Raw genomic sequence first — 56634 nt, 5'->3', positions numbered from 1 at the left:
GCAGCACCGCCCGTCTTCCCGATCACGCGCGGCACGAGTTCTTCTCGAGTCGCATAGGCAAAATCATCCCAGATGAGCGGGTCGCCTTCGATGTTGATTTGCGTCGTGAGCTTGCGAGTCTTGTCGCTAGTCACGAAGAAATGCACGTGGGCCGGACGATTGCCATGGCGCGCGATGAGGTCGAGCAGTTGCTGAGTCGCGCCGTGCGGCGGGCAGCCGTAACCCACGGGCATGAGCGTGCGGAATTCGTACTTGCCATCGGCACCCGTCTTTACCGCGCCCCGAAGATTGAAGGCGTCTTGCGCCCCCGTCGGGTCGAAGTGCGAATAGAAGCCCTTCGAGTTTGCGTGCCAGCATTCCACGACCGCATTCGGTACGGGCTTGCCATCCGGGCTCGTCACCGTGCCGCGGATGATGAGCGGACCCGCGTCTTCGTCCGCGTTGATGTCGATTCTGGAGACACCATCACGCACCGGAGCGCCGGCAACGTACAACGGACCTTCAATGGTGCGCGGCGTGCCGCCGTGGATATCTGCTTCACGGTCTTCCGCATCCATGCGGATGTCGAGATACTTCTCGATACCGAGACCAGCGGCCAAGAGTGCAGCCTCGCCATCTTGTCCGAGCTTGTTGAAGTAGGTCACGCCGGCCCAGATCTCGTCGGGTGTCATATCGAGGTCGTCGATGGCCTTGAAGAGGTCACCCAGCAAGCGATGAGTGATCTGCTTGGCGCGTGCGTTACCGTCCTTGCTTCCGAGATTCGCAGCGGCCTTCAAGAGGTCCTGCGCTTCCTTCGAATCGAACACTTTGACGCTCATTTGTCTGCTCCTGAATCTCTTGTTCGGTGGGGGTTAACCCTCGTTTTTCCGCAGTCCGTATAATGTTTGGAAGGTATGATCGGCGGCGAAAACAGAGTGTGATTGCAGAATAATGAGCCGCCAGACCGCCGTCCAACACTGATTTGGTATCGGGCTATACCAAGGAGGTATAGAAATGGAATTGCGACACCTGCGCTATTTCGTGGCCGTGGCGGAAGAGCGGAACTTCACGCGCGCCGCGCAGCGGCTCAACATCGCGCAGCCGCCACTGAGCCGTCAGATTCAGCAGCTCGAAGAGACGCTGGGCGTTCAACTGCTCGAACGCAACTCGCGGCCGCTCAAGCTGACAGAGACGGGCAAGTTCTTTTATTCGCATGCCGCGCAGCTGATTGCGCAGACGTCCGAACTCGAATCGATGACAAGGCGCGTTGGCAATATCGAACGCAGCTTGTCCGTTGGTTTCGTAGGCTCGACGCTATACGGCATGCTGCCCAAGATCATCCGCCGCTTTCGCGACGAAAATCCTACCGTCGAGTTGAGCCTGCATGAGATGTCGACGATGGACCAGCTTCGCGCGCTCAAGGACGGTCATATCGACGTGGGGTTCGGTCGAATCCGCAATGAAGACGCGAATATTCGCCGGGTCATTCTGCGGGAAGAAAAGATGATCGTGGCGCTTCCGCAGGGGCATGCGCTCTCGGTTCTCAAGCCGGTGCTCGCGCTGCGTGACTTGCTCAACGAGACGTTGATCGTCTATCCGAAGGCGCCTCGCCCGAGTTACGCGGACCAGGTGCTTGCCGCTTTCAAGGACCGAGCGCTCGAACCCCGGCGAATTTACGAAGTGCGCGAGCTGCAGATAGCGCTTGGTCTCGTGGCGGCGGGTGAAGGCATCTCGATCGTGCCGAGCAGTGTGTATGGCCTCAAGCGTGATGATGTGAGTTACAAGGACCTGGACGACCCCACGCTGGTATCGCCCATCATCATGAGCATGCGAGCGCTCGACGAATCGCGCGACATTCGCGAGATGCTCGAATTGATTTATCGGCTCTACGATGAGGAACACGTGCCTTACGCGCCCCGCACCGACCGGGGGCGCTAAGTTTCGATACCTGGCGAGTATGGCATTAGACGTCGAAGGTCTTGGACAAGGTGTTATTCGCCGTTCGATACTTCGTTCAACCCATCCACTTCGCCAATCCAGGTATGAACCCTCACATCGAATCCGTCGAGGCGATTCTGGTCGATTTACCGACCATTCGCGCGCATCAGCTTTCCATGGCGACGATGCAGCAACAAACCATGGTGATCATCCGCCTGCGTTCGAGCGATGGCATCGAGGGCATCGGCGAAGCCACGACTATCGGTGGCTTGTCTTACGGCGAGGAAAGTCCCGAGGGTATCAAGCTGACCATCGATATTTACCTGGCTCCGGCGCTCGTCGGACAGGACGCGAACAATATCAACGCGGTCATGCTCAAGCTGAACAAGGTCGCGCGTGGCAATCGCTTCGCCAAGTCCGGGATCGAGACGGCGCTGCTGGATGCGCAAGGCAAACGCCTTGGCGTGCCGGTGTCCACGTTGCTCGGTGGCGCGGTTCGCAAGACGCTACCGGTGCTGTGGACGCTTGCCAGCGGCGACACGAATCGCGATATCGAAGAAGCCGAGATGCTGCTCGCCGAACGCCGCCACAATGTGTTCAAGCTGAAGATCGGCCGCCGCGGCGTGCGCGATGACGTCGCCCATGTCTCGAAGATAAAGTCGGCTTTGGGTGACCGGGCCAAGGTAACGGTAGACGTCAATCAGGCATGGAGCGAAGTCGATGCCACGCTCGGCATTGCAGCGCTGGAATCGGCGGGCGTCGATCTCGTCGAGCAACCGACGCCGCGTGAGCATCGCGGCGCGCTTGCCCGGCTCGCCGCGCGATTCAACGTGCCCATCATGGCCGATGAAAGCGTGACCGGTCCCGAAGATGCCCTCGAACTCGTGCGCGACGCATGCGCCGATGTATTCGCGCTGAAGATCGCGAAGTCCGGCGGCATCTTCGGCATGATGCGCACGGCTGCGATTGCCGATGCAGCGGGCGTGCTGCTTTACGGCGGGACGATGCTAGAAGGGAGTATCGGTTCCGTTGCTTCCGCACATGGCTTTAGCGCGCTTCCGCAACTCGCTTGGGGTACGGAGCTCTTTGGGCCGTTATTGCTCAAGGACGACATAGTGACCGCTCGTCCGCAGTATCGCGACTTCGATCTGCATATGCCGGCAGGTCCGGGGCTGGGGCTGCAAATCGACGAGGAAAAGCTGGCGTTTTATCGTCGCGACAAGAAGGCCTGAAGGTTTATCGCCGGATGAGACATGACGCTTGTTTCCGCATGCGGAATCAGCGTCGCCGCTTAGGAGGAAATATGCTGTATTTCGTAAGAATGGACGTGCATCTGCCGCACGACATGCCGCAAGCGCAAGCTGAAGACATCAAGGCTCGCGAGAAGGCGTATTCGCAGCAATTGCAGCGTGAAGGAAAGTGGCAGCAGTTGCATCGCGTGGTTGGTGAGTACGCGAATTTCAGCGTCTTCGACGTGGACTCGCATGACGAGCTTCATACGATCTTGTCCGCGTTGCCTTTGTTTCCGTTCATAACGATGCAGGTGACTGCGCTGGCGCATCATCCTTCTTCTATTCGCTAGCCGCGACTCACGCGATTAGTGATCTTTAGCCACCTGACGCAAGCGCCTAAGCTGCGTGAACGCGTAGATTGCATAATCCTGAGCCGCGGCCGCCGGGTCCCAGTTGATTGCGCGGCCGATGTCGGGCCACGCCGCTCCGCCTTCCAGCATGCACTCGATAGTCGAAATGTGGCCTTGCGTGACGAGGCCAATTCGCACTTGCGAGTTCTCAGAGAGGTATTTGTTGGTCGTAGGCATGGCTCTGGCTGCTTTTCTAACTGTTGCTTCAATGGCATTACGTTGTCGGGACGTCACGGCTCCGCTTGCATCCTCGGACGCCTGGGCCATGCTTCTCGTGTACCAAAGTAACGTCACAGGGCTGCGGTTTCTATTCGCTACACCACACATCGGCGCGGCCGTCGAAAGGCTACTTACGGGAATGGCGACGGGCGTTTGAAGTCGCACGCTCCGACGCAATGTCTCGACGCATCTTCCGACAAAGAAGGACGTTTGCGCGATGTGCGGTAAGCTAGAGGGCTTTGGGAGACACTTTATGACGCGTTACGTACAGGAAGAGCTCACCGACTTTTGGGGACGCCTGACACCTTACCTCGCGTTGCTCGAATCATCGCAAGAGGGCGATGCGGAACCCGTCAAGGGTCCGATTGGACGCGTAACTGTCGATACGCACGACCGCCAGGCCTTTGCGCTTCACACCACGGATGCAGTGCAGGCCGACGATGCCTCGGACACGCCGACAGGCCAAAGCGCAACGTACACGCGCACCAAGGCGATGGGCGGTGAGTGGGGACCGTGGCAGCGCGAAGCCTACGTTTAAAGCTTTAATTGAACGATGACACATTGCCAGTGGTTCCTGATCTCACCAGGGCCGCCGGCTTTCAACGGTGCTTCATGCCTTCGAGGAAACCGTAGCGATGGTTGCCTGCATCACCGCTATCAACTTCGGCGCCGATTGAGCATCGCCAATAGCGAACACCTCGCCGGTACAAACAGTCAGTAGCCTGCCCGCGTTGACGACCTTGCCCACGGCTAGAAACGACGTTCCTATTGCGGGCCGCAGAAAATTCACCTTGAATTCCGCCGTCACCACGTCGTGCCCTTCCGGTGCCTTGGTTAAAGCGGCATAGCCACAAGCATTGTCCACGATGCTCGTAATCACACCGGCATGAGCGAAGCCTTGCTGCTGCGATAAAGCCGCTGAAAAGGGCAGACTGATTCGGACTTCGCCTTCGGATACCGACATCAATGTGGCGCCAAGCGTTTTCATCAAGCCTTGAGCAAAGAAGCTCGATGAAATTCTCGATTCGATATCGTTCATGTCGCGCGTTATGGATAGGCCGGGGATGCCTTTAGTCTAACGGCACTTAGGCTCGTGCGCCTCAAGGCTTATGGCAACTGAAGATGGCGTCGAACAACTCGAATTTTCCTTCGGTCGTCGGAAGCACGCGAGTTGCGTGAGTAATGGCGTTATCGAGCGATGCATGATCGAGCGCCTCTATCACGAGCAGCCCGCAGAAAGCGCCTTCCTGACTACGCCGCATCGACTTTTCTCGTGTGGCAATGGACGTTCGGTCGGTTTGCACCGTCATCGCTTGAACGGTGACGACCCAATCGAGCCGCGCCAAAGCGTCGATCAGTTCTTGCCCTGTCGAACCGGTCAACTCGTCCGGCATGATGTCTTCAAAGCGTGCGATGGCGATATGACTTCCATATCCGCCGACATGACCCCCCTTCAGCACCACTGAACCCCCGCCACGCCGGAAGCGCATCAGGTTCGGCATGATTCGTTGCGTCCATTCGCTCGGGTCGTTGAGACGCGAAAGATAGCCGGTACTCGACATCACGTTCGCAGTGTCGAGCTCGTAGAGCATGAGGTATTCCGAAGGCTTGCTTGCGCGACGCTTGAATACGCGGCCCGAACGAAATCCCGGCACGCCTACCCGCTCGAAGACATGTTCACGCGTGAGCCAGTGCAAGTAATCGGTTTCGTTGTGTGCTTCGATCGTGCTCCAAATGGCGAGCAAACCTGTGTGTCGATCGGTCATGTGCTTTCTCGCGGTATCGATTGAATGGTGGATGGAAGCGTGATTCCACGCGTCTCAGTAAGTAGCCTGATGTGCGCTCGAATTCTGTTTGCCGATGACGTCGTCGGTGGAATCGAGCCGATTCATGTCGATGCCTTTCGTCTCCGGTCCGATCGCGATCATGCAAAAGGACAGTGCATTCAACGACGCCACGAGTGCGACCAATGTCCACGGCGAGCCGTGACTTAGATTCAAAAGCCACGTGGCGACAACCGGAATCGGGCCGCCTGCGAAGAGGCTTGCGCCGGTGAACGCGAGTGCCGATGCCGAGTATCGGACGTTCGTCGGGAAGGCTTCCGCAAACGCGACCGGCTGAATGCCCGTCTGAACCTGAACGAAGCCCATGAAGAGGCCCATGGCGATGGCCATCGTCGCAAAGTTCTTCGTGGCGAGCAGCGGGAAGTAGAACATCATGATGACGAACGTCGCTGCGGATGCGATGAGCAACGCGCGCTTTCGGCCGATGCGGTCGCTCAACAATCCGCCGAGAATGGAACCGGCGATTGCGCATGCGTTGCCGATCATTAGCAGCGTGAACCCCGTCTGCTTCGGCACGCCGAGCGAGTTCGTCAGATAACCGAGCGTGAACACGACCGCAAGATAGAACAGTGCCGTGGGGCCGCAGAAGAAGAGCATCATGCGAATGATGGTCTTGTAGTGAAGACGAAACGCGTCCTTGAGCGGGCTGCTTACGTTGGCTACCGCAGACTGCTTCATCTGCACGAATGCGGGCGTTTCCGACACGCGCAGACGAATGTAGATGCCGACGATCACGAGCAGGAAACTCATGACGAAGGGAATGCGCCAGCCGTAACTCGTGAAGGCATCGGCGCTCATTGTCGCGGATAGAATCAACAGAACGGCATTCGCGAGGATCTGACTCAGCGGCGCACACATGCCGATCAAGCCGGAGTATTTTCCGCGCCGGTCCGCGGGCGCGTGTTCGAGCGCCATCAGTTGTCCGCCGGTGGATTCGCCACCGAGCGCGAATCCCTGGATGATGCGCAAGACGACGAGCAGAATGGGCGCGAGCATGCCGATCTGCAGGTAAGTCGGAAGCAAGCCCATCAACACGGAGGTGATGCCCATCACCGAGACCGTGCCGAGCATGAGGTTGCGCCGTCCGATTTTGTCGCCGAAATGGCCGCAAATGATGGCGCCAAGCGGCCGCGCCGCGAGACCCACGCTGAAGGTCGCGAGCGACGCCAGCAGCGCGGAGTTTGGCTCCATGCTCGGGAAGAAGAGTTTGGGAAGCACCGTGGCCGCGACCGAACCGTAAAGCGTGAAGTCGAACCATTCGAGCGCCGTTCCGAGCGTGGCGGCGCTTACCGCGCGATTCGCCATGGAGCGTTGCGAGCCGTCCGCGTTTTCCATTCCCATTTGTGTCTCCTCCTGATGTGTCAGAACCGATCTTCGGGTTATATATTTAGTTATGCGATTTAATGAGGACGCGTTTTCAACGCTTTGTTTCGCCGCGCATCAACTGGCGATGCTGACCGCGAAGTTAGGGCCTTTCATCGCCTGACGAAGCATGGGCGACACTCCGCTTGCTTCAGACAGCTCTTTCGACGTCGACATCAATGACGGCACGAGCTCTTTCATCTTTGCGTCGGTCAATCGCGACATGGGTCCCGCGATGATGAGAATTGCGCGAACCTCGCCGTTCTCGGCATGCACGGTTGTCGCCATCGAGCTCATCGCAGGCAAGAACATGTCGTGCGTGGTTGCGTAGCCGTTGGTGCGGGCGGCATCGATATGCGGAATCAGCGCCTTGAACGTCGTGGGCGCGTGCGGGCCGAAATCCGACGGCACGCCGAATCCCTGTTTCGATACGAGCCGCATGACTTCTTCGTCGCTCTTGCCCGCGAGCCAAATCATTCCCGCCGCGCTGCAGGACAACGTAACGGGGCGTCCCATCTCCGGGTCGTAGCGAATGCCTTGCCGCGCGCCTTGCGCCTTCGCGACATAGATCAATTGTTCGCCATCGACGATTGCAAGCCGCACCAACTCTCCCGATGTCGATGCGAGACGCTCCAGAATGGGCTGCGCAATATCGACGACGCCGCCCGCGCTCAAGAAACGCAGTCCGAGCGACGGCATCTTCATGGTCAGCGTGAACTCCCCGCGCCGTTCGTCTTTGCGAACGTAGTCCTGCTCCATGAGGTCGGCGAGCAAGCGGTGCGTCGCGGTAATGGGCAGGTCGAGACTCGTCGACAACTCGGAGAGCGTCTTGCCCTCCGGCGAGTTGGCAAGCTCTTCCAGCACACGAAGAATGCGTTCGGCGACGGCGCTCATGGTCGGGGCATCGGACGGTTGTTGTTCGTCAACTCGGGGTATGCGTGCCATTCTAGTGAAAAGTCTTTGCAAATTGCAAACTCTTTTCACTTTGTATGTTTTAGACGTTTTTGGGGCGCGGGGTGTTCAACTATCCCGAGTCGACGGAAGACGGGTGAAGTAAGCCTTCAACGCTTCGACCGCTGCGCGAACCTTCGCAGGCTCGGTGCTCTTCTTCGGCGATACCAACGTCACCGGTAGCATAGGAAGCCGCCAGTCTGGAAGCACATGAACGAGCGTCCGACGCTTGATCGAGCTTTGCGCGTCGATATATGCCAAGCGCGCAATGCCTAAACCTTGTTCGCAGATCTGTTGAACCGTGGGTTGTGTAGTGCTTGCAATGCGCACTGGCGCGCGCACCGTCTCTTTCACGCGCTTGTCTCCTTGCAAATCGAGGACGAGCGAAGGTGCGTCATCGTCGGGCGTGCTGGCGTTCTGGCCGGATTCGTCCAGTTCGCGTTCCAGCGATATCCAAGGATGCGTCGTCAGTTCTTGCGGACTTTGCGGCGTGCCGTGACGCTGCAAGTACGCCGGCGAGGCGCAGAGAATCGTTTCGAGTTCGCAGAGTGGACGGCCGACCCAACCGGAATCCGCGAGCTTGCCAACGCGAATGGCGATATCGACGCGCGCATCGATGAGATCGACCATCTCGTCGCTGACCAAAAGGCGCAGTCGCAACTTTGGCCACGTGGAAAGGACCGGAGCCAGCGCGGGCGCGATATACGACCCGAAGCCAATCGGCGCGGCGACGCGCAATTCGCCGGTTGGCGCGTCCCGTGCCTGAGCGAGCGATTCGGACGCTGCTTTCCACGCCTCGATCAACCTCAGGCAATGGGCGTAACAGCGCTCGCCGTCCTCGGTCAGCGTCAGTTTGCGCGTCGACCGATGAAGCAAGGTCACACCGGATTCCCGTTCAAGCGCCTTGATTGCCTGACTCACCGCCGATGCACTCATCCCTAGACGCGCGGCGGCAGCGCTCATGGAACCGTGGGAGACAGTCTCCGCGAAGATCACGAACGGCCGAAGGTCATTCATTTTGAAGTGTGGCTTAAATTTGATTGTTGATTTCCGCGGATTATAAATCTCTGCTTGAGAAGCTAGCATCCTCGTATCGCTATTTTTTAGAGGATGTCACGTGAAAGTCGCTCTCATTGGTTCGACCGGTTTTGTTGGAACGCATCTCAAGAAAGAACTTCTTCAACGAGGCCACGAGGTCACGGTATTGCTTCGCAACGCCGCAAGCGCGGCGTCGTCCGAGCGTCTCAAAGTCGTTGTCGGCGACGCGTATTCGTGGGAGTCGGTGGCGAACGCCGTGCGCGGTCACGATGCCGTAGTGTCCGCGTTCAACCCCGGATGGAACGACCCCGAACTGTTCGAGAACTTCACTCGCGGCAATTCGGCAATCGTTCGCGGCGTCGAGGCAAGCGGCGTTCGGCGCTATTTGGTCATTGGCGGCGCCGCGAGCCTGTTCGTCGCGCCTGGCCTGCAACTCATCGATACCGACGAGTTCAGCTCGCATGTGCCGGCGAACATCATTCCGGGCGCAACCGCCGCCCGCGATGCGCTCAATGCAATTCGCGGCAACACGGTCCTGGATTGGACTTTCGTAAGCCCGCCCGCTTTTCTCGAAGAAGGTGAGCGCACGGGTTCTTATCGACTTGGCTCGGAGAACCTTTTAATGGATGGCGACAAGCCGGCCGGCATCTCCGTCGCCGATTTAGCGGTCGCAGTGGTCGATGAACTGGAGAATCCAAAACACGTCAGAGCCAGATTCACGGTTGCGCGCGAACTTTGAGCATTCGAAGCCGCTGCGAGATTCCATGCGTGGACGTAAGAGGCTAAACGGACGAGGAGACTCGTTTCGAGTCCATGGCTTGCGCGAGAAGTCTTATAATGCTTCTACTCCACGCATCGATGGCGATACGGCTCATCGAACAAATACTACGCACATGGCTTATCAAAACCCTGAAATTACCCGCCTCGTCGCGCAGCAGCAAGCGCTGGAGCGGCAGTTGAACGAAGCTAAAGAACAAGAGACGCAGCTCGTACTGAAGGAAATTGTTCAGAAGATGCGACAGTACGGTATTTCGCTTAACGAATTGTTTGGCCCGAAGTCGGGCGCCCAGCGCGCCGACGCCCCGGCGAAATATCGCGACCCGGTGAGCGGCGCGACCTGGAGCGGCCGCGGCCGTGCGCCGCAATGGATTGCCGGGAAAGACCGCGACGAGTTTCTCGTCGACAAGGGCGAAAATGTCCGCGCGATGGTTCAAGCCGCGCTATTCCCCGAAAAGCATTAAGTCGAAAGAAAGCTCGCCCGCGCCCGCTTCGAACTACGGGCGCAGCGATCTATTTTCCTGTGCGTAGGCGTTAAATCGCCATGCCGCCAGACACTTCAATACGCTGAGCGTTGATCCACCGATTATCTTCGGAGAGCAGCGACGCGATCATCGGGCCAATGTCGTCGGGCAATCCGGCACGGCCCAGCGCCGTCATGTCGGCAATGCGCTTATTCAACTCGGCATTATCCCGAACTATTCCGCCGCTGAAATCCGTCTGAATAGCACCAGGCGCGACCACGTTTACTGCGATCCGGCGCGGCGCGAGTTCCTTCGCCATGTATTTCGTCAATATTTCGACCGCGCCCTTCAGCGAGCCGTAAGCGCCGCTTTCCGGTACGATGATTCGCGTCAGCCCGGAAGACAAGTTGACAATCTTCCCGCCGTCGCGAATAAGCGGCAGCAGCTTCTGCGTCAAAAAGAACACGCCTTTGAAGTGCACGTTATATAGGCCATCCAATTCTTCCTCGGTCGTTTTCTCGATGCTGTTGTGATGTGACGTACCCGCATTGTTGATGAGGAAATCGAAGCGTTCTGCTTTCCATTCGGCCAGCGTTTCGCGGACCTTGCCGATAAAGCTATCGAAGGCGCCGACGTTTCCAGTGTCTAGCTGAAGCGCCACTGCTTTTCGACCGAGATCGGACACGGATCGGACGACGTTTTCAGCTTCTTCGCGATTCCGGTGATAAGTAAAGATAATATCGACGCCTCGCTTGGCGAGATTCAACACTGTGTTTCGGCCTAAGCCCCGGCTGCCGCCGGTGACAATCGCAATCTTTTCTGCGGACATGTTTGCTCTCCTGTGACAGGAAACAGAATAGCCAACCGAGCCTCGAAAGATAACGTGCTCGAGTCTGCACGGGGTGTACTGAAAGAGCGAACAATGGGACCCAACCTCAAGGAACTGGAAGCATTCGTGGCCGTCGTCGAAGCGGGCGGTTTTCGCGATGCCGCGCGCGCCATCGGCAGCAGCCCTTCCGGCGTAAGCGAAGCGGTGCGCCGTCTCGAAGCCCGCACCGGCGTGCGTTTGCTTCATCGCACGACACGCAGCGTCACGACGACCGAAGCGGGTGCGCGTCTCTTGGCTCGACTCAAGCCCGCGCTCGATGGCCTCGACGCAGCGCTCGACGTGGTGAACGGCTTTCGGGACAAGCCAGCTGGCAAGTTGAAGCTGAATGTGCCGGTGGTCGCGGCCAAACTCATCCTGCCGCGCCTAGTGCCGGCGTTTCTCGCGGCTTACCCGGATATCGAACTGGAGGTGATTGCCGACGACGGCTTCATCAACCTGATGGCGGAAGGATGCGACGCAGGCATCCGCTATGGCGAACGTCTGGAGCAGGACATGATCGCCGTTCCTATCGGTCCGCGCGAGCAACGAATGGCGCTCGGTGCGTCACCCGCGTATCTGGAGCGTCGCGGTCGTCTTCAGCATCCGAGCGAACTCTTGCAGCATGCGTGTGTGCGCTATCGCTTCGCGAGCGGCGCGATGACCACATGGGAATTCGAGCGCGACGGCGAGCACATTCGCGTCGAGCCGAGCGGCCCGCTCATCGTTCGAGCGGGCGCCGCAACCGATCTTGGAATAGATGCCGCGTTGGCGGGTTGCGGCATCGTGCAGCTCTTCGACGACTGGATGAAGCCGTTCTTCGAGAACGGCTCGCTCGAGCCTGTGCTCGAACCTTGGTGGCAGCGGTTTCCGGGGCCGTTTTTGTACTATTCCGGTCACCGCTACGTGCCGACGCCGCTGCGTGCGTTTCTGGATTTCATCCGCTCGGCGTCGTTCTGAAGCGCGACGCGAACAGCACTTCCAACTCTCAAACCAGCCCCGTCATGTAATACACCGCGATCACGAAGAACACCGCGAGCGTCTTGATGACCGTCACCGCAAAGATGTCGCGATACGACTCCCGATGCGTCAGACCCGTCACCGCGAGCAGCGTGATGACGGCGCCGTTGTGCGGCAAGGTGTCCATGCCGCCGCTTGCCATGGCCACGACGCGGTGCAGAACTTCCAGCGGAATATGTGCGGCTTCGGCGCCCTTGATGAAGGTATCGGACATGGCGGCCAGCGCGATACTCATGCCACCCGACGCCGACCCCGTGATGCCCGCGAGCGAACTCACCGATACCGCCGCATTGACGAGCGGATTCGGAATGCTCTTCAGCGCATCGGAGACGACGAGAAAACCCGGCAACGCGGCGATCACGCCACCGAAGCCATATTCCGACGCCGTGTTCATCGCCGCGAGCAAAGCGCCCGCGACGGCTACACGCGTGCCCGTGGCGAAGCGATCTTTCACGCGCGAGAAAGCCGTCAGCAACACGAGCACGATGCCGAGCAGCAGCGCGCCTTCGACTGCCCAGATCGCGACGACCGTCTTGACGGCCGTGGTCACGGGCGCATGCACGCCGGGCAGCACTTCCGGCGCGATGGTATAGCTCGCGCCGTACCACGTCGGAATCCACTTCGTGAGCGCGAAGTTGGCGACGCCCACGAGAATCAGCGGCGCAATCGCCAGCGCCGGATTCGGCAGATTGGTCGACTCGACGCGCTCAGGCTCGTTCACGAGCGAGGTGCCGTAGCCTTCGCCCGTGGCCATCGCGCGGCGGCGGCGCCATTCGAGAAACGTCAGTCCCATCACGATGATGAACACCGAGCCGATCACGCCGAGCCACGGCGCGGCCCAGCCAGTCGTCTTGAAGAACGTCGTCGGGATGATGTTTTGAATCTGCGGCGTGCCCGGCAGCGAATCCATCGTGAACGAGAACGCGCCGAGTGCAATCGCGCCCGGCATCAGGCGCTTGGGAATATTGCTCTGCCTGTACATCTCCGCCGCGAACGGATACACGGCGAACACGACCACGAACAGTGACACGCCGCCGTACGTGAGCAGCGCGCACACCGCGACGATCACCGCATTGACGCGCGACTTGCCGATATAGCGAATCGCGGCGGCAACGATCGACTCCGAGAATCCCGACAGTTCGATGACCTTGCCGAACACCGCGCCAAGCAGGAACACCGGGAAGTACAGCTTGACGAAGCCAACCATCTTCTCCATGAAGATGCCCGAAAACACGGGCGCGACGGCTGCCGGATCGGTCAGCAGGACAGCCGCGAGCGCGGCGATCGGCGCGAAAAGAATGACGCTGTAACCGCGATAAGCGGCCAGCATCAGGAACGCCAGGGCGGCGAGCACGATGATGAACGACATGGAGTCTCCATTGATGTTTTGTTATCACGGGTCTCTCTTGAAGACCCTCGACGCGACTGATCGCGCGCCGCGCGGGCAAATGCAGCTTCCGTGCCATCCGCGTAGTCACCGGGCTTTACGCTCGTTGACCATGCATGAAGGCGGAAAATCCGTTCGGAATGTCTCTGTGCCGAGACAAACTCTCGGGCGTCACGGTCGGGCACGCGCCTCGAAGCCTAGCAGATTGCCCCAATGCAGGCAGTCTCCCGTTTGAGATATCCTGTCTCGATAAAGAGATATCGGAGACAAACGCAGCATGCTCAACGACTGGATCAACGTTCCCCTGGACTATAGCGACGTCATGCGCCGCGCGATGGAATCGCTTTTCAAGACCTTCGAAAATTTGAGCGAAGGCACCTTCATCGTCGATGCGGACGCCCGCGTCGTCTGGATCAACAAGCGCTACGCGGCGCGCTTCGGTTTCCCCGATCCCACCGACGTGATCGGCCTCGATTGCGAAGCGGTCATTCCCAATAGCCTGATGCGCGAAGTCGTCGCGACCGGCAAGCCGATTCTGCTCGACGTGCTGGAGACCGACCGCGAACCGCTCGTCGTCACGCGTTTGCCGCTGAAGGACGAGCAGGGCGCGACCGTTGGCGCCATCGGCTTCGCGCTCTTCGACGAGATGAAAGCGCTCACGCCGCTTTTCGCGCATTACTCGCGCGTGCAGCAGGAACTCATCGCGACGCGCCAGTCGCTCGCGCAGGCGCGGCGCGCCAAGTACACCTTCGCGAGCTTCGTCGGCACGAGTGCGGTGAGTCTCGAAGTGAAGCGGCAAGCACGGCGCGCGGCGCTCGTCGACTCGCCGGTCTTGCTGCTCGGCGAAACCGGCACCGGCAAGGAGCTGCTTGCACACGCGATCCACGGTGCCTCGACACGCGCCGCGAAGCCGCTCGTCACCGTCAACGTGGCCGCGATTCCCGATACCTTGCTCGAAGTCGAGTTCTTCGGCGCGGCGCCTGGCGCGTATACCGGCGTGGAGCGCAAGGGACGCGTCGGCAAATTCGAACTCGCCGATGGCGGCACGCTGTTCCTCGACGAAATCGGCGACATGCCGCTGCCGTTGCAGGGCAAGCTCTTGCGCGTGCTGCAGGACAAGGAATTCGAGCCGCTCGGGTCGAACCGCATCGTGCGGGCGGACGTTCGCATCATCGCCGCGACTTCCGCCGATCTGCCCGCGCTCGTCGCGGCGGGGCGCTTTCGCGCGGACCTGTTCTATCGCCTGAACGTGCTGACCATTCACGCGCCGCCTTTGCGCGAGCGTCCGGGCGATATCGAAGCGCTCGCCTATGCCATTCTCGAAGACCTGTCGGGCGAGGCGCGCACGGGCCGCATCCGCCAGTTCGTGCTGCATGAAAACGCGCTGCGGCTGCTAGCCGGTTACGCCTGGCCGGGCAACGTGCGCGAGCTTCGCAACACGCTCGAACGCGCACTCATGCTTTCCGATAGCGAACATATCGATGCCCGCGCGCTCGCAGGCTTCATCGATTCGACACCGGCCGCGCCCGCGCCGCCAGTCGAAAGCGCGTCCATGCCCTATGCCGCCGCGATGACCGACTTTGAACGTCGCTTTCTGTCCGACGCCCTGCGCGCGAACAATGGCCGCGTGGCGGAAACGGCGGAACGCATCGGTATCGGGCGGGCGACGCTTTACAAGAAGATCGCCGCGTTGGGCATCGACGTATAGGACATGTAAAGGCATGTGAGATTGTGTCAAACGTGAGCGCGCGCACATTTGCGGCAATCGTCGCGAAAGGCCGGCGTGGCATACTCGCGAAGGCATCGACATTGAAAATAACGACTGAAAACAAGGGGTAAGGGATGAAACTCGGCACTGCGATCGGCTTTTCCGTGATGCTCGCCGCGAGTGCATGGGCACTCGCCGGATGCAGCAGCGCGCCGCCTCTTTTCTCAGCCGATGGCCGTCCCACTCAGCTCGTGCAATGCCCGGCCTACGGTGGCTGGCGTCTTTGCACCGACAACGCGAAGGTCGCCTGCCCGGGCGGCTACGACGTGCTCGAACAATCCAGCGCCGACAACCAGAACGGCTTGTTGATCGCCTGCAAGGCAAACTAGCTGGAACCCGTCGCGCGCTTCCTCATCGAAGCGTGATGCCGCATGCGGCGTCTTTCTCTGTTCTTCGAAGGAGCACCGATGTCCAACGCCGGTTTCGATTCCGCGCGCCTTGCCGAAATGCGCGCCGCCATGCAACGCTTCGTCGATTCCGGTGAGGTCGCGGGCATCGTCACGCTCACCTGGCGGCGCGGCGAGATTGCACAAGTGGATGCGCTCGGCTGGCGCGACACCGGCACGCGCACCCCGATGACGCGCGACACGCTGTTTCGCATTGCGTCGATGACCAAGCCGGTGACGAGCGTCGCCGCGCTCATGCTGGTCGAGGAAGGCCGTCTTGCGCTCGAAGCGCCGGTGGCGAAGTGGTTGCCCGAACTGGCGAACGTGCAGGTGATGCTCGACCCCGAAGGCCCGCTCTCGCAGACCGAGCCGGCGCGCACGCAAATCACGCTGCTCGACTTGCTCACGCATCGCGCGGGCTTCGCATATCACTTCACCGCGACGGGCGAACTCGCCGCCGCGTACGAGAGCGTATTCAACGGCTTCGATGCGATGGTCGATCCCGCGAGTTGGCTGGAACACGTCGCCAGAATTCCGTTGATGTTTCATCCCGGCGAGCGCTGGCAGTACGGCGTGTCCACGGATGTACTCGGCGCGCTGGTGCAGCGCGTGTCAGGCATGCCGCTCGGCGAGTTCTTCCGCACGCGCATCTTCGAGCCGCTTGGCATGCACGACACGGCTTTTGCCGTGACGCCCGAACAGGCGACGCGGCTTGCGACGTCCTATGTCGTCGATTCCCCGGGCGCGCAACCAGTGGTGGAGGATCATCCTTCGACGAGCCGTTGGATCGACGCCGCGCGTTATCAAAGCGGTGGCGGCGGGCTCGTGTCCACCGCCGACGACTATCTGCGTTTCGCGCGTGTGTTGCTTGGACGCGGCCGTCTGCAAGGCGATGCTAAAGAGCGCGCAGCAGGTCCGCGGCTTCTGTCGCACAAGTCCGTCGACTTGATGCGCTCTAACTTTCTCACGCCTGCGCAGCGCGAGATCCCGGCGTTCGGCTATCCATTGTGGCGCGCGCAGGGTTTCGGCCTCGGGCTGTCGGTTGTCGACAATCCGGCGTTTCAGTTGCCCGCGGGATATCGTTCGACGGGTTCGTTCAGTTGGCCGGGCGCGCTTGGAACAAGCTGGTTTGCCGATCCCGTCGAGGACATGATCGGCATCATGCTCATTCAGCGGCGTGCGCTCGAACCGTTCCCGCTCGCGCGCGAGTACGAGCGGCTCGTGTATGCGGCTATCGACGACTGACCGTTGTCAGCTTTGCTGCGTCTCCCGCAGCATCGTCACGTCGTAGCCGAGTGCGCGCGTGCGCTCAATCAGCGAGCGCCGCATATCGGGCGATGGCCGCGCGTCGCGCGTCAGAATCCACAGATAGCGGCCGGTCGGTTCGCCGACGATGGACCAGCTGTAGTCGTCGGCGTGATCGAGAATCCAATAGTCGCCGACATAGAACGGCCCGAAAAACGACACCTTCAGCTTCGTTCCGTTCGATCCCGGAACGATCTTCGCGCGTCCTTCCGATGTTTTATATGGCCCGCTCAAGCCGCCTTCGTGGCATGCGTTGATGACCGAGACGAGCCCGTCTTCGCGACGCGCATAGTTCGCGGTCACGCCTTCGCAGCCGCGTTCGAAGCGGTTTTCGTAGCGGGCGAACTCATGCCAGTGGCCGAGGTATCGATCGAGATCGACAGCCTTCGAAGGCTCGGGCACGTTCTCGTTGCCGCTCTTGCGTGCGCCGTTCGTGGCGCATGCCGCAAGCGCCGCAACGCCGCCAAGCGTGATGAGCGCAGCGGCGCCGTAGATCCATGGACTTCTGATTTTCATGTTGCGCGTCTGCTTTTGATTGCGAAGACCTAGCATTGAGCAAACTTCATTCCGATGTTTTTGCACTCCCGGAAAGCCTCACCTTTCGAGCGTCAGAAGAGGGTTTTGCATGTCTCCCGAGGTTGCGGCATAGAAGGCAACTCCTTGTCCCATATCGTTTTTCGTTCGTCGAAAGCTATGCCGAGGTCGATTCGACTAGTCGTTTTGACGCGCTCCTGTATTCGCTCACCTCAGGCAAACGGCTGTACGGACGGAGCGCATCAGCGGTCTTCCAGTGTCGAATCGGCGTGCTGGTTGGCATTTTTCGACGTCAAGGTGAAAACGTTACAGAACAATGGCTTGCCGAAAGAACTTAGAGCACATTAAAACGTTTCGCGGTACGGATAAACTTTGAGGCGTGAGCCTTGGGCGGCTCTCGCGGCTCACCATCACGCAGCTCCCGAAATGCCTCACCTTTTTGACAGCGGGTATTCTCTCGGCTCTTTTCTGTTGAAGCCTTGTCATGCCATCGCCGGATCATCTGCATTTCGCTTTCTCTTCGCTGTCTTCGCTTCTCACGCCGCTTTTCACCATCATCCTGCCGGTCTTCGGACTCATCTTCGCGGGCTACGCGTGCCGCAAGCTCAACAAGCTCGGTCCCGCCGCCGCATCGGAACTGAACCGCTTCGTCGTCTATCTCGCGTTGCCCGCGTTGCTCTTCGACACGATGTCCAGGACGCCGTGGAGCATGCTCGATCAACCGGCGTTCATCGCGGTGTTCGGCATCGGGTCTGCCGTGGTGTTCGTGCTTACGCTTATCGCGCGGCTCATGCGTGCGCGTCCGCTCGCCGATGCCAGCATCGACGGACTCAACGCTGCTTATGCGAATACCGGTTTCGTCGGCTTGCCGCTTTGTTTGCTGGCGTTCGGCAAGGAAAGTCTCGCGCCCGCCGTCATCGCAACGATCATCACTGTGTGCGTGCTGTTCGCGGTGGCGATCGTGCTGATCGAACTCGGCTTGCAAAGCGAAAAGCACATCTTCTGGACGCTATGGCGCGTGGCGAAGTCGCTTGGCAAGAACCCTCTTTTGATCGCGCCGCTTGCGGGCACGTTGCTGAGCGGTTCGGGCGCGCACGTGCCGGATGGCGCCGAAGCATTTCTAAAGCTGCTGGGCGGCGCGGCGAGTCCTTGTGCGCTGGTTGCGCTCGGACTCTTTCTCGGCGCGAAAGGCGAGGCGCGCAGTCTTCGAACGACGGGCGCACTCGTCACGCTCAAATTGATCGCGCAGCCCTTGCTGACTTACTGGCTGGCGTTTCATGTCTTCAGCATGCCGCCGCTATGGTCGAAGACCGCCGTGATTTTGAGCGCGCTGCCAACCGGCACCGGTCCGTTCATGCTCGCGGAGTTTTATCGACGCGATGGCGGCGTCACTTCGAGCGCTATTCTGTTTTCCACGGTGCTTTCGCTAGTCACCGTGACGCTCTGTCTGACTGTGCTGCTTTGAACCGGCTTCGCCCGCATTCGACCCGTCGCTCGCCCGCGATAAAAAATGCCCGGCGCGCGGGCGTCGGGCAAAGCCACCTTCTGTTCGATGGTGGAGGAGGGCCGGTTTGTTCTACCTGTCCTAAATTACTGTGCGCTGCCATCGTTGCGAGTGTTGGCTCGCACTTGCGCATGACGTTCCTGATACGGCCGCAGTTGCGGATAGCTCAATGCGTTGACCGCTTCGAGATCGCCCGCGCGACGGGCGCTCGCCAGTTCCGCTTTCACTTCCGCACGCGACTTTGCACCGTAAGTTGATTGAGCGAAGGCCGGAGCCGTTGCAAAAAGCGCCGAGATGAGCAGGCCGCCGATAAATGTGTTTTTCATGGAAGAACTCCTGGATTCGCTTGCGTCCGGTTGACGCTTGAGAAAAGTTTAGGAGTTTTCCTATTGGACAAAAATACCCATTGAGCCAACACATTGTTGTCGGGAATGGTTGAATGCTGGCGCACGAATCGCCGGTTGGTGGGTGTTACCAAGCGCGATTCTTACCATGCTGGTAAGAATAAATTGAGTTTTGTGGGCTTTTTATGCGGATGCTTCATAGATAGAGTCACGGCATCGATCGAACACGGTCGGCCAAACACTCATCTGGAGATGTCAAATGAAGCGCATTCTTTCTGCTGTCCTCGCGTCGCTGGCCCTTTTTTCGGCAGTCGGCGCAGCGCAAGCCGCCGATTCGAATCCGACATCGTGCCAAGGTCCCGCATCGCAATGCAGCGTGTTTTTCGGCCACTGATCTGCCGAGGCGCAGCGGGTGAACGCACTGAAATCATGCTCTTATCGCGGGAATGTTTCGTCAAAGTAACATTTTCGAACCATCTTTTCGGCAAACACCGAGTTATCCACAGTTTCTGTGGATAACAGTGGGGATAATCGGCCACAAACCTCGCAACAATGCGGGGGGAACTGGGTTGCTCAAATCATCGCAAAAATAGGCAGTCTGTTTGGTTCGTGACGGCGGTCAGACGGCTCGCCTATGATGTTGACTCGAAGCCGCGTCGTGTTTTCGCACGCGGATTTGTTGGCATCCTTCATGGAGCAAAACCTCATGGCCTACAAGATTGCGGTGGTCGTCGGAAGTCTGCGACGGGAGTCGTTCAACCGGCGGCTTGCGCACGCAGTCGAATCGCTCGCACCGGAAGATTTCTCGTTCGAGCATCTCGATATCGCCAGCCTGCCGTTGTACAGCCAGGACTACGACAGCGACTATCCCGAAGTCGCGGTGAAATTCAAGCAGAAGATCTCGGAAGCAGACGCGCTCCTTTTCGTCACGCCGGAATACAACCGCTCGATTCCGGGCGTGCTCAAGAATGCGATCGATTGGGGTTCGCGGCCGTGGGGCCAAAGCGCCTGGGGCGGCAAGCCGGGCGCGGTGATCGGCACCTCGGTGGGCGCGATCGGTACGGCTATCGCGCAGTCGCATCTGCGTGGCGTGTGCGCGTATCTCGACATTGCGATGCTCGGTCAGCCCGAGATGTACATCAAGCACGATGACTCGCGTATCGATGCGAACGGCGCAATCGTCAGCGACGACACGCGCAAGTATCTGCAAACCTTCGTCGATAAATACGTCGCGTGGGTCAAGAAAATCGCCGGATAAGAAGGCGTGTTCCAAAACGAATCGGCCCGCGCGTGCGAGCCGATTCGTTATTGCGTGAAGCGTTTTGCACTTAGACGTGATGATGTCCCGTCACGCGATCCCAACCATGACGCACGGCAGCCTTGAAGCGCTCCCAGGTTCCGTCTTCCGGATGGCGCGTCTCCCACTCACGGCGCATCTCATATTCCATCTGATCGTCCCACGCGCGGCTGCGGAAGCGGTCGTCGTTGCCGAGCGTGGCGCCGTACCGATACGCGCCTTGATAATCCTCGTACGGCTCGCCGGTTGCAGCGTAGCGGGTGTCGTAGTCGGCGCGGAAGTCTTCCTCATATTCCATGTACTCGTTCGGCACAGCAGCCGTTCCAGCCGATGAACCCATCGCGCCCATCGATTGCGACTGGCTTTGACTCAGCGTGCCGCTTCGAATCTGCGCGGGTTCGTCGAGCGGGCTCAGCGGTTCGACCGGACGCCAGTCGGCGGCGTTATCGGTACGTACGCCGGGCAGAGGATCGCCCATGTTGCCCGAACGCAGCGGATCGCGACCGGCAAGAGCGTCGCGCTCCGAAAGCGATTCGCCCGAGAGTTCGTCACGGGCGGCGAGCGGGTCGGCTGGAGTGCCGGTCAGCGGGTCGCGGGCAGCGAGCGGGTCCATGCCAGTGGTGGCGAGCGGATCGCGGCCAGTGACGGGATCGCGTCCCGAAAGCGGATCGGCGGCGGTGCGCGTCTCGACTTGCGTGTACTGCGTCGTCTCGTGACGCGTCGTGCCGGCATGCGGCATCAGCGAATCGTCTGCCGGGTCGCTCACGAAGTCGCGTGCACCCAGTGCGGCGGCATCGCGGCGCGTCAACGGGTCGCCGAGCGGATCGGCAAGCGGGTCGAGCAGCGGATCGGCGGCGGCGCCTGTAGCCGGGCTTGCTGCGTCGGTGCGCGGATAAGCGCGGGCGCGCGTTGCGTCCATGCGCGCATCGTTCACCGGCTCGCGGCCCGGCACTGCACTGCCGCGTCCGAGTCCCAGTTCGTCGAGTATCGAATGATCGCGGTCATCCACGCCGGCTTGCGGCATCGCGGTGCCGTGTTCGAGCGTGGACCAGCTTGCGGCGCGCTCATCGATATCGATCGCGCCTTGATCCGCAAGCGTCGCGCGGGCGACATCGGCTTGCTCTTCGCTCGGGGTATCGACGGCTACGAGCACTGCGCCACGACGCACGGCTTCCGAATAATGCGCGACTTCTGGCGGGTGATCGCGCCCGCCGAAAAGCATGCTGAAAAAGCGCTCGATGTTCGCCAGCACGCCTGGTTCGGCGTGCGATTGGGCATCGGGCATGACGGACGGCTCGGCGGCATCGTCGCGTTTTGGATTCGCTTGCAACTCGATATCAGCGCGCGGGAAGCCCGCTGTAACGAGGGCCGAGCGTGCGTCCTCGGCCTGCGCGTAGGTGTCGAAAACTCCGATGACGGTGTGTCGCATATACGCCTCCTGCGGATGGGCGGAACTTCGAAATCGGCAACGTTGCGAGGTTGCCGTGCATGTTTGCCCATCACGCAACGAGCGTGCCGGATGCGCCGTGGCGCGTCTGGCAAGGCTCGCAGCGATGGATCACGCAAGGCGCTTTTACAAAACTGGTACAAAAAGCAGATCAGCGGCCGATTGCCCGAGCTTCGTTGAGACGTTCGCGAATCTCGTGCAGCAAGGCGTCGAGCAGCGCGATATCGAATGGTTTAGACAGCACGCGCGCATCGACGTGACGGGCGCGGTCCAGTTCTTCCGCATAACCCGTGACGAGAATCACGGGGATGCGCGGCTCGAAGCGTTGCAGCATTTCCGCAAGGTCGATGCCGCTCATCTTGCCCGGCATGTGAATGTCGGAGAGCACGACATCGAAGGGAAATTCGGACGCTTCGCGCGCGCCTTCGAGCACGGTGACGGCGGTATCGGCGTTGAATACGTAGCTCACGTGATGACCCATCATGGCGAGCAGCGCCTCCGTGCCGGCGGCCACTTCCTCGTTGTCCTCGACGAGCAACACGCGCAAGCCTTCGGTCTCCTTGACCACGGCGGGTTCGTCTTTTACCGCCGCGTTGGCCTCGGCCTCAGCGGCCGCGCGCGGCAGATAAAGACGCACCGCCGTGCCCGCGCCGATTGCGCTGTCGATAGTCGCGAGTCCGCCCGCGCGCTCGCAAAACGCAAACACCTGCGGCAAGCCGAGACCGGTGCCCATGCCTTTCGGCTTGGTCGTGAAAAGCGGCTCGAATGCGCGGCCCAATACTTCGGAACTCATGCCGAAGCCCGTGTCTTCCAGCGTGACCTGAACGAAATCGCCGGTGATCGGAAAGCCGTCTTCGTGACGGAAGCGCACGTTGTCGGCGCGCACGGTGAACGTGCCGCCGCTTGGCATCGCGTCGCGCGCGTTGACCGCGACGTTGATGAGCGCAAGCTCCAACTCGGCGGGGTCGACGCGCACGGGCCAGACATCCGCGGTCACTTCGACGTGGAGCGCGACCTTCGCGCCAAGCGACGCGCGCAGCAGTTCGCGCCCCGCCGGCACCCATTTGCCGATGGCAATGGTTTCGCTGCGCAATGGCTGCTTGCGCGCCACGCCGAGCAACTGCCGCGTGAGCGACTGTCCGCTCTTGAGCGCGCGTTCCATCGCGGAGAGTTCACGTTCAAGACCGGGCGCGCCGCGCCGTCGCGCGATCTGCACGTTGGTCGAGACGATCATCAGCAGATTGTTGAAGTCGTGCGCCACGCTGCCGACGAGATTGCCGAGCGCTTCCATCTTGCGCGCCTGCCGGTAGGCGGATTCGATCGAGCGCCGCATCGACGCTTCGGCTTGCCAGCGTTCCCACGCTTCTTCCTCGATGGCGAGACGCCGCAGCGATTGCCCGATGACGCCCCACAGCACGATGCAAGGCGCGAAAATCGACAACGCGAGCACGCTCAAATGCCGATACCACTCGGCCCATAACGTGGAGATCGGATAGCCGCTCGACACATAGACCGGATAGCCGCCGACCCTGCGGAACGCGACGATTTTCAGCTCGTTGTCGAGCCCGGACATCATCTCCACGACGCCGCTGCGCCGTCCCGCGCGATATGCCTCGCGCAAGGGCGAACTGGCCGCGAGCGCCATGCGGTCGGGCGGCCGTTGCGGATACCACGCGAGCACTTCGCCATCGCTGCGTGCAAGGCCGAGCGAAACGGTCGGACTGTCGCCGAGGAGCTCGCGATAGAACGCGTTGAAATAAGCAGGACGCAGCGCAATCGACACGATGCCGTTGAACTTGCCCTTGTCGGTGCGTCGCACGACCGCCGTGTTGAAGACTTGTTCGCCCGCCACGCGCCCGAGCATCACGCGCGAAATCTGTTCGATGCTGCGGTCGTCGCGCATGCCACCGAAGTCCTCGCGCGTCGCGACGGACACATCGGGCGTCGGCCAGGTGCGGCTCGTCACGAGCAGCTTGCCGTCGGCGCCGAACACCGAAACGGCAGCGACTTGCTGATAGTTGTTGCTCATCATCTTGAGACGGTCGTGGATCAGACGACTGTCGCGGCGGATCGGTTCGTCGTCGAGTCCATCGAGCAGATCGACGATACGTTCGTTCAGCGTGACGTTGAGATCGAAGACCTTGAGCGCGTGCTCTTCGGCGACGCGTGCATTGCGGGCGACGGTTTCGGCGGCGAGCGCCTCGCGGTCGTGGTAGTCGGTGTATGCGGTGACTGCCACGTAAATGCAGGGCAGCAGAATGGCGGCGACGAGGAACGCATAAAGCGTCAGGCGCTGTGCGGCGAAGTTGCGCTCGGGAACCACCGGGAATGGCGGTTCATCCTGCCTCTGTTCGGCGGCAGGATCGGCGTCGGACTCCTCACGTTGCAGCGTCATATTTGGCAGCGAAGTGGAAAACTTTACGCGCGCGCGTGTCGTTCGAAGCGTTGAACGCTTCGTTCACAGTGTTCCAAAGCACTTGAACGGATAGGGCTGTGGAGTAACCGGTTCGGGCAAGCACGAAGAATGCCGATTTGGGTTTAGAACGTGCGTGCGCGCAGGACTAGCGACATTACCAGAGAGGAGGGTATGCAGGTAAATACGATGCCGCCGCATGCAAGCGCTCGCGTCACACGTGCAAGTAACGCCGCTGAAAGCCACGCCGCTGAAAGCCACGCCGGTCAAGGCGCAGGCTCGATCGCCAAAGAATTGTTATACTCTTTGCCGCTTCCGGCGTACTTGCCACCGGCCCGCCGGCACTCATCGACTCGATCCACTCAGCGCCAAGCCGTTCCGCGCGCACCCGGAATCGTCGAGGCTGGCGTCATCCAACAATTCGCCCTCGGGGCGCGATAGCGAAAGAACTCGCGGAGTCCGTCTTGGCCGTTTCCCACACCATCGCTGACGAATCTGCTCCCGATGCCGCGAAGGCGTCATCCGGCAGCTCGTTTTATCTCGCGATGCGCATCCTGCCCGCCGACCAGCGGGACGCGATGTATCAGATCTACGCTTTTTGCCGCGCGGTCGACGATATCGCCGACGAAGGCAACTTGCCGCGCCGCGAACGCGCAATCGCGCTCGACCGCTGGCGCGAAGACATCGACGCGTGCTATGCCGGCGCGCCGCGAAAATCGCTCGAACCGCTCACGCGTCACATCCAGGCTTTCCAGCTTTCCCGCGACGACTTCCACGCTGTCATCGACGGCATGGCCATGGACGCCGCATGCGACATCGTCGCGCCCGACGAAGCCACGCTCGACCTCTATTGCGACCGCGTGGCAAGCGCGGTGGGCCGGCTATCGGTGAGAATCTTCGGGATGCATGAGGACGCCGGGCGACGGCTTGCACACCATCTTGGCCGCGCGCTGCAGCTGACGAACATCCTGCGCGATATCGACGAAGACGCGGGCATCGGCCGCGTCTACCTGCCGCGCGAACTGCTCGCGCGCGAAGGCATCTCGACGAGCGACGCGGCGAGTATCGTCGCCGATGCGCGCCTGCCGCGCGTGTGCGCCGTCATCGCCGAACGCGCCAAAGGGCATTACGCGCAGTCGGACACGATCATGGCCGCTTCGCCGCGCCACGAAGTGCGCGCGCCGCGCATCATGTCGGCGGCGTATCACGCCGTGCTCGACGCCAATCTGAAACGCGGCTTCGACCTGCCGCGCACGCGCGTGCGCACGCCGCGTGCGCGGCTGCTGTGGATCGTCGCGCGCAATCTTCTCTGATGTCACGGCTGGTACACGTCGTCGGCGCGGGCCTGGCGGGCCTTGCCGCAGCAGTTCAGGCGCAACGGCGCGGCGCGCGCGTCGTGCTTCACGAGGCGGCGGCGCATGCGGGCGGACGCTGCCGTTCCTATTTCGACGTGAGACTCGGCGCGACCATCGACAACGGCAATCATCTGCTGCTGTCGGGCAACCATGCGGCGTTGGGCTTTCTGCGTGCGATCGGTTCCGCCGATACGCTCATCGGCCCGAGCCAGCCCGACTACCCTTTCTTCGATTTTGCCAATGGCGCGGCGTGGACCATTCGCATGTCACCGGGACGCCTGCCGCGCTGGATTTTCGACGCCAACGCCCGCACGCCAGACACTCAGCCCGCCGACTACTTCGCGCTGTTGCCGCTCTTCTTTGCGAAGCCGGGCCGCACCGTTGGGGAATCGATGCGCGCCAAGGGCCCCGTGTGGGACGCGCTCGTGCGCCCGCTCTTGCACGCCATGCTCAACACCGAGCCCGCCGAAGCGAGCGCGGCGCTTGCCGCCAATCTGTTGCGCGAGACGGTCGCGGCGGGCGGACAGGCATGCCGGCCGCTCATCGCGCGTAACGGGCTTGCGCATGCTTTCGTCGAACCCGCGCTGCGGCTTTTGCAGTACGGCGGCGCGGACATCCGGCTGGGCGCGCGCGTGGCAGGTATCGCCTTTTCGGGCACGGATTCGCAGGAACGGGTAAGCTCCATCGCTTTCGAAGATCGCGCCGAGCCGGTCGTGCTCGCACCGGGCGACGGTCTCGTGCTTGCCACGCCGTCCGAAACCGCGCGTTGCCTCGTGCCGGATCTCGTCGCGCCGGACGAGTTTCGCGCCATCGTCACTGTGCATTTCGCGGTCGATGCGCCGTCCGATCTCGGGCCGATCACCTGTCTCGTCAACGGCACGGCTAATTGGCTATTCGCCAACGACGGCAGACTGAGCGCGACAATCGCTGCCGCGGATCACTTGCTCGCGACGCCGCACGACGAACTCGCGCACACGGTCTGGCAGGAAGTGGCGCGCGCGGTGCGGATGTCCGCCGTGCCCATGCCGCCCTGGCAGGTCGTGGCCGACCCGCACGCAACATTTGCCGCCGTGCCGTCGCAGGAAGGTTTGCGGGCCGCGACGCGCACGCGCTGGAACAACTTCACGCTCGCGGGCGACTGGACGGCGACCGGTCTGCCCGCGACGATCGAGGGCGCGATCCGCTCCGGCCAGAAGGCGGCGGACGTGCTGATGAACCCATCGATGGAACGCTGATGAACGATTTATCCCTGTCGGCCGTGGGCGCGCCGGTATCGAAAGCCGCGCTGGACCATGCCGTCACCGAAGCCACCGATGCGCTGCTCGCGGCGCAGCATCCCGAAGGCTACTGGCTGTACGAACTCGAAGCCGACGCAACCATCCCGGCTGAATACGTGCTGCTTGTCCACTATCTCGGCGAGGAAGCGAATACGACGCTCGAAGCGAAGATCGGCCGCTATCTGCGCCGTATCCAGCGCGCGGACGGCGGCTGGCCGCTCTTCACCGACGGCGCGATGGACGTCAGCGCCACCGTCAAGGCGTATTTCGCGCTGAAGATGATCGGCGATTCGCCCGACGCGGAGCATATGCAGCGCGCCCGGAGCGCGATTCTCGCCGCTGGCGGCGCGGAAAAGGTCAACGTGTTCACGCGCATTTTGCTGGCCCTTTTCGGCGTCGTGTCGTGGCGCGCGGTGCCGATGATGCCCGTCGAAATCACGCGTCTGCCGATGTGGTTCCCGTTCCATCTGTCGAAGGTCTCGTATTGGGCGCGCACGGTCATCGTGCCGCTGCTCGTATTGAATGCGAAGCGGCCGGTGGCGAAGAATCCGCGTGGCGTGCGTATCGACGAGCTGTTTCTGGATGCGCCGGTCAATACCGGCATGCCGAGCCGCGCACCGCATCAGAGCCGCGGCTGGTTCGGCTTTTTCCGCGTGGTCGATACCGTTTTGCGCGCAACCGACAACGCGTTCCCGAAAGCGGGCCGTCAGCGCGCGATCGAGGAAGCGGTGCGTTTCGTCGATGAGCGACTGAACGGCGAAGACGGCCTAGGCGCCATTTTCCCGGCGATGGCCAATTCCGTGATGATGTACGACGTGCTCGGGTATCCGCCGGAGCATCCGCATCGCGCGATCGCACGCAAGTCGCTCGACAAGTTGCTCGTTATCGAAGAAGCCGAGGACGGCGAGGCGTACTGTCAACCGTGTTTATCGCCCGTCTGGGATACGTCGCTCGTGGCGCATGCGCTGCTCGAAACCGGCATGCCGAAGGCACGCGCGGCGGTCGGGCGCGGTCTCGAATGGCTCTTGCCGCTGCAGATTCTCGACACGCGCGGCGACTGGGTTTCACGCCGGCCGAACGTGCGGCCCGGCGGCTGGGCGTTCCAGTTCGCCAACCCGCATTACCCCGATGTCGACGACACCGCCGTCGTCGCCATGGCCATGGAACGCGCGGACCGCGAAAACGGCTCGGCGATCTACGCCGAAGCGATCTCGCGCGGACGCGAATGGGTCGTCGGCATGCAAAGCAGCGACGGCGGCTGGGGCGCGTTCGAACCGGAAAACACGCAGTTCTATTTGAACAACATCCCGTTTTCGGACCACGGCGCGCTGCTCGATCCACCTACCGTCGATGTCTCCGCGCGCTGCCTTTCCATGCTCGCGCAACTCGGCGAAACGCCCGCCAACAGCGAACCGGCGCGGCGCGCGTACGACTACATCGTGAGGGACCAGGAGCGTGACGGAAGCTGGTACGGCCGCTGGGGCATGAACTACATCTACGGCACCTGGTCGGCGTTGTGCGCGCTGAACGCGGCCGGCGCGGCGCCTACCGACTCGCGCGTTAAGCGCGGCGCGGAATGGCTCATTCGCATTCAGAACGCGGACGGCGGCTGGGGCGAGGGCGGCGAAAGCTACAAGCTCGACTATCGCGGATACGAACAGGCGCCGAGTACGGCATCGCAAACGGCGTGGGCCGTGCTCGGGCTGATGGCCGCGGGCCAGATCGAGCACCCGGCGGTGGCGCGCGGTATCGACTATCTCGTTCGCACGCAGCAAAGCCACGGTTTGTGGGACGAGACGCGCTTCACCGCGACGGGTTTTCCGCGCGTGTTTTATCTGCGCTACCACGGCTATCGCAAGTTCTTTCCGCTGTGGGCGCTCGCGCGATATCGCAACATGACGCGTGAAGGCCTGACGCGCGTGACGGCGGCCGTGTGAACGCGCCCGACGCGCGCTCGCTCCACGCATTGCGCCACGCGGCGGGCGGCTTGCCTGTCATTGCCGTGACCGGCATGGCGTTCGAGGCGAAGATCGTGCGCGGACGCGGCGTGGAAGTCGTGTTCGCGGCGCGCTCTGACTGGCTGGAGCGCGCGTTGTCGGACGCTATTTCGCGCGGCTGCACGGGTGTCATCAGCTTCGGAACAGCGGGCGGACTCGCGCCCGATCTGGAGCCGGGCGCGCTCGTCGTGGCCAGCAGCGTGTGCGGACCCTTCGGCGAATTGCGTACCGACGACGCCTGGTCCGCGCGTATCGTCGATGCCTTCGCGGGCACGCCGCTACAGCGCCTCACGCGGCGCGGCGTCATGGCCGGCGTCGCCGCGCCGGTCAAGAGCGAAGCGGAGAAACGCTCGTTGCATTCGTCGACGGGCGCGCTCGCGGTGGATATGGAATCGCATATCGCCGGGGCGATTGCCCTCGCGCGCGGTCTGCCGTTCGCCGTGTGCCGCGCGATTGTCGATCCGGCATGGCGCACGCTGCCGCCCGCGGCCACGGCTGGTTTGCGCGATGACGGCACCACGGCCATCGGTCCGATACTGCGAGAACTCGCGCGTCAGCCCGCGCAACTGAGCGCCATGCTGCGTCTCGCCGCCGATGCCCGCGCCGCGCGAACATCGCTCGTACAAGCGCGTCACGCGCTTGAAACCGCGCATGCACTAGCGTTCGATTGACCGCGTAACGTGCCGCTTGCTTTCTGCGGGTTAACCCGCATCTGCGTATAATCAGGGAAAACCCTAACAAAACTGCGTGCGATCAGTCACGTGCGCAGGGTCAGCAGAAAAGGAAGCGCAAATGAATTTTCACACTCGCAAATGGGTCAAGCCCGAAGACCTGAATCCGAACGGCACCTTGTTCGGCGGCAGCCTGCTGCGCTGGATCGACGAGGAAGCCGCGATCTATGCCATCTCGCAACTGGGCAATCAGCGCGTCGTGACCAAGTTCATGTCGGAGATCAATTTTCTGGCGTCGGCGCGGCAGGGCGACATCATCGAACTGGGAATTACCGCGACGCATTTCGGCCGCACCTCGATCACGCTGCGCGCCGAAGTGCGCAACAAGATCACGCGCAAGAGCATTCTCACGGTCGAGAAAATGGTGTTCGTGAACCTCGACGCGCAAGGCGACCCGGCGCCGCATGGCCGCACGGCGATTCGCTATGCGGACGAGTTGTTCGAAGCCTATCGACGCGACCAGCGCGTGGTGGAAGCGCCGAAGGCATCGAGCGATGACTACGGCATGCAGGAAGCCGCGGAAGAAACGCACTGAGGCAATTGAAACGGGCGCTGCAAAGCGCCCGTTTCAATTTTGAGGCTGAGAAAAGCCTCTGCAAGACAGGCTTACTTCGCGCCCGGATCTTCGTACTGCGGCACGTCTTGATCCTTGCTCGAACTCGACGGCGTGGTTTCCGCCGGCGCTGGCGACTTGCCGCCCATGCCGCCCGCTGGCGCGGCGGCCGCGCCCGGATCGGCGTAATTCGGCAGACCTTGCGCGGCGCTGCCGCCGCCCGTCGCGCCAGGAACGCCCGGCGCGCTCGCGGCATCGGGGGCGGATGCGCCTTCATCGCCATAATCGGGCAACGTCGCCGTCCCGCCGCCCGTCAACAAGTACTGCCGGCGCTGCGTGTAGGCATCGCGCACGAAGGCGTATTTGTCGAGCGCGGCCTGCGAGAGAAGATCCGTCGCGCCGATCAGATCGGCCCGCGCGCTCACGAAATTGATGCCGTACAGCGGCCAGCGGATTTCGTTATCCGCGTAGCTGATCGGGTTCACGCGCCAGTCGACGAGCCACGTCGTCGAGTCCCGGAACGAACTCGGGCCGAGCAGCGGAATCACGAGATACGGACCGGACGGCACGCCGTAGTGTCCAAGTGTCAAACCGAAGTCCTGATGATGCTTGGGCAAACCGGCCGGCGATGCAATGTCGATCAAACCGCCAAGACCGAACACCGAGTTGATGGCGATCCGCATCAAATCCTGCGTGGCGTCCGTGATCTTCAGTTGCAGCAGGTTGTTGGCGAAGTTGCTGAAGTCGCCGATATTTGAAAAGAAGTTGCTGACAGCCGTGCGGAACGGGCTCGGCGTGTAGTCCACATAGAACTGCGCAACCGGCTTCGCGACGTAGGTATCGAGCGTGTCGTTGAATTTGAAGATCGTGCGGTTCATCGGTTCGAGCGGATCGCGCGGATTGCGGTCCGGTCCGGTCGCGCATCCCGCGACCAAAAGCGCGCTCGCAATCACCACACTCGTGGCCAGCTTGCGATGCGCACCAGCGGCTAAAGCCGTTCTCATTCTTCGATTCCTCTTAGGTTGTCGTGCCGCTGGCTCGCGCGCAGCTTCGCCCGATCGGCTGCGCGTACACGGCGGGGCTTGCCCATCAATACCGGCTGAAATACCACGGCGCCGATCAGCGTGCACAAAAGCGACAGCGCGAGCAGCCGCCCCATGCTGGATGTGCCGGGGTGATGCGAAAACCACAGACTGCCGAACGCGGTTGCGGTCGTTGCCGCGCTGAACATCACGGCATGCGTGAGACTCGATTGCAGCAAGCGCGTCTGGCCGGAGCGCCACGCCATCACGAAATAGATCTTGAACGCCACGCCGACGCCCAGCATGAGCGGCAACGCGATGATGTTCGCAAAGTTGAGCGGCATCCTGAAGACGACGCACAGTTCCAGCGTGACGATCGCGGAGACGAGCAACGGTACCAAAGTTCGTAAAACATCGCCCAAACGGCGCAAGGCGATCCACAACAGCACGGTGATCGCGATCAGCGAGTAGATCGCCGCCTGCTGGAACGCCTTGATGATCGTTTCGGCCGAATGGCGCACGGAGATCGGACCGCCTATGGCGTTCGGCTCGGCGTGGCGCACGGCATCTGCGAAACGGGCGAGCAGGGTGTCGTCGTTCGGATCGGCGCCCGGCGGCACTTTCGGCGAGACATCGACGAGCGCCTGACCACTCGGCGTAACCCACGTCTCGACCATTTGCGGCGGCAAGGTGGCGCGCGTGATCTCGACCGGCTGCAACAGCGCGCGCAACTGGCTGAGCGCGAGGCGCAATGGCTCGGCCATCGCGTGGTCGGCGCGATCGCGCGTGGCGGCATCGGCGGCGGCGAGCTTCTTGAGCGTGGCCGAGAGATGCTGCGCTTCGGCCGCGCCCGCGCCGGGGTGATCGTCGGCCGCGAGCGACAGCGCACCCGCGACGCGCTTGAGCGTGGCGACGCGCACTTCATCCGTCACGGGCGATGCCACCGGCTGGTTCAGCGCCGGCAGCAACTGATCGGCGGCAGCCTTGATGAGCGCGAGCTTTGCCGGCTGATCGGCCGGAATCAGCGACGACAACGTGGTCGCGCGATCCACTTCCGGCAGCTTCTGGAGCTTCGCCGCGATGCGATCCGCTTCCGCTAGCGAAGGCGCGAGCACCGCGACATCGTTGACCGCGCCCTCGGGTGAATCCTTGAGCGAGGCGAGTGTCGCCATCGACTCCGTATGCGGATCTTTCAGATGGAGCGGGTTGAAGTCGAAGTGCAGATGGAACAGGAGCGGCAACGCGCCGATCACGACGACGAGCGTGCCGATCAGCACCGGCTTGCGATGCCGGTCGAGGAATTCATCGACGGGAGCGAGCACCGGAAAGCCCGGCGCGCTTGCTTCGCCCGGCGGCGCAAACACCTTGATGAGCGCGGGCAGCAAGGTCATGTTGGTGATATACGCGACGAACATGCCGACGCCCGCAATCAACCCGAGTTCCGACACGCCGCGATACGCGGTCGGCAGAAAGGAGAAGAAGCTTGCGGCAGTCGCGGTGGCGGCGAGCGTCAGCGGCACGGCCACATGCCGCGCGGTTTCGGCGAGCGCCACGTCGAGCCGCTTGTGCTTGTGCCGTTCCTCGCGGTATTTCACGCCGAACTGAATGCCGAAGTCCACGCCCAGACCCACGAACAGCACCATGAACGCGACCGAGATCATGTTGAGCGCGTGGACCATCATGAGGCCGAGCGCGGCCGTGATCGCGAGCCCGACGAAGAGCGTGATGAACACCGCGAGAATCATGCGCTTGGAGCGCAACGCAACCCACAGAATGACCAGTACGACCAGGAACGTGAGGATGCCGTTGAGCTCGGCGCCATCGGCCACAGAGGCGAATTCTTCGTCGGCGAGGGGTTGCGCGCCGGTCAGATGCAGCGTCGCGCCGTACTTCTTGTCAAGGTTCAGCCTGGCCGCCACGGCGCGAATTTCGTCCGATGAGCCCGCCGCCGCCTTGAGCGCGTTGAAATCGAGTTCCGGCAACACGGTGACGAAGGCGCGCGCCGGTCCGGTGCTCTTTGCGGAATCCGCCACGTCGCGCCAAGAGAAGGCAACCGGCTGATTGGCCAGCACGCCGTCGAGCACGGTCGCGCTCTTGCCGAGCAAGCTGGCCATCTGGCCGAGATTGATCTGGCCTGTCAGCAGCGGCACATTGAGCGTGGTATTTAGCGTCTGCGCGAGGCCGGTGAGTGTCGGGTCGTGCGCGAGCGTGTTGATGAGCGGACGCGCCTGCACGAGCTGCTTCGTGACTTCGTCGACCTTGGCGGTGGGTAAGTACAAAAGGCCGTTGTGCTCGAAGAAATCGCCGCCTGAAGGGTGCGACACCGACTTGAAGCGCGCCGGCTCCTGCTTGAGCGCGGCGGCGAGTTCGTTCGCGGCGGCATCGGCGAATTCGGGGGCCGCGGCTTCGACGACGATCAGTAGCGTGGCCCCGCGCTGCGGAAACGCGGCGTCGATTGCCTTGCTGCGCGCGGCCCACTCCGGCTCGTTCTCGATGAGTTGACTGACATCGGTGCTGATCTTGAAGTGATGGACGACATAAATCGTGCTCAGCACGCCGAGCAGCAGCGAAATGGCGATAATCCACGCCGGACGGCGTATGGCGATGGTGACGAAGCGAGTAATGTTGGACGTCAGCATGAAGACGCTACCTGGTGTGTCCTGTTATTTTTGCGGGCCGCGTGCTGCCGGCGAGATGATGCGCGCCGGCGTCCGGCGATGCCGCGCAAGTATACCGGTCGATGCCGGGCACGAACGCGCCATGCGTCTTGAACTGTCGATGCCCCCGCGTGTCGATATACTGGCTCGACGCGTGCCGGCTGCATCGGCGTTACCGGGTATTGCGCCGTCCCCATACCAATTCCAACCTCAGAACTCATTCAGAGAACGGGTGCCATGAAACGCTATCTGTCCATTTGCTTCGCATTTCTCCTTGCCCTCGGCCTGTCCGGCGAGGCTTTCGCGCAAACTAGCCCCGACGCCGTCGTCAAGGCCGCTGTCGAAGGCACCGTCGACGCGATGAAGGCCGACCCGCAAGCGCGCGGCGGCGACATGGCGAAGATCACACAACTCGTGCAAACGCGCTTTTTGCCCGCCACCGACTTCCAGCGCACGACGCGCATAGCGGTGGGCAAGGCATGGGCCAGCGCCACGCCCGAGCAGCAGAAACAGCTTTACGACCAGTTCCAGACGTTGCTTGTGCGGACCTACGCGGCTTCGTTGTCGCAATTACGCGATCAGGACGTCAAGTTTAGCTTCGAGTCGCCCAAGGCCGATGCGAACGCGCGCGACGTCGTGGTCGAATCGCACGTCGTTTCGACTGGCGGCGACAATCCGGTGCGTTACAGATTGGGTAAGACGGCGCAAGGCTGGAAAATCTACGACATCGACATGATGGGCGCGTGGCTCATCCAGGTCTATCAGCAACAATTCGCGGGGCAACTGCAGAAAGACGGTGTCGATGGGCTGATCAAGTATCTGTCGGAGCACAATTCGCGCTCGGCGGGGTGACATGGAGGCGCAATAGCGCCTGCGACGCCACCTGCACCAGCCAGACTCATGTAACAAGAAGCGCGACGGTGATGAGCCGTCGCGTTTTTTTGTTTATGACGCGCTTGTCCCGTTACGTTGGCGACTGGCTCGACAAAGTGAGTCGAATAGAAGGCGTGCGCTTCGTCCCAGTGGACCGAAACATCGCAGTCAAATCCGCCGATTTGCCGGGCGAGTTCCACAAAGATCCGGCAGACCGCATGATCGTGGCGACGGCGCGTTCGCTTTCTGCACCTCTGGTCACGAAGGACCGGAGAATTCGCGACTATCAACACGTCAAGACCATTTGGTAACCCGAAAACAAAAAGGGCGGACAACCAGAGTCATCCGCCCTTCCATCAATCACCCTCGGCCACTAATGCGCCGCGGCGGCTGCCTTCGATCCCTTGCCCTTCGACATCCGCCCGATCTCTTCCAGCTTGATCTCGACGTGCTTCGAGAAGACGTACTCGGCCGGACGCTGCTTGTCGATCGGCAGATCCTTCGCGTACGCGCCTTCCGTACGCGGGCCGCGCATCGACACACCAAGCGCCTTCAGCGGATGCGCCACGGTATCCATCACGGCGGTGGCTTCGAAGCCGCTATGCACCATGCAGTCAGCACACTTCTCGTAGTTGCCCGTGCCGTACTTTTCCCACTCGGTGGTTTCCATCAGTTCCTTGAAGGTCTTCGCGTAACCTTCACCGAGCAGATAACACGGACGCTGCCAGCCAAATACCGTGCGCGCCGGGTTGCCCCACGGCGTGCACTGATACGTCTGGTTGCCCGCGAGGAAGTCCAGGAACATGGCCGACTGGCTGAAGGACCAATTCTTGCCGTTGTTGCCGCGCTTGAAAATCTCGCGGAACAACGTCTTGGTCTTGTCGCGGTTCAGGAAGTGCTGCTGATCCGGCGCGCGTTCATAAGCATAGCCGGGCGACACCGTGATGCCGTCCACGCCCATCGGACCGAGCGTATCGAAGAACTTGGCGACGCGATCGGGATTGGCGTCGTTGAACAGCGTGCAATTGATGTTCACGCGGAAACCGCGCCGCTTCGCTTCCTTGATCGCCTTCACGGCCTTGTCGTAGACGCCGTCTTGCGATACCGAGTGATCGTGCGCCTGCTGGTCGCCATCGAGGTGAACGGACCAGACGAAGTACGGGCTCGGCTCGTAATCGTCCATCTTCTTTTCCATCAACAGCGCGTTCGTACAGAGATACACGAACTTCTTGCGCGCGATGATGCCCTTCACGACCTGCGGCATCTCCTTGTGCAAGAGCGGCTCGCCGCCCGCGATGGAAACGACCGGCGCGTTGCACTCGTCGACCGCGCCCAGGCACTCTTCCAGCGACAGACGCTGGTTGAGAATGGGATCCGGATAGTCGATCTTGCCGCAGCCGTTGCACGCCAGATTGCAGCGGAACAGCGGTTCGAGCATCAGTGCAAGCGGGTAGCGCTTGTTGCGCGAAAAATGCTGGCGAAAGATATAGGCGCCAACGCGGACTTTCTGAAGCAGCGGAATAGACAATTGCTTGCTCTCCTTATTCTTCGCGGGTGGCCGTCGCTGCCGTGGTCGCCAGGGCGGCGAGCGGTTGCAACAGCTTCGCGGGGAGTTTGAATTCGACCTTTTCCTCGCGGCCTTCCATCGTCGTGACTTCGACGTGGCCGAACGCGCGCAGGGCATCGATCACATGTTTGACCATTTCCTCGGGCGCCGAAGCACCCGCGGTGATGCCGACAGTCTGCGCCTTTGCAAACCATTCGGCCTTGACTTCCGAACCATCGGCGACGAGATAACTCGGCACGCCGGTTTCCGCGCCGATCTCGCGCAGCCGGTTCGAATTGGAACTGTTCGTGGCGCCTACTACGAGCAAGACATCGACCTGAGTGCTCAACTCGCGCACGGCGGCCTGGCGATTCTGCGTGGCATAACAAATGTCGCGCGTGTCCGGGCCCACGATATCGGTGAAACGGCGCTGCAAGGCGTCGATGATGCCGCGTGTGTCATCCACCGAAAGCGTGGTCTGCGTGACATAGGCGACCGGGGCATCGACGGGCAAAGCGAGCGTGTCCACTTCCGCCTCGCTTTGCACCAGCACGACCTCGCCCGGAATCTGCCCGATGGTGCCTTCCACTTCCGGATGCCCCGCATGCCCGATCAGAATGAGTGTACGGCCTTGCGAGACATACTGCCGGCCCTGCACGTGAACTTTGGTGACGAGCGGGCAAGTGGCGTCCAGCACGTCGAGCCCGCGTGACAGCGCGTCTTTCTCCACCTTCTTCGCGACGCCATGCGCGCTGAAAATGGCGACCGCGCCGTGTGGCACCTCGTCGAGCTCCTCGACGAAACGTGCGCCCTTGCCGCGCAGATTGTCTACGACATGACGGTTGTGAACGATCTCGTGACGCACATACACCGGTGCGCCATGCCGTTCCAGCGCCCGATCGACGATTTCGATCGCGCGAACCACGCCCGCACAAAAGCCGCGGGGTTGAGCAAGGATGATACGCATATTCGAACGAACTCCGACTGGCGCGGGTTTCGGATCAGGCGGCGCGATGCTCGCGCGTTCCATGGGACCACATTATCGTGCCGGCCATGCCGCAAACGGGCGGCGTGGCGAGCCAGGAATGCAGACCGGAAAAAACGACGTGCCGGGTTCGGTCTGCATGCCGAAGATGACCGCGTATTCTAACTCGTTCCCTTTATGGGTGCTTGTCGCATACGTTCCGGCTGAGCCTTGCGGCACGCGGCAATACGGCGACCGGCATATCCCATTAAACTGTCGGGTGCTCCGGGCGGGGCGCTCGCTCGCCACGGTGCGATTGCGTCGTTTGCGCCTTGTTTGCGTGCCTCGCGCGTTATTCCTTCGTGTATTTTTGGCGCAACGCCCCGGCCCGCTGCAATCCCTGATCCGACCTGATTCAACGCAAGCGCACTCGGTCGTCCGAGCTGCCGCCTTCGACTTTCATCTCATGCTACTGATCGCCTGGCTGTCATTTCTGATCTGGATCGTGTTGCTGTTCGCCCGTGGCGGCTTCTGGCGCGCCCAGCCCGCACCCGCGCTTTCCGCGACGACCGTGCACGCGGTCGGCAAAGCCGAAATCGCCCGGCGCGGCGCGTGGCCGGCGCTCGTGGCCGTGGTGCCCGCGCGTAACGAGGCCGACGTGATCGGCCGCGCGGTCGGCTCGCTGCTCAGGCAAGACTACGCGGGCGCGTTCCACGTGATCGTCGTGGACGATCACAGCACCGACGGCACCGCCGCCGCCGCACTCGCCGCCGCCCGCGATCTCGGGCTCGATGATCGTCTGACCGTGCTCACCGCGCAACCGTTGCCGCCTGGCTGGTCGGGCAAGGTATGGGCGCAGTCGCAGGGCATCGGTGCTATCGATTCGCTCGGCCTGCCCGCCGAATTCCTTCTGCTTACCGATGCCGACATCTACCATCCGGCCGATGCCGCCACGCAACTCGTCGCGCGCACGATTTTAGAAGACCGCGATCTCGTCTCGCTGATGGTGCGGCTGCGCTGCGACTCGCCGTGGGAGAAGGCGCTGGTTCCAGCGTTCGTGTTCTTCTTCGCGAAGCTGTATCCGTTCGCGTGGGTCAACGACGTGCGGAAAACGACCTCGGGTGCGGCCGGCGGCTGCATGCTGGTGCGCCGTTCGGCGCTGGTGGAGGCGGGCGGTATCGAGTCGATCCGGCAGGAACTCATCGACGATTGCAGTCTTGCCGCGCGCATCAAGCATCGCGCGGGGCGCAATGGCGCGCGGCCCATTCGGCTCGATCTGGCCGAATCGAGCGAGTCGCTGCGTCCGTACGATCACTGGCGCGAAATCTGGAACATGATCGCGCGCACCGCGTTCACGCAGTTGCGCTACTCGCCGCTTCTGCTCGCGGGTACGGTGCTGGGCATGGTGGTGATCTATCTCGCGCCGCCGTTGTTGGCGCTCACGATGGGCGCGCGTGCCTGGCCCGCCTGCGCGGCGTGGGCGCTCATGTGCATTGCGTATGGGCCGATGCTGCGCTACTACCGGCGTTCGCTGCTGTGGGCGCCGTTCCTGCCGCTGGTGGCGCTGTTCTACGTGAGCGCGACGATCGGCTCGGCCGTGCGTTACTGGAGCGGCAAGGGCGGTCAGTGGAAGGCGCGCGTTCAGGCGCCGACGCAGGAAGGCTCCTGACCGACTTGAACGCGCGTTACTTCTTCGTCAGAAGGGCATACATCTCGACGACGGCGTGCGGCGAGAACGTGAACGGCACCCAGCCGTGTCCGCCGTGACGCATGATGAGCAGTCGATCCCCGTTTGCGTGCTTCTGCACAGCCATCAGCGGGTTTTTCGTTGCCACGAAACGCCAGCCGGGCGCGATGCCGCCAGGCTGATCCGGCGTCATCGATGCACGCACGTTCGCCAATTCCTCGATCAGCTCCGACACGCCTTCGGGACTCAACAGCACCGATTGGCCGGCGATCGTCATTTCGATTGCATCGCGGTCGGGGCGCGAGACGGTCAGCGTAGGCTTTTCCGCGGGTCTTGCGGCTTGCTCGCGCTCGGCTTCGGCGCCGAGCGGCGCGGGTTCCGCAGCGGGCGCGACGGGCTCCGCGCTCGTCACGCGCATGGGCAGCGGAGCGGGTTGGTCGTCTGGAGAAGTAGCGGACTGGAGGAGCGTGTCGAGGCTCGACTCCAGCGCGCCGAGCTGGTCATGTAGATTCATGCGAAGGTATCTGTGTCTTTCGATGCTGGCAGCGAGACCGTGATTTTACCTTCTCCGTCAGGAGCCACCGGGCACACGTTGTAACGAAATGCTTGGAAACGGCTGCCGATGAAGCGCTTCGCCGCTCCCCGCCCCAAAGAAAAAGGCGTCTTCCGGATTGCTCCGGAAGACGCCTTTCGAGACGGCGCCGACTACTTTACTTCGCGCGTGCCTGTGCTTCGGTCAGTGCTGCGTTGAGCGTCTTGCTCGGACGCATCACCGTTTCGAGCTTGGCCGGGTCCGGCTGATAGTACCCGCCGATATCCGCCGCATTGCCCTGCACGGCGTTGAGTTCGTCGATGATCTTCTGCTCGTTGTCGCCCAGTTGCTTCGCGAGCGGCGCGAACAGTTCGGCGAGTGCGCGGTCTTCCGACTGGTTCGCGAGTTCCTGCGCCCAGTACATGGCCAGATAGAACTGGCTGCCGCGATTGTCCAGCTGACCGGTCTTCGGCGACGGGCTTTTGTTGTTGTCGAGCAGCTTGCCGGTGGCGGCATCCAGCGCCTTCGCGACGAGTTTCGCGCGCGCGTTGTCGTTCTTGATGCCGAGTTCTTCCAGCGATACCGCCAGCGCCAGAAACTCGCCGAGCGAATCCCAGCGCAAATGGTTTTCTTCGACCAGTTGCTTGACATGCTTCGGCGCCGAGCCGCCCGCGCCGGTTTCGTACAGGCCGCCGCCCGCCATCAGCGGAACGATGGAGAGCATCTTCGCGCTGGTGCCGAGTTCCATGATCGGGAACAGGTCGGTCAGGTAGTCGCGCAGGATGTTGCCCGTCACCGAGATCGTGTCCATGCCGCGGATCACGCGTTCGAGCGTGTAACGCATGGCGCGCACCTGCGACATGATCTGGATGTCGAGGCCCGTGGTGTCATGGTCCTTGAGATACGTCTCGACCTTCTTGATGAGCTCGTTTTCGTGCGGACGGTACGGGTCGAGCCAGAACACGGCCGGTGTGCCCGAGTTCTTCACGCGCGTGACGGCGAGCTTGACCCAGTCGCGGATGGGCGCGTCTTTCACGAGACACATGCGCCAGATGTCGCCTTGCTCGACTTCCTGCGTGAGCGAATCGAGCACTTCGTTGGTCGCGTTATCGACGATACGCGCCGTGCCGGCTTCGCTGATTTCGAAAGTCTTGTCGTGCGAGCCGTATTCTTCGGCCTTCTGCGCCATCAGGCCGACGTTCGGCACCGTGCCCATGGTGCGCGGATCGAACGCGCCATTGGTCTTGCAGAAGTTGATGATTTCCTGATAGATGCGCGCGAACGTGCTTTCCGGGATCAGACACTTGGTGTCTTGCGGACGGCCGTCGGCGCCCCACATCTTGCCGCCCGCGCGGATCATGGCGGGCATGGACGCGTCGACGATCACGTCGTTCGGTGCGTGCAGGTTCGAGATGCCTTTAGCGGAATCGACCATGGCGAGCGCCGGGCGATGTTCATGACAGGCGTGCAGGTCGCGGATGACTTCATCGCGCTGCGATTCCGGCAGCGTGTCGATTTTCGAGTAGAGATCGACCAGGCCGTTGTTCACATTGACGCCGAGTTCCTCGAAGAGCTTCGCGTGCTTGGCGAACGCGTCTTTATAGAACACCTTGACCGCATGACCGAACACGATGGGGTGCGAGACCTTCATCATGGTCGCCTTCACGTGCAGCGAAAGCATGACGCCCGTCTTGTGCGCGTCTTCCATCTGGTCTTCGTAGAACGCCACGAGCGCGTTCTTGCTCATGAACATGCTGTCGACGATCTCGCCTTCCTGCAGCTTGACCTTCGGCTTCAACACGATGGTTTCGCCGCGCTTCGTGACGAGTTCCATGCGCACTTCACGAGCCTGGTCGTTGGTGATGGACTTTTCGCCGTGATAGAAGTCGCCATGCTTCATGTGCGCGACGTGCGTACGCGACGCCATGCTCCATTCGCCCATGCTGTGCGGATGCTTCTTCGCAAAGTTCTTGACCGCGAGCGGCGCGCGGCGGTCCGAGTTGCCTTCGCGCAGCACCGGATTCACGGCCGAGCCGAGGCACTTGGAGTAGCGCTGACGAATGGCCTTCTCTTCGTCGTTCTTCGGCTCTTCGGGGTAGTCGGGCAGTTTGTAGCCCTTCGACTGCAATTCCTTGATCGCGCTGATCAGCTGATGCAGCGACGCGCTGATGTTCGGCAGCTTGATGATGTTGGTGTCTTCGAACTGCGTGAGCTTGCCGAGTTCGGCGAGGTTGTCCGGCACGCGCTGTTCTTCGCTCAGAAACTCGGGAAACTCGCCGAGGATACGCGCGGCGACCGAGATGTCGCTCGTTTCGACATTGACGCCGGCCGGCGCGATGAAAGTGCGGACGACCGGCAGAAAGGCGCTGGTTGCGAGCAGCGGAGCTTCGTCGGTCAGGGTGTAGATGATAGTGGGTTGCTGATTACTCATCGCTTGTCTCGACTTCGCAGAACAGGTTGGAAAAAAGCGCCGGCTGCATTCACCCTTCCGGCCGTGAATCCGCTATTTTGCATGATTTTGAGGGGCGCGCGTGTGAAAGCTGGTCGCCGCGCGGGCGTAAATCGAAGCATTTTTATTTCAAATCAATAACTTGGAAATTTTTAGGTCTTATAGAAGAGTTGAGCCGATCTCGCAATGCGGAACGTTGCGCCGTCAACTGCCCAGATAGCCGTTCGCACGGAACCAGTCGAGCGCGTCTTTGAGTCCTTCGCGATACGGCCGCGCGCTGTAGCCTAGTTCCTGCTCCGCCTTTGCCGACGTGAAATACATCTTGTTCTTCGACATGCGCAGCGCGTCCACCGTCACGAACGGCTCCTTGCCGCTGAACTTGGCGAACATCTCCGCGCCCACGGCGAGCGGATAAAGCGGCCCGCGCGGCAGCTTGATGGTCGGTGGCTTCCTCCCGACGAATCCGGCGATGTCCGCGAGCATCTGCTGCAATGGCAGATTCTCGCCCCCCAAAATATAACGTTCACCGATCTTGCCGCGTTCGAGCGCAAGAAAGTGGCCGTTGGCGACATCATCGACATGGACGAGATTCAGGCCCGTATCGACGAAAGCGGGAATCTTCCCTGTCGCCGCTTCCACGATGATGCGCCCGGTAGGCGTCGGCCGCACGTCGCGCGGACCGATGGGCGTCGAAGGATTCACGATCACCGCCGGTAACGCGTCGTTCGCGACCATGCGCTCGACGGCGCGCTCCGCCATCACCTTGCTGCGCTTGTACGCGCCAATGGTGCTCGCCGTGTCCGACGGCTTCGTCTCATCCGAGATTGCGCCCGAACTCGTGACCTTGAGCGTCGCCACGCTGCTCGTGTAGACGATGCGCTCCACGCCTTCGGCCAGCGCCGCGCGCATGGTCGCCTCGGTGCCCTGCAGGTTCGCGCGCTCGATTTCGCCCGGGTCCGGCGCCCAGATTCGGTAATCGGCGGCCACATGGAATAGATAGCGCACGCCCTTCATCGCGGCGCGCATCGAGGCTTCGTCGCGCATGTCTCCGACGACGATCTCGGCATCGAGCGCTTCGACGTTCTTGCGCGGACTCGTGGCGCGGACCAGCACGCGCACCTTGAAACCGCGCTCGATCGCGAGCCGCGCAACCGCCGAACCCACGAAACCGGAGGCTCCCGTGACAAGCACGCGTGAGCCGGAAAATTCAGTCATTCTTACCTCGCCCTTACATTTGCGCGGCCGTTTTTTCGTAACAAGTGCCGCGCGACAATGGATGCGTCAAGAACCCGCAAAGCCAGATATGACAAGGGCTTGCGGGTCGTGCTATGGTCCGGACCTGCCTGCTTTGTAGGCGCTTTTGCAAAACATGAACATCCTGGTCAACGATGCCCCAAGACACTCGAAGCCACGCCTCGTGGATTTACCTTGCCATTGCGATCGCGCTTGCCGTCGTGTTCGCCATCGACTTGCTCACGCCCACGCGTCTCGCGATCTGGGTGTTTTACGTGCTGCCGGTCGTGCTATGCATGTGGCTCGACAAGCCGCCTGCGCCGATTATCGTCGCGGGCGCGTCTTCGGTGCTGATGATCGGCGGCTACGTCTTCTCCAACGCTGAACCCACCGCGAACCACGAAGTCCTGCAACTCAATCGCGCGATGGGCATTTTCGTGTTGCTCGTGGTGTCGGCGGTGGCGCACCTGTATATCAAATCGCGGCTCGCGGTACAACGGACCACGTGGCTGCAGCAGGGCATCATGCAGATGAGCCTGCAATTGCGCGGCGAACAGTCTCCGGCTTCGATCGGCGTCAGCATGCTTCGTTCGCTCGTTCCGTATGTCAACGCAAAAGTCGGCGTGGTTTATACGTTCGAAGCCGATACGCTCACGCGCGTCGCCGGCTGGGCGCTTCCCGACGAAGACAGCGCGCCGCGCCGCATTGCGCGCGGCGTCGGGCTCGCGGGTCAGGCGGTCGAGGACAAGCGTATCCTGCAAATGCGCGATGCGTCCGCGCACTATCTGAAGGCCGGCTCCGCGCTGGGCACGGTTGCGGCGTCGAGCGTAGTGGTCGCGCCCGTCATGGCCGATGGCGAAGTGATGGGCGTCGTCGAGCTCGGCTTTGTCGGCGACGAAGGACGCTTCGACGACAGCCGCGAGCTGCTCGAAATGGCATCGGAAGCGATGGGCATGGCGTTGCGCTCGGCGCGGTATCGCGTGAGGCTCGTCGAACTGCTCGAAGAGACACAGCGCCAGAGCGAGGAATTGCAGGTGCAGCAGGAAGAACTGCGCGTCTCGAACGAAGAACTCGAAGAACGCGGCCGCGCCTTGCAGGATTCGCAGGCGCGGCTAGAACAGCAGCAGGCCGAACTCGAACAGACCAATGTGCAGCTCGAAGAGCATTCGCAAAACCTAGAACGGCAGAAGGCCGAACTGCTTCAGGCGCAGCAGGAACTGACCGCGAACGCGTTGCAGATGGAGCGCGCGAGCCAGTACAAGTCGGAGTTCCTGGCGAACATGTCGCATGAATTGCGCACGCCGCTCAATAGTTCGCTGATCCTCGCCAAGCTTCTGCAGGACAACAAGCAAGGCAATCTCTCCGACGAGCAGGTGCGCTACGCGGCGACCATCCACTCGTCGAACAGCGATCTGCTTTCGCTCATCAACGACATTCTCGATCTCTCGAAAGTCGAAGCGGGCCAGATGGATGTGCAGTTCGCGCCCGCTTCCGTCGATTCGATTCTGCAAGCGCTCAAGCAATCCTTCGCGCCGGTCGCGGCCAGCAAGGGGCTCGAATTCTTCACCGTGCATGGCGAGAACGTGCCGGAGTATTTCGTCACCGACAATCAGCGGCTCTTGCAGGTGTTGCGCAATCTGCTGTCCAACGCGTTCAAGTTCACCGAGCGCGGCAGCGTGACGATCGCGGTGGAACGCGCGAACGAACAGGCGCTGCGGTTCGAGGTTCGCGACACGGGCATCGGCATTGCGCGCGACAAGCAAGACTTGATCTTTCAAGCGTTCCAGCAGGCGGACGGCACCACGAGCCGTCGATACGGCGGCAGCGGACTCGGCCTTTCGATCTCGCGCGAATTCTCGCGTTTGCTCGGCGGCTCGGTCGGTGTATCGAGCGAAGTCGGCAAAGGCAGCGTGTTCTCGGTGACGCTGCCGATCGCCACGCGCGAAGGCACCGTCACCGCGAAGCTCGACACCATCGGACATATGCGCGAGCCCGAGCCCGCCGCCGTGCGCGATCCTGCCTTGGTGCCGGTCGCGCCTTCGCCGGCTCCGCAAGAACGCCCGGCGCCGCAACCTCCGCAGGCGTCGATGCCCGAGCCAAAAGGTATCGCCGACGACCGCGCGGACCGCAAGCGGCCGGGCCGCGTGATTCTCGTCATCGAGGACGATCAGCCTTTCGCGCATATCCTCTACGATCTCGCGCATGAACTCGATTTCGATTGCGTGCATGCGGCAAGCGCCACGCAAGGCGTGGAACTGGCGCGTTCGCTGCAACCCAACGGCATCCTGCTCGACATCGGCTTGCCGGACCAGTCGGGCCTCACCGTGCTCGAATGGCTGAAACACGATCCGCTCACGCGTCATATCCCGATCCACATCGTCTCCGCGACGGATCACGCCGATGTCGCGCTGCATCTCGGCGCAATCGGCTACACGCTCAAACCGAGCGCACGCGACGATCTCGCGCAGGCCATCCTCAAGCTCGAAGCGCGCTCGTCGCAAGGCATGCGGCGCGTGCTCGTGGTCGAGGACGATCCGGCCTTACGTCAGAGCATTCATGCGTTGCTCGCGAGCGAAACCGTGGGAATCGTGGAAGCGGGCTCCATCGCCGAAGCACTCGACGAGATGAAAAGCGCCGCGTTCGATTGCGTCGTGATGGACCTAGCGCTGCCCGACGGTTCCGGCTACGAACTGCTCGAACGCGTTTCGACGAGCAGCGGACACGGCTCGCCGCCAGTGATTGTCTATACGGGCCGCATGCTCTCGCAAGAGGAAGAGCAGCGCCTGCGCCGTTATTCGAAATCGATCATCATCAAGGGTGCGAAGTCGCCGGAGCGTCTGCTCGATGAAGTGACGCTCTTCTTGCATAGCGTGGAAAGCGCGTTGCCGCCCGAGCAGCAACGCATGCTGCGCGCGGCGCGTCAGCGCGACGACGTGTTCGAAGGCCGCACGATCCTGCTCGCCGAAGACGACGTGCGCAATATCTTCGCGCTGTCGCGCGTGATCGAGCCGCTCGGCGCCACGCTGGAGATCGCGCGCAACGGCCGCGAGGCACTCGAAGCGCTCGCGCGTCCCAACGAGATCGACCTCGTTCTGATGGACGTGATGATGCCCGAGATGGACGGCCTCACCGCCATGACCGAGATTCGCAAGCAGCATGAGCACGCGCGCCTGCCGATCATCGCGCTGACGGCGAAGGCCATGCAGAGCGATCGCCAGAAATGTCTCGAGGCGGGTGCGGACGACTACATATCCAAACCCATCGATGTCGATAAGCTCGTATCGCTGTGCCGCGTCTGGTTGCGGCAGCGTTGACGTGAGATGTCAGATCAGACGGCCCACTTGATGAACGAAAGCATGCACGACGAAGAAGCCACGTTCGATATCGAACTGAAGCTGATTCTGGAGGCCATCTACCTCAAGTATCAGCACGACTTCCGGCACTATTCGGTGAGTTCGCTGCGGCGCAGGCTCGGCCAGGCAGTGCGCGATCTCGAATGCGCGACGCTCTCGCAATTGCAGGAGCGCATTCTGCGCGACCCGTCGCTCTTCGGCAGGCTATTCCAGTACCTCACCGTGCAGGTGAGCGAGATGTTCCGGGACCCGCAGTATTTTCGTGCGATTCGCGAGACGATCGTGCCGATTCTGCAGACTTATCCTTCGATCAAGGTATGGGTCGCGGGATGCAGCAGCGGCGAGGAACTGTGGTCGCTCGCGGTGCTGTTCGCCGAGGAACGGCTCGCCGAGCGCACCGTGTTCTACGCGACCGACATCAACGCGGAAGCCTTGCGTATAGCGGAAAACGGCATCTATTCGCTGGATCGCATGGCGGGGTTCAGCCAGAACTACCTCGCGGCGGGTGGCAAGCGTTCGCTCTCCGACTACTATCACGCGGCCTATGGCGCGGCGAAATTCTCGCAGACGCTCAAGTCGCGTGTGGTGTTCGCGGATCACAGCCTCGCCACGGACAGCGTGTTTCTAGAAGCGCATCTGGTCTCGTGCCGCAACGTGCTGATCTATTTCGACCGCGCGTTGCAGGACCGCGCGCTCGGCCTTTTCAGCGAGTCGCTCGTGCGGCGCGGCTTTCTCGGACTCGGCAGCAAGGAGAGCCTGCGTTTTTCGAAACATGCGGACCAGTTCGCCGACTTCAATCCGCGCGAGCGGCTTTATCAGAAGGTATAGCGATGAGCACACAGATGCAGCGCCCGCTCGTCTTCGACGCCGTCGTGATCGGCGCGTCGGCGGGCGGCGTCGAGGCGCTGAATCTGCTGTTGCCGGCGCTGCCGAAAGCGTTCGCGCCGTCGGTTCTCGTCGTGGTGCATGTGCGGCAGGGTCAGCCGAGCCTGTTGCCCGACCTGTTCGCGCAACGCTGTGCAATCGCTGTGCGCGAACCGTTCGACAAGGACGAGATCGCGCCGGGCACGGTGTATTTCGCGCCGCCGGGGTATCACATGCTGGTCGAGGCGGAAGATGGCGCGGCGCCTTCCATCGCACTGTCGGTCGATCCGCCCGTGCGCTTTTCGCGGCCATCGGTGGATGTGTTGTTCGAATCGGCGGCGCACGCGTATCGCGAGCGGCTGCTCGGCATCGTGCTGTCGGGCGCCAACGACGATGGCGCGCGCGGCGCCCTGGCGATTCGCGATGCGGGCGGCGCGTGTTGGGCGCAGGACCCGCGCACGGCTTCGTCGTCCGCGATGCCGCTTGCGGCTATCGAAAACGGCGCGGTCCGAGAGGTCCTGACGCTGGAGCAAATGGTGACGCGTCTTTCCACGCGCATCGGGTACTTATCAGAGAATAAGTTAGGCAATGAGGCAGGCAATGAAGCTGGAAGCGACGCAGGAAGCAAAACAGGCAATGCAGGCAAGGGGAGCCGCTAAATGACGCAACCCATTTATGTGCTGATCGTCGATGACATCCGCAACAACATCACCGCACTCGAGGCGTCGCTGGCCCGGCCGGATCTCTCGGTGCTGAAGGCGGAATCGGGACCGGCCGCGCTCGAACTGCTGCTCAAGCACGACGTCGCGCTCGCCATTCTCGATGTCAACATGCCCGGCATGGACGGCTTCGAACTTGCCGAACTCATGCGCGGCAGTCCGCGTACGGCGCATGTGCCGATCATCTTTCTGACCGCGACCGCGCAGGACGGCAACCGCACGTTTCGCGGCTACGAAGCGGGCGCGGTGGACTTTCTCTACAAGCCGTTCGATTCGCGCATCCTCAATTCGAAGGTAGATGTCTTCATTCAGATGGAGCGTCAAAAGCAGCAACTCGCGACGCAACTCGCAACCGTGCAGCAACTGCTCGATGCAAACGAGATGCTGATGGCCGTGCTCGGTCACGACCTGCGCACGCCGCTGTCGGCCGTGATCGCTTCGGCGGAATATCTCGCGCGCTTCGTGCCGGACGAGAATGTCGCGAATATCGGCAACCGCATCAAGTCGAGCGGCATGCGCATGGTTCGCATGGTCGATCAGTTGCTGAACCTCGCGCGTCTGCGCGGCGGCCGCGTGACCTTGCAGCCGCGTTCCGTGGAGCTCGCGACGCTCGCGAAGAATATCGTCGAGGAATACGAGGCGCGTGTCGGCAAGGGGCGCATCTTCGTGCTGCGCCACGGCGATACGCTTTTGCAAGGCGACGGCGATCTGCTCTCGCAAGTGTTTTCGAATCTCATCGGCAACGCGTTGCAGCACGGGCTCGAAGGCTCGGCCATTCAGGTGCGTCTCGAAGGCGGCAAGGACGACGTGACCATCGTCGTGCAGAACGCGGGCGAGATTCCGCCTGAAGTGGTGCCGACCATCTTTGCGCCGTATCGCTCGGGGCGGCGTCAGAGCGAGTCCAGCGGCCTCGGGCTCGGCCTCTACATCACGCGCGAAATCACCGAAATGCATGGCGGCGACGTGACGGTGCAATCGTCCGCGCAGGCGGGCACGGTGTTCGAAGTGCATCTGCCGCGCACGCTGCGTCCGCGTCCTGGCGAACGCACGGATTCCGCGCAGCCGTTCCGTCTCAGCTGAAGCGCGAAATCGAGCTGATCCTGAAGCGTTTCGATACGCCGTCTACAATGCGGCCTATCAACGCTTACGAGGGGAATGCGCGATGCCTGGCCCGGATCTGGATACGAGAATCGAAACCTATTACGTGCACGTGAAAGGTGTCGTGCAGGGCGTGGGCTTTCGACATCACACCGTGAGGCGCGCGCATGCGCTCGGCGTGCGCGGCTGGGTCGCGAATCTCGAAGACGGCTCGGTGGAGGCGATCGTACAAGGCGCGGCCAATCAAGTCGACTTGATGCTCGAATGGCTGCGACGCGGGCCGCCGCATGCCCGCGTCACCGAGTTCTTCAGCGAAGAACGCTACGTCGAAAAGCGCTATGAGCGCTTCGAGCAGCACTGAATCAACGCGCCACCAACAAACTCTCCGCGAACTGCCATTCCTCGTCGCGCCACTGATGCGAGCATTCGAAGCCCGCGTCGGCGGCCATCGGCGCAACTTCATCGGCGGCGTACTTGTGGCTGCTTTCCGTCCAGATCGTCTCGCCTTCGCGGAACTCGACGCGCAGATCCGCACTTGGAACATGCGCCGTCAGCGCACGCTTGGCCCGCAGATGCATTTCGATACTGCGTGCTTCGGAATTGAAGCGCGCGACGTGCTCGAAGGCATCGAGCGGAAAATCGCCACCCAGTTCGCGGTTGATGCGCGCCAGCAAGTTCAGGTTGAATGCAGCCGTCACGCCGATGGGATCGTCGTACGCGGCGATCAACGTCGGCAGCGGTTTGAGAAGGTCGGTGCCGAGCAAAAGGGCATCGCCGGGAGCGAGCATGCTGCGTATCGACTGTAGAAATTTGGTCGCCGCGAGCCGCGAAAAATTCCCGATGGTGCTGCCGAGAAACAGCACGAGCAGCCTTTCGCCTTCCTTCCGTTTGGCGCTGACTTCCGACAAGCCGGCCAGATAATCGCGCTCATAACCGACGATCGAAATGCGCTCGATATCGCCCAGTTCCCGGCGGCACAACTGCAAAGCGGTGCGCGATATTTCAATCGGGTAATAGGCGGTGGGCTGCTTTTTACAAAGCGCCTCCAGAATGCGGCGCGTCTTGCGGCCGCTGCCGCTGCCGAGTTCGGCGACCTTCACGTTGCCCGGCATTGCCGCGACGATATCGGCGGCATGTTCCGTGAGCACGCGCTCTTCGGCGCGCGTCACGCCGTATTCGGGCAGGGCAGTGATGACTTCGAACAGGGCCGAGCCCACTTCGTCATACAGATACATCGATGGCAATTCTTTTTGCGGCTCTTTCGACAACCCGGCGCGGACGGCCTCGGCAAAGGCACTGTCAACGCGGGTGGATAGGGCGGGTTGAATCATGACGTCTCCATCTATGCGGCGTTTTATTCGCGTGCCGTCCTTCGTTGCAACGGCGCGGCGCTTGGATGCTGCTGATGCAATGACGTGAGCGGCTTCGCTCGAATCAGGCAGGTGAAACCGTTGGGTTAGGTATGAAGAGTCGCCCATCGGCATGACGGGTTGAAAACAACGTCGTGCTCGGTGAAGTTCATCCGGCGCGAAAAGCGAACTAGCGAAGCAAAAAACGCGCACGACCCGAAGCGAAGTTTGAAGCACGCTCTGAATAGCGTCGATGCACAGCGTTTAAAATGCGCAGTTCCCGCTTCGCTCGAGCTTTCACTCATTGATGAATCAGCACGTTCTCGGGCGCGGCATCGCGCTTTCCGTTGTCGCATCGGCGCTCTTCGCGCTCATGTCGGGCTACACCAAATGGCTCGCGCCGCTCGATGGCCTCGACATCTTCGCGTGGCGCATCGTGTGGACCATGCCCGGCGCGCTGCTGCTCGTCGCCTTGCGTAATCGCTGGCCGCAATTGTGCGCGCTCATTGGAAAGCTTGCTCGAACCCCGAGTCTGCTTTTGGCGTTCGCCACGGTCGCCGCCTTGCTTGGCCTGCAATTATGGATTTTTCTTTGGGCGCCGTTGCATGGACGCGCGCTCGAAGTGTCGCTTGGCTACTTTTTGTTGCCCCTCGGGATGGTCCTGCTGGGTCGCTTTTACTATCACGAAGCGCTCGATCGTCTGCAATGGGCGGGCGTCATTGCGGCGGCGCTTGGCGTGGCGCATGAGTTCGTCATGTCGCATGCGTTCGCTTGGCCGACGATCGTCGTCGTGCTCGGCTATCCACCGTATTTCATCTTGCGGCGACGCCTGAACGCGGACCCGCTCGTTTCCTTCGCGATAGAGATGATGTTGCTCGCGCCGGTCGCAATCGTCATGTTGTTCGAACGGAATTCATTTTCTATGGCTGCAAGCGACGCGCGCTTGTGGATGCTGTTGCTTCCCGGACTCGGCGCGTTGAGCACGGTTGCGCTCGCGTCTTATCTGCGCGCGAGCCGTTATTTGCCGCTCGCGCTCTTCGGCATTCTGGGCTATGTCGAACCGGTCTTGCTGGTCGGCGTGGCAGTGCTCGTACTCGGCGAGCCGTTCTCGACGACGCAACTCGGAACCTATGTGCCCATCTGGATTGCCGTGGCGCTGACCGCCGTGCACAGCGCGCGGCTGCTACGGCGTGAACGCATGTCGGCGGCGAGTTTGCCGGTCAGCGAACATCACGCGAGTATTGAGCATGAGATTGGCGCGGAACACAGCGAGCGCGTGGAGCCGACGCAATAAAAAAGGCGAGCCCGTGAGCTCGCCTTGCCTGAACGCATCGATGCAACCGATGCGCGATGCGCCTACGCGCAGCCTCCCTGACTGCCTGCTGCGTCTACTGTTTGCATCGGCGGCCGTTTTTTGCGTCGCTGGATTTCGCGACTTGTTACTTGTCGGCCTTCGTTTTGGCTCCCCACCGGCACCTTCGCTGCGCCCCGTTAAACCTTGATGCGCTGTTTTTTTCGTCGCGATGCAGATGAAACGCCGCGCTTCAGTGGCGCGTTGACGTCCGTCTGGTGACAAAGGGTAACGAGTCGCGAGCAAATGAAACGGCGCGTTAAAACGCCGAGCGTCGTGGAAAGTTTCTACCGATTCGCGACGCCAAGTGTTACGGCCAAACACATATGTCGGCATTTATAGCGGCGCCGTGGAAATACTTCGACATCCGAACGAACGCTGGCGGCAGGATGAAGTTGTAAGCGTTGAAATGTACCGTTACCAACTGCATCAGTTATTTCTTCATCGCCTGCTTAAGATGAGTCTACGAACCCGGCTCACGGGAATTGGAGAGTCTCATGAAACGCGCAGCACTTGTCTTGTTGATGATCGGAAGTCTGTCGGTGGCAGCACAGGCGTCGGCCCACGGACGCGGCGGCGGCTACGGCGGCCACGGTGGTGGCGGCAATGGCGGCGCGATTGTCAGCGCGTTGATCGGCGGCGCTGTGCTGGGTGCCATCGTGAGCTCGGTGGCGAATGCGCAGCCTGTCTACGCACAGCCGGCTTATGCGCAACCGGCTTATGCGCAGCCCGTGTACGCGCAACCTGCCGTTCCTCCCGGCTATTGCTACGACGGCTATCGCCGCGCCTACGTGCCGTGCGCGCCCGCTGGCTACGGATATTGATTGCCCGACCATCGCCGCCACGCGGCACGACGTTTGCGCTAACAAGTCCACGTGCGTTGCAGCGTCTCTGCGGCCTGGACGGACGATGGATGGACACGTGAAACGCAAACTTTTGGAGACTTGCTATGAACGCGACTAAGAAGCTGGTGATCTCGGCACTGGTGTTGGGTCTTTCGGGCGGTGTCTACGCGCAAGCCGGAGGCGGAGGCGGCGCAGGTGGTGGCGCGGGCGGTGGCGGTGGCGGTGGCGCGGGCATGGGGTCGGCAGGTGCGGGCGGCAATGGCGCCGCGGGCGCTGGCGCTGGCATGGGCGCGTCTGGCAAGGGTGGTGGCGTTGGCATGAGCGGCGCGACAGGCACGGGTGTCGGCGGCTCGTCGGATGGCACGAGCGGAACCGGCACAGGCGCGAAGAGTGGCATGAACAACGGGGTCAACAACAACATGAACCCGGGAACCATGCAGCGCAGCACGCCGGACAGTACCGGCAACGCTAACGGTGCACAAAAGAGCTACTGATGTCGTGGTACGTGTACGCTAGCGCGCATGCAGGTGCGATCGCCGGGGCAGGTTGCGGCATCCGCTATGCAGCGGCGCGCAAGAACGAAAGATTGAATCGGGATTAACGTTTTACTGCTCGGTCGCGGACGCTGCACTTGCCGCCGCTGCCGGCTCGAATGTCTTGACGCGCAAACTGACCTTCTCGGCATAAGCGCGTGAACCGCCGTAGCTCTTCAGCGCGGCGTCGATATCGCCCTGTGCGGACTTCAGATAGCCATGCAGGATAGCCGAACCCACTTCGATATTGGTTTCCGGCTCTGTCAAATCCACATCGCGAACCAACTTCTTGTGAGCGGAAGGCACGACCTGCATGAGACCGGTTGCGTCGTTCGGGCCGTGGGCCGTTTCCTTGAAGCGCGATTCTATGGAAATGATCGCAAGCAACAATGCCGGCGGAAGCGAGTATTTCGATGAAGACGCCATTACCGCCGATGCGATGGTCTGCGCCTTCTCGCGTGCGACGCCGAACTTGCGAACGATCAATTCTGAAATCTTATGACTGACTCGCTCCGTTTTTACGTCGTCGCCCGAGGGCGCCTGCGTGACGTTTTGGCCGCCGGGCTGCACGGCTTCTTGCGCGCTTGCGGCTTGTACAAGGCTGATCAGTAAAAGGATTGGGAATATATTTCGACGCATCGGACTGGGTAATCTTGAGGAAAGCGCATTATAGCTTCATAAAAAAGTCTTGCGGATCATGGGCTTGTCTTAAATATGATGAATATTTTTGCAATTCGGTATTGCTTACCCGGTAAATCAGGTGCGCTCTGCGCGCTTCGCCGTAGGCGCTGAGATGCCAGCGCCGGCTTCATCGGAGAGACGTGCGAACATTGGAAGAGACATCAGGACGACTGCCGCTGTCGCCAAAAAGGCGCTCGCTAGTTGCCAGCGTTCGGTCTGAACGCTGCCGGAAATCAGCATCGTGGCTTGAATCGTCCCGGCCGCGACGGTTACACCAAGCGCCTTCATCAACTGCTGCGCGGTGCCCTGAAACGAAGTCGCGGCGGCGAGGCGCGGCTTCGGAACATCGGCGAAAGCGAGCGCGCCCATCGTCGCGAAACTGAGCGAGCGGCCTAATCCGCCGACGAGGAGCAGCACGAAAATGGCGGCTGCGGGCCAAGCCTGCGACATCGTCGAGCACACGACCAGAACCAGCGCAAAGATCACGCTGCCTGCGCACAGAACCGCGCGCACGGAGAATCGCCGGAGTGCGAGCGCGGTCATCGGACGCATGCAAAAAGAGCCCAGCGCGCTTGCAAAAGTCACCAGTCCGCTAGCGGACGCGCTGTAACCGAAGCCGGTCTGTAAGGTGAGCGGCACGAGAAAAGGCAGCGCACCGGCGCCCGCGCGGAAGAGGCTGCCCGCGACCGTGGCCGCGTGAAATGTCGGAATGGCAAGCAGCGAGAAGTCGATGGCAGGATTCTCCACGCGCCGGCAGTGAACGACGGTTGCCCAGAACAGTAGGAGGCCGACCGCGACGCATGCCCAGGGCAGCCCTTCGGGCATCACGCCGCGTCCCGCGCTTTCGATTCCGATCATGAACAGACTCAGCGATGTCCCTGAAAGCAGCATGCCGCGCAAATCCGGCGGTGTGCGGCTTTCAGGCGGCGAGGGCGGCAAAAGCTTCCACGTGAGGACGAGACCGATCGCGCCCACTGGCACGTTGACCCAGAAGATGCTGCGCCAGGAGAGCGCATCGGTGAGAAAGCCGCCGAGCGGCGGCCCAAGCAAGGGACCGACAAGCGCGGGCATGGTGAGCCACGTGGTCGCTTGCAGCAGCTCTTCGCGCTTCACGCCGCGAAAGAGGATCAGGCGGCCGACGGGCACCATCATCGCGCCACCCAGACCTTGCACGATGCGCGCGCCGATGAGTTGCGGAAGATTCGCCGCCGCCGCGCAAGCGATCGACGCGAGCGTGAACGTGGCGATTGCCCACATGAAAACGCGCCGCGCGCCGAAGCGGTCGGCCACCCAGCCGCTCGCCGGAATGAAGACCGTGAGCGCAACTAGATAAGCGGTAATGGCGCTGCTCAGATGGACGGGATCGATATGCAGGTCGCGCGCCATCGTGGGAATGGCGGTCGCGACGATGGTGCCGTCCATGTTCTGCATGAAGAGCGCCGAGGCCACGACGGCAGCGGTGATGCGAAAGTTGCCGTCGTTCACGATGCAGTGTGTGCTCGCACGCTGCATGGGCGCTGCAAGGCATTTCGAGTGGATGACGAGTGCATGCCCGCCAGTCTACGCGAAGCCCGCGGAGGCGCGCGGGTCGCCTCTCAATTCCGCAGTGCGATGTCTTCGGCGTATTCCAGATAGTGAGCAAGCGGCGGCGTGCCACGTGCGGCGTCCTTCGCTTCGTCATCCCAGCGGCGCAACGCCAAGGCATCTTCGGCGAACGGGCGCGCCAGAAAATCGCGCGCTTCGTCGGCATCGAATACGCCGCCTTGCAGCTGCAAACTGCGCACCGAATCGGGCGAAAGAAGCGCGTGGTATGAGGCATCGACCGCGCAGAGGCAGCGCTTGGCATCCACGTGAAGGCGGATCGGTTCGAGCACGGCATCCGCGAACAGCGGGCGTAAGAACGGCAGCGCGTAATACTGGTGGAGATCGTCGATACCGCGTGTAGTCGGCGTATCGCCCTGCAAGTTCAACAGATGCCCGAGGTCGTGCAGCAATGCCGCGACGATCAACTCGCGGTGCGCGCCCGCCTGCTCCGCGAGATACGCTGTCTGCAGCGCGTGTTCGAGTTGCGTGACGGGCTCGCCGCTATAGGCAAGCGCCCCGTAGGTGTCGAAGAGATGCCGGATGTCGTTGAGGGAGAGCGCCATCTTCCTGTGCAGTGCGAGGAGAAACGGTGATTGTCGCGAGTCTTCATGACGTGCCGATGGCATCGCGCACCTGCATAAAACCGCTGTTTTTAGCGTGTTACGATGCCCTTCGATCCGTCAATCATTCAATGCAGATGGCAACGTTATACGAAACGCTTGGAGTAGGCGAGCACGCAACCGAGGAAGAGATCAAGCGCGCTTATCGCAAGGCCGCGATGCGCTCGCATCCGGATCGCAACGCGGGTAACGAAGACGCCGCACGCGCGACGTTTCAAGAGATCAAGGAAGCCTACGCCATACTTTCCGATCCCGCGCAACGCGAAGTCTACGATCG

52 protein-coding genes and 1 pseudogene (2 of these 53 cut by a window edge) are annotated in these 56634 nt (G+C 61.8%); 29 read left to right on the top strand and 24 right to left on the bottom strand.

The features are described from left to right. On the bottom strand, nucleotides 1-818 hold the 5' portion of the coding sequence (gene catA / locus LDZ28_RS20350) for a catechol 1,2-dioxygenase (RefSeq protein ID WP_244828893.1). 118 nt of this gene lie to the left of the window's left edge; only the first 818 of its 936 coding nucleotides appear in the window; its start codon is at nucleotides 816-818; its stop codon lies beyond the left edge, outside the window. A gap of 175 nt (nucleotides 819-993) precedes the next feature. Between catA and LDZ28_RS20345 the strand changes: the two genes are divergently transcribed. From LDZ28_RS20345 to catC, 3 genes are all read left to right on the top strand, one after another. Beyond that, entirely contained in the window at nucleotides 994-1917 is a 924-nt protein-coding gene (locus tag LDZ28_RS20345; RefSeq protein ID WP_244828892.1) for a LysR family transcriptional regulator, read from the top strand. 104 nt (nucleotides 1918-2021) lie between these two features. Then, a complete protein-coding gene (locus tag LDZ28_RS20340; protein ID WP_244828891.1) occupies nucleotides 2022-3149 on the top strand; it encodes a muconate/chloromuconate family cycloisomerase in 1128 nt (375 codons plus the stop codon). A 71-nt stretch (nucleotides 3150-3220) separates the two neighbouring features. Further along, entirely contained in the window at nucleotides 3221-3499 is a 279-nt protein-coding gene (gene catC, locus LDZ28_RS20335; protein WP_244828890.1) for a muconolactone Delta-isomerase, read from the top strand. 15 nt (nucleotides 3500-3514) lie between these two features. Here the strand turns inward: catC and LDZ28_RS20330 are convergent, their stop codons facing one another. Beyond that, a complete protein-coding gene (locus LDZ28_RS20330; protein ID WP_244828889.1) occupies nucleotides 3515-3736 on the bottom strand; it encodes a hypothetical protein in 222 nt (73 codons plus the stop codon). A gap of 295 nt (nucleotides 3737-4031) precedes the next feature. On the opposite strand from LDZ28_RS20330, the gene LDZ28_RS20325 reads away from it, so the two are divergent. Then, nucleotides 4032-4316, top strand: a complete 285-nt coding sequence (locus LDZ28_RS20325; protein ID WP_244828888.1) for a hypothetical protein — start codon at nucleotides 4032-4034, stop codon at nucleotides 4314-4316. 72 nt (nucleotides 4317-4388) lie between these two features. On the opposite strand, the gene LDZ28_RS20320 is transcribed toward LDZ28_RS20325, so the two are convergent. The 5 genes from LDZ28_RS20320 to LDZ28_RS20300 all read right to left on the bottom strand — a co-directional run bounded on the left by LDZ28_RS20320 (nucleotide 4389) and on the right by LDZ28_RS20300 (nucleotide 8952). After that, entirely contained in the window at nucleotides 4389-4817 is a 429-nt protein-coding gene (locus LDZ28_RS20320) for a PaaI family thioesterase (RefSeq protein WP_244828887.1), read from the bottom strand. Between the two features lie 61 nt (nucleotides 4818-4878). Then, nucleotides 4879-5544: a DUF4286 family protein gene (locus tag LDZ28_RS20315; RefSeq protein ID WP_244828886.1), complete on the bottom strand. Its 666-nt coding sequence runs from the start codon at nucleotides 5542-5544 to the stop codon at nucleotides 4879-4881. 54 nt (nucleotides 5545-5598) lie between these two features. After that, nucleotides 5599-6963 carry an MFS transporter gene (locus tag LDZ28_RS20310; RefSeq protein WP_244828885.1) on the bottom strand — a complete coding sequence of 455 codons (1365 nt, stop codon included), beginning with the start codon at nucleotides 6961-6963 and terminating at the stop codon, nucleotides 5599-5601. Nucleotides 6964-7062: 99 nt separating this feature from the next. Beyond that, nucleotides 7063-7878 carry an IclR family transcriptional regulator gene (locus LDZ28_RS20305; RefSeq protein WP_244828884.1) on the bottom strand — a complete coding sequence of 272 codons (816 nt, stop codon included), beginning with the start codon at nucleotides 7876-7878 and terminating at the stop codon, nucleotides 7063-7065. A 126-nt stretch (nucleotides 7879-8004) separates the two neighbouring features. After that, a complete protein-coding gene (locus LDZ28_RS20300) occupies nucleotides 8005-8952 on the bottom strand; it encodes a LysR family transcriptional regulator (RefSeq protein ID WP_244828883.1) in 948 nt (315 codons plus the stop codon). A gap of 100 nt (nucleotides 8953-9052) precedes the next feature. Here LDZ28_RS20300 and LDZ28_RS20295 point away from each other — a divergent pair, with 100 nt between their 5' ends. Further along, the gene (locus LDZ28_RS20295) at nucleotides 9053-9712 is read left to right on the top strand and encodes an NAD(P)-dependent oxidoreductase (protein WP_244828882.1); all 660 of its coding nucleotides are present in this window, start codon (nucleotides 9053-9055) and stop codon (nucleotides 9710-9712) included. A 154-nt stretch (nucleotides 9713-9866) separates the two neighbouring features. After that, nucleotides 9867-10214 carry an H-NS family nucleoid-associated regulatory protein gene (locus LDZ28_RS20290; RefSeq protein ID WP_244828881.1) on the top strand — a complete coding sequence of 116 codons (348 nt, stop codon included), beginning with the start codon at nucleotides 9867-9869 and terminating at the stop codon, nucleotides 10212-10214. Between the two features lie 70 nt (nucleotides 10215-10284). On the opposite strand, the gene LDZ28_RS20285 is transcribed toward LDZ28_RS20290, so the two are convergent. Continuing rightward, nucleotides 10285-11043, bottom strand: a complete 759-nt coding sequence (locus tag LDZ28_RS20285) for an SDR family NAD(P)-dependent oxidoreductase (protein ID WP_244828880.1) — start codon at nucleotides 11041-11043, stop codon at nucleotides 10285-10287. 93 nt (nucleotides 11044-11136) lie between these two features. Here LDZ28_RS20285 and LDZ28_RS20280 point away from each other — a divergent pair, with 93 nt between their 5' ends. Further along, nucleotides 11137-12039 carry a LysR family transcriptional regulator gene (locus LDZ28_RS20280; RefSeq protein ID WP_244828879.1) on the top strand — a complete coding sequence of 301 codons (903 nt, stop codon included), beginning with the start codon at nucleotides 11137-11139 and terminating at the stop codon, nucleotides 12037-12039. A 28-nt stretch (nucleotides 12040-12067) separates the two neighbouring features. Here the strand turns inward: LDZ28_RS20280 and LDZ28_RS20275 are convergent, their stop codons facing one another. Then, on the bottom strand, nucleotides 12068-13468 hold the full coding sequence (locus LDZ28_RS20275) for a GntP family permease (protein WP_244828878.1): 1401 nt from the start codon (nucleotides 13466-13468) through the stop codon (nucleotides 12068-12070). A gap of 295 nt (nucleotides 13469-13763) precedes the next feature. Here LDZ28_RS20275 and LDZ28_RS20270 point away from each other — a divergent pair, with 295 nt between their 5' ends. The 3 genes from LDZ28_RS20270 (at nucleotide 13764) to LDZ28_RS20260 (ending at nucleotide 16885) form a co-directional block, all read left to right on the top strand. Beyond that, nucleotides 13764-15194: a sigma-54-dependent Fis family transcriptional regulator gene (locus LDZ28_RS20270; RefSeq protein WP_244828877.1), complete on the top strand. Its 1431-nt coding sequence runs from the start codon at nucleotides 13764-13766 to the stop codon at nucleotides 15192-15194. Between the two features lie 134 nt (nucleotides 15195-15328). Next, on the top strand, nucleotides 15329-15583 hold the full coding sequence (locus LDZ28_RS20265) for a hypothetical protein (RefSeq protein ID WP_244828876.1): 255 nt from the start codon (nucleotides 15329-15331) through the stop codon (nucleotides 15581-15583). A gap of 78 nt (nucleotides 15584-15661) precedes the next feature. After that, nucleotides 15662-16885 carry a serine hydrolase gene (locus LDZ28_RS20260; protein WP_244828875.1) on the top strand — a complete coding sequence of 408 codons (1224 nt, stop codon included), beginning with the start codon at nucleotides 15662-15664 and terminating at the stop codon, nucleotides 16883-16885. 6 nt (nucleotides 16886-16891) lie between these two features. On the opposite strand, the gene LDZ28_RS20255 is transcribed toward LDZ28_RS20260, so the two are convergent. After that, nucleotides 16892-17461, bottom strand: a complete 570-nt coding sequence (locus LDZ28_RS20255; RefSeq protein ID WP_244828874.1) for a lipocalin family protein — start codon at nucleotides 17459-17461, stop codon at nucleotides 16892-16894. Between the two features lie 502 nt (nucleotides 17462-17963). Between LDZ28_RS20255 and LDZ28_RS20250 the strand changes: the two genes are divergently transcribed. Continuing rightward, the gene (locus LDZ28_RS20250; protein WP_244828873.1) at nucleotides 17964-18944 is read left to right on the top strand and encodes an AEC family transporter; all 981 of its coding nucleotides are present in this window, start codon (nucleotides 17964-17966) and stop codon (nucleotides 18942-18944) included. Between the two features lie 125 nt (nucleotides 18945-19069). Here the strand turns inward: LDZ28_RS20250 and LDZ28_RS20245 are convergent, their stop codons facing one another. After that, nucleotides 19070-19309: a DUF4148 domain-containing protein gene (locus LDZ28_RS20245; RefSeq protein WP_244828872.1), complete on the bottom strand. Its 240-nt coding sequence runs from the start codon at nucleotides 19307-19309 to the stop codon at nucleotides 19070-19072. A 724-nt stretch (nucleotides 19310-20033) separates the two neighbouring features. Between LDZ28_RS20245 and LDZ28_RS20240 the strand changes: the two genes are divergently transcribed. After that, entirely contained in the window at nucleotides 20034-20585 is a 552-nt protein-coding gene (locus LDZ28_RS20240) for an NADPH-dependent FMN reductase (protein ID WP_244828871.1), read from the top strand. Between the two features lie 70 nt (nucleotides 20586-20655). On the opposite strand, the gene LDZ28_RS20235 is transcribed toward LDZ28_RS20240, so the two are convergent. Together LDZ28_RS20235 and LDZ28_RS20230 are read right to left on the bottom strand one after the other, a co-directional pair. Continuing rightward, complete coding sequence (locus tag LDZ28_RS20235; protein WP_244828870.1) at nucleotides 20656-22053, bottom strand: hypothetical protein; 1398 nt, start codon at nucleotides 22051-22053, stop codon at nucleotides 20656-20658. 169 nt (nucleotides 22054-22222) lie between these two features. Next, on the bottom strand, nucleotides 22223-24466 hold the full coding sequence (locus tag LDZ28_RS20230; RefSeq protein ID WP_244828869.1) for a hybrid sensor histidine kinase/response regulator: 2244 nt from the start codon (nucleotides 24464-24466) through the stop codon (nucleotides 22223-22225). A 482-nt stretch (nucleotides 24467-24948) separates the two neighbouring features. Between LDZ28_RS20230 and hpnD the strand changes: the two genes are divergently transcribed. The 5 genes from hpnD (at nucleotide 24949) to LDZ28_RS20205 (ending at nucleotide 30379) form a co-directional block, all read left to right on the top strand. Beyond that, a complete protein-coding gene (gene hpnD, locus LDZ28_RS20225; protein WP_244828868.1) occupies nucleotides 24949-25797 on the top strand; it encodes a presqualene diphosphate synthase HpnD in 849 nt (282 codons plus the stop codon). Beyond that, nucleotides 25797-27074, top strand: coding sequence for a hydroxysqualene dehydroxylase HpnE (hpnE, locus tag LDZ28_RS20220; RefSeq protein WP_244828867.1), 1278 nt, complete (start codon nucleotides 25797-25799; stop codon nucleotides 27072-27074). Before hpnD ends, hpnE begins: the two co-directional genes overlap by 1 nt. Further along, nucleotides 27074-29053: a squalene--hopene cyclase gene (shc, locus tag LDZ28_RS20215; protein WP_244828866.1), complete on the top strand. Its 1980-nt coding sequence runs from the start codon at nucleotides 27074-27076 to the stop codon at nucleotides 29051-29053. The genes hpnE and shc overlap by 1 nt, the downstream gene beginning before the upstream one ends. A 74-nt stretch (nucleotides 29054-29127) precedes the next feature. Beyond that, entirely contained in the window at nucleotides 29128-29784 is a 657-nt protein-coding gene (locus LDZ28_RS20210; RefSeq protein WP_244829734.1) for a phosphorylase, read from the top strand. 121 nt (nucleotides 29785-29905) lie between these two features. Beyond that, nucleotides 29906-30379, top strand: coding sequence for an acyl-CoA thioesterase (locus LDZ28_RS20205; protein ID WP_244828865.1), 474 nt, complete (start codon nucleotides 29906-29908; stop codon nucleotides 30377-30379). Nucleotides 30380-30450: 71 nt separating this feature from the next. On the opposite strand, the gene LDZ28_RS20200 is transcribed toward LDZ28_RS20205, so the two are convergent. Then, complete coding sequence (locus LDZ28_RS20200) at nucleotides 30451-31401, bottom strand: VacJ family lipoprotein (protein WP_244828864.1); 951 nt, start codon at nucleotides 31399-31401, stop codon at nucleotides 30451-30453. Then, complete coding sequence (locus LDZ28_RS20195; RefSeq protein ID WP_244828863.1) at nucleotides 31398-34058, bottom strand: MMPL family transporter; 2661 nt, start codon at nucleotides 34056-34058, stop codon at nucleotides 31398-31400. The genes LDZ28_RS20200 and LDZ28_RS20195 overlap by 4 nt, the downstream gene beginning before the upstream one ends. A 255-nt stretch (nucleotides 34059-34313) precedes the next feature. Here LDZ28_RS20195 and LDZ28_RS20190 point away from each other — a divergent pair, with 255 nt between their 5' ends. Both LDZ28_RS20190 and LDZ28_RS20185 read left to right on the top strand, forming a co-directional pair. Then, nucleotides 34314-34928, top strand: coding sequence for a phospholipid-binding protein MlaC (locus LDZ28_RS20190; RefSeq protein ID WP_244828862.1), 615 nt, complete (start codon nucleotides 34314-34316; stop codon nucleotides 34926-34928). Nucleotides 34929-35044: 116 nt separating this feature from the next. Beyond that, nucleotides 35045-35260: pseudogene (locus LDZ28_RS20185) on the top strand (type II toxin-antitoxin system VapC family toxin); the annotation flags it as partial. A gap of 62 nt (nucleotides 35261-35322) precedes the next feature. Here LDZ28_RS20185 and hpnH read toward each other — a convergent pair. Next, nucleotides 35323-36477, bottom strand: a complete 1155-nt coding sequence (hpnH, locus tag LDZ28_RS20180; RefSeq protein WP_244828861.1) for an adenosyl-hopene transferase HpnH — start codon at nucleotides 36475-36477, stop codon at nucleotides 35323-35325. 13 nt (nucleotides 36478-36490) lie between these two features. Then, complete coding sequence (gene ispH / locus LDZ28_RS20175) at nucleotides 36491-37462, bottom strand: 4-hydroxy-3-methylbut-2-enyl diphosphate reductase (RefSeq protein ID WP_244828860.1); 972 nt, start codon at nucleotides 37460-37462, stop codon at nucleotides 36491-36493. A gap of 463 nt (nucleotides 37463-37925) precedes the next feature. Here ispH and LDZ28_RS20170 point away from each other — a divergent pair, with 463 nt between their 5' ends. Continuing rightward, nucleotides 37926-39128, top strand: coding sequence for a glycosyltransferase (locus LDZ28_RS20170; protein WP_244828859.1), 1203 nt, complete (start codon nucleotides 37926-37928; stop codon nucleotides 39126-39128). A 16-nt stretch (nucleotides 39129-39144) separates the two neighbouring features. Here LDZ28_RS20170 and LDZ28_RS20165 read toward each other — a convergent pair whose 3' ends face one another. The 3 genes from LDZ28_RS20165 to hpnA form a co-directional block, all read right to left on the bottom strand. Next, on the bottom strand, nucleotides 39145-39660 hold the full coding sequence (locus LDZ28_RS20165) for a hypothetical protein (RefSeq protein WP_244828858.1): 516 nt from the start codon (nucleotides 39658-39660) through the stop codon (nucleotides 39145-39147). A 196-nt stretch (nucleotides 39661-39856) separates the two neighbouring features. Then, nucleotides 39857-42109, bottom strand: coding sequence for an NADP-dependent isocitrate dehydrogenase (locus tag LDZ28_RS20160; RefSeq protein ID WP_244828857.1), 2253 nt, complete (start codon nucleotides 42107-42109; stop codon nucleotides 39857-39859). A gap of 222 nt (nucleotides 42110-42331) precedes the next feature. Beyond that, nucleotides 42332-43342 carry a hopanoid-associated sugar epimerase gene (gene hpnA, locus LDZ28_RS20155; RefSeq protein WP_244828856.1) on the bottom strand — a complete coding sequence of 337 codons (1011 nt, stop codon included), beginning with the start codon at nucleotides 43340-43342 and terminating at the stop codon, nucleotides 42332-42334. 173 nt (nucleotides 43343-43515) lie between these two features. Here hpnA and LDZ28_RS20150 point away from each other — a divergent pair, with 173 nt between their 5' ends. The 5 genes from LDZ28_RS20150 (at nucleotide 43516) to LDZ28_RS20130 (ending at nucleotide 49755) form a co-directional block, all read left to right on the top strand. After that, nucleotides 43516-46674 (top strand): response regulator, encoded by a 3159-nt coding sequence (locus tag LDZ28_RS20150; protein WP_244828855.1) that lies wholly within the window; start codon nucleotides 43516-43518, stop codon nucleotides 46672-46674. 30 nt (nucleotides 46675-46704) lie between these two features. Next, nucleotides 46705-47541, top strand: a complete 837-nt coding sequence (locus LDZ28_RS20145; RefSeq protein WP_244828854.1) for a protein-glutamate O-methyltransferase CheR — start codon at nucleotides 46705-46707, stop codon at nucleotides 47539-47541. A 2-nt stretch (nucleotides 47542-47543) separates the two neighbouring features. Then, nucleotides 47544-48236: a chemotaxis protein CheB gene (locus LDZ28_RS20140; RefSeq protein WP_244828853.1), complete on the top strand. Its 693-nt coding sequence runs from the start codon at nucleotides 47544-47546 to the stop codon at nucleotides 48234-48236. Continuing rightward, nucleotides 48237-49376 (top strand): hybrid sensor histidine kinase/response regulator, encoded by a 1140-nt coding sequence (locus tag LDZ28_RS20135; protein ID WP_244828852.1) that lies wholly within the window; start codon nucleotides 48237-48239, stop codon nucleotides 49374-49376. Nucleotides 49377-49458: 82 nt separating this feature from the next. Further along, the gene (locus LDZ28_RS20130; protein WP_244828851.1) at nucleotides 49459-49755 is read left to right on the top strand and encodes an acylphosphatase; all 297 of its coding nucleotides are present in this window, start codon (nucleotides 49459-49461) and stop codon (nucleotides 49753-49755) included. A gap of 1 nt (nucleotide 49756) precedes the next feature. On the opposite strand, the gene egtD is transcribed toward LDZ28_RS20130, so the two are convergent. Then, on the bottom strand, nucleotides 49757-50725 hold the full coding sequence (egtD, locus tag LDZ28_RS20125; protein ID WP_244828850.1) for an L-histidine N(alpha)-methyltransferase: 969 nt from the start codon (nucleotides 50723-50725) through the stop codon (nucleotides 49757-49759). A gap of 325 nt (nucleotides 50726-51050) precedes the next feature. Here egtD and rarD point away from each other — a divergent pair, with 325 nt between their 5' ends. The 3 genes from rarD (at nucleotide 51051) to LDZ28_RS20110 (ending at nucleotide 53433) form a co-directional block, all read left to right on the top strand. After that, a complete protein-coding gene (rarD, locus tag LDZ28_RS20120) occupies nucleotides 51051-52037 on the top strand; it encodes an EamA family transporter RarD (RefSeq protein ID WP_244828849.1) in 987 nt (328 codons plus the stop codon). 554 nt (nucleotides 52038-52591) lie between these two features. Next, on the top strand, nucleotides 52592-52918 hold the full coding sequence (locus LDZ28_RS20115) for a hypothetical protein (RefSeq protein ID WP_244828848.1): 327 nt from the start codon (nucleotides 52592-52594) through the stop codon (nucleotides 52916-52918). 125 nt (nucleotides 52919-53043) lie between these two features. Beyond that, complete coding sequence (locus LDZ28_RS20110; RefSeq protein ID WP_244828847.1) at nucleotides 53044-53433, top strand: hypothetical protein; 390 nt, start codon at nucleotides 53044-53046, stop codon at nucleotides 53431-53433. A 111-nt stretch (nucleotides 53434-53544) separates the two neighbouring features. Here the strand turns inward: LDZ28_RS20110 and LDZ28_RS20105 are convergent, their stop codons facing one another. The 3 genes from LDZ28_RS20105 to LDZ28_RS20095 form a co-directional block, all read right to left on the bottom strand. Beyond that, entirely contained in the window at nucleotides 53545-53958 is a 414-nt protein-coding gene (locus tag LDZ28_RS20105) for a lytic transglycosylase domain-containing protein (RefSeq protein ID WP_370652167.1), read from the bottom strand. A 270-nt stretch (nucleotides 53959-54228) separates the two neighbouring features. After that, nucleotides 54229-55665 carry a DHA2 family efflux MFS transporter permease subunit gene (locus LDZ28_RS20100; RefSeq protein ID WP_284503394.1) on the bottom strand — a complete coding sequence of 479 codons (1437 nt, stop codon included), beginning with the start codon at nucleotides 55663-55665 and terminating at the stop codon, nucleotides 54229-54231. An 83-nt stretch (nucleotides 55666-55748) separates the two neighbouring features. Beyond that, entirely contained in the window at nucleotides 55749-56300 is a 552-nt protein-coding gene (locus LDZ28_RS20095; protein WP_244828846.1) for a phosphonate degradation HD-domain oxygenase, read from the bottom strand. A gap of 134 nt (nucleotides 56301-56434) precedes the next feature. Between LDZ28_RS20095 and LDZ28_RS20090 the strand changes: the two genes are divergently transcribed. Then, nucleotides 56435-56634, top strand: partial view of a DnaJ domain-containing protein gene (locus tag LDZ28_RS20090; protein WP_244828845.1) — the beginning only. The gene runs 346 nt beyond the window's last position; only the first 200 of its 546 coding nucleotides appear in the window; the start codon lies at nucleotides 56435-56437; the stop codon falls past the right edge of the window.

Source organism: Caballeronia sp. TF1N1 (assembly GCF_022878925.1).
In the GTDB taxonomy this organism is placed as follows: domain Bacteria; phylum Pseudomonadota; class Gammaproteobacteria; order Burkholderiales; family Burkholderiaceae; genus Caballeronia.
The sequence above is the reverse complement of the archived record's forward strand: the minus strand, read 5'-3'. Positions and strand labels throughout refer to the sequence as shown.

Bases quoted from the DNA above. Each gene is read 5' to 3' on its own strand.
- LDZ28_RS20315 (WP_244828886.1), bottom strand. From the start codon at position 5,544: ATGACCGATCGACACACAGGTTTGCTCGCCATTTGGAGCACGATCGAA.
- LDZ28_RS20330 (WP_244828889.1), bottom strand. From the start codon at position 3,736: ATGCCTACGACCAACAAATACCTCTCTGAGAACTCGCAAGTGCGAATT.
- LDZ28_RS20190 (WP_244828862.1), top strand. From the start codon at position 34,314: ATGAAACGCTATCTGTCCATTTGCTTCGCATTTCTCCTTGCCCTCGGC.
- LDZ28_RS20255 (WP_244828874.1), bottom strand. From the start codon at position 17,461: ATGAAAATCAGAAGTCCATGGATCTACGGCGCCGCTGCGCTCATCACG.
- rarD (WP_244828849.1), top strand. From the start codon at position 51,051: ATGAATCAGCACGTTCTCGGGCGCGGCATCGCGCTTTCCGTTGTCGCA.
- LDZ28_RS20265 (WP_244828876.1), top strand. From the start codon at position 15,329: ATGAAACTCGGCACTGCGATCGGCTTTTCCGTGATGCTCGCCGCGAGT.
- LDZ28_RS20135 (WP_244828852.1), top strand. From the start codon at position 48,237: ATGACGCAACCCATTTATGTGCTGATCGTCGATGACATCCGCAACAAC.
- egtD (WP_244828850.1), bottom strand. From the start codon at position 50,725: ATGATTCAACCCGCCCTATCCACCCGCGTTGACAGTGCCTTTGCCGAG.
- shc (WP_244828866.1), top strand. From the start codon at position 27,074: ATGAACGATTTATCCCTGTCGGCCGTGGGCGCGCCGGTATCGAAAGCC.
- LDZ28_RS20150 (WP_244828855.1), top strand. From the start codon at position 43,516: ATGCCCCAAGACACTCGAAGCCACGCCTCGTGGATTTACCTTGCCATT.
- LDZ28_RS20305 (WP_244828884.1), bottom strand. From the start codon at position 7,878: ATGAGCGCCGTCGCCGAACGCATTCTTCGTGTGCTGGAAGAGCTTGCC.
- LDZ28_RS20280 (WP_244828879.1), top strand. From the start codon at position 11,137: ATGGGACCCAACCTCAAGGAACTGGAAGCATTCGTGGCCGTCGTCGAA.
- LDZ28_RS20115 (WP_244828848.1), top strand. From the start codon at position 52,592: ATGAAACGCGCAGCACTTGTCTTGTTGATGATCGGAAGTCTGTCGGTG.
- LDZ28_RS20250 (WP_244828873.1), top strand. From the start codon at position 17,964: ATGCCATCGCCGGATCATCTGCATTTCGCTTTCTCTTCGCTGTCTTCG.
- LDZ28_RS20160 (WP_244828857.1), bottom strand. From the start codon at position 42,109: ATGAGTAATCAGCAACCCACTATCATCTACACCCTGACCGACGAAGCT.
- LDZ28_RS20200 (WP_244828864.1), bottom strand. From the start codon at position 31,401: ATGAGAACGGCTTTAGCCGCTGGTGCGCATCGCAAGCTGGCCACGAGT.
- LDZ28_RS20235 (WP_244828870.1), bottom strand. From the start codon at position 22,053: ATGCGACACACCGTCATCGGAGTTTTCGACACCTACGCGCAGGCCGAG.
- LDZ28_RS20320 (WP_244828887.1), bottom strand. From the start codon at position 4,817: ATGAACGATATCGAATCGAGAATTTCATCGAGCTTCTTTGCTCAAGGC.
- LDZ28_RS20130 (WP_244828851.1), top strand. From the start codon at position 49,459: ATGCCTGGCCCGGATCTGGATACGAGAATCGAAACCTATTACGTGCAC.
- ispH (WP_244828860.1), bottom strand. From the start codon at position 37,462: ATGCGTATCATCCTTGCTCAACCCCGCGGCTTTTGTGCGGGCGTGGTT.
- LDZ28_RS20170 (WP_244828859.1), top strand. From the start codon at position 37,926: ATGCTACTGATCGCCTGGCTGTCATTTCTGATCTGGATCGTGTTGCTG.
- LDZ28_RS20275 (WP_244828878.1), bottom strand. From the start codon at position 13,468: ATGTCGTTCATCATCGTGCTCGCCGCCCTGGCGTTCCTGATGCTGGCC.
- LDZ28_RS20210 (WP_244829734.1), top strand. From the start codon at position 29,128: ATGGCGTTCGAGGCGAAGATCGTGCGCGGACGCGGCGTGGAAGTCGTG.
- LDZ28_RS20195 (WP_244828863.1), bottom strand. From the start codon at position 34,058: ATGCTGACGTCCAACATTACTCGCTTCGTCACCATCGCCATACGCCGT.
- LDZ28_RS20100 (WP_284503394.1), bottom strand. From the start codon at position 55,665: ATGCAGCGTGCGAGCACACACTGCATCGTGAACGACGGCAACTTTCGC.
- LDZ28_RS20110 (WP_244828847.1), top strand. From the start codon at position 53,044: ATGAACGCGACTAAGAAGCTGGTGATCTCGGCACTGGTGTTGGGTCTT.
- LDZ28_RS20245 (WP_244828872.1), bottom strand. From the start codon at position 19,309: ATGAAAAACACATTTATCGGCGGCCTGCTCATCTCGGCGCTTTTTGCA.
- LDZ28_RS20345 (WP_244828892.1), top strand. From the start codon at position 994: ATGGAATTGCGACACCTGCGCTATTTCGTGGCCGTGGCGGAAGAGCGG.
- LDZ28_RS20205 (WP_244828865.1), top strand. From the start codon at position 29,906: ATGAATTTTCACACTCGCAAATGGGTCAAGCCCGAAGACCTGAATCCG.
- hpnA (WP_244828856.1), bottom strand. From the start codon at position 43,342: ATGACTGAATTTTCCGGCTCACGCGTGCTTGTCACGGGAGCCTCCGGT.
- LDZ28_RS20310 (WP_244828885.1), bottom strand. From the start codon at position 6,963: ATGGGAATGGAAAACGCGGACGGCTCGCAACGCTCCATGGCGAATCGC.
- LDZ28_RS20285 (WP_244828880.1), bottom strand. From the start codon at position 11,043: ATGTCCGCAGAAAAGATTGCGATTGTCACCGGCGGCAGCCGGGGCTTA.
- LDZ28_RS20300 (WP_244828883.1), bottom strand. From the start codon at position 8,952: ATGAATGACCTTCGGCCGTTCGTGATCTTCGCGGAGACTGTCTCCCAC.
- LDZ28_RS20145 (WP_244828854.1), top strand. From the start codon at position 46,705: ATGAACGAAAGCATGCACGACGAAGAAGCCACGTTCGATATCGAACTG.
- LDZ28_RS20290 (WP_244828881.1), top strand. From the start codon at position 9,867: ATGGCTTATCAAAACCCTGAAATTACCCGCCTCGTCGCGCAGCAGCAA.
- LDZ28_RS20095 (WP_244828846.1), bottom strand. From the start codon at position 56,300: ATGGCGCTCTCCCTCAACGACATCCGGCATCTCTTCGACACCTACGGG.
- LDZ28_RS20260 (WP_244828875.1), top strand. From the start codon at position 15,662: ATGTCCAACGCCGGTTTCGATTCCGCGCGCCTTGCCGAAATGCGCGCC.
- LDZ28_RS20325 (WP_244828888.1), top strand. From the start codon at position 4,032: ATGACGCGTTACGTACAGGAAGAGCTCACCGACTTTTGGGGACGCCTG.
- hpnE (WP_244828867.1), top strand. From the start codon at position 25,797: ATGTCACGGCTGGTACACGTCGTCGGCGCGGGCCTGGCGGGCCTTGCC.
- LDZ28_RS20240 (WP_244828871.1), top strand. From the start codon at position 20,034: ATGGCCTACAAGATTGCGGTGGTCGTCGGAAGTCTGCGACGGGAGTCG.
- LDZ28_RS20230 (WP_244828869.1), bottom strand. From the start codon at position 24,466: ATGACGCTGCAACGTGAGGAGTCCGACGCCGATCCTGCCGCCGAACAG.
- LDZ28_RS20140 (WP_244828853.1), top strand. From the start codon at position 47,544: ATGAGCACACAGATGCAGCGCCCGCTCGTCTTCGACGCCGTCGTGATC.
- catC (WP_244828890.1), top strand. From the start codon at position 3,221: ATGCTGTATTTCGTAAGAATGGACGTGCATCTGCCGCACGACATGCCG.
- LDZ28_RS20165 (WP_244828858.1), bottom strand. From the start codon at position 39,660: ATGAATCTACATGACCAGCTCGGCGCGCTGGAGTCGAGCCTCGACACG.
- LDZ28_RS20270 (WP_244828877.1), top strand. From the start codon at position 13,764: ATGCTCAACGACTGGATCAACGTTCCCCTGGACTATAGCGACGTCATG.
- LDZ28_RS20340 (WP_244828891.1), top strand. From the start codon at position 2,022: ATGAACCCTCACATCGAATCCGTCGAGGCGATTCTGGTCGATTTACCG.